This is a genomic window from Jeotgalibacillus aurantiacus, from assembly GCF_020595125.1.
In the GTDB taxonomy this organism is placed as follows: Bacteria; Bacillota; Bacilli; order Bacillales; family Jeotgalibacillaceae; genus Jeotgalibacillus; species Jeotgalibacillus aurantiacus.
Map to the genome: position 1 here is coordinate 922,743 of NZ_JACNMS010000001.1, position 57,671 is coordinate 980,413.

Below are 57,671 nucleotides of genomic sequence, written 5' to 3' on the forward strand. Positions count from 1 at the left end.
AAGCTGGCGCAGCCATTCTTCGAAGCGTTCTTTTGAAATCGCGTTTGTAAATCCGTATGTATAAGACTGGATTTTCAGGCTGGTTGTGGTGACGGGAATATGATCGTCTTTTTGCCCGGTACGTTGTCCGATTTTATCAGGGCTCACTGCAGCGAATGAGACCTGATGGATCGTTGCATGACTGTTGATTTCCTTTATTTCTGCTACTGCCGTCGCCATGTCAAGCTCGCTCACACGGTCCATTTTATTGAGCACGATGTCATCTGCATGACGGATTTGTTCGGTGAGCAGTGTGCTGATTTGCGGGCTGAGACGGCTTTTGATGAGCCATTTTTCTGTATCGACCAGGCTGACGACAGCGCGCAGGTTGACGTAAGGCGCAATGAGCGGGTGCAGGCAGGCGTCTAATATATCAACCGGGTGTGCCGCGCCTGTGGCTTCGATATAGATGACGTCCGGCTGCTCCTGCGTAAACAGTGACAGCAATGTGAGCTCGAGCTCGTCCTTCATGGAGCAGCAAATACAGCCGTTTAACAGCTCCTTTAGCGGCGTGTCTTCCCCGACAGCGTGGGAGTCGACGGAGTACTGACCGATTTCGTTCATAATGACGGCTACTTTTCGTCCTGTCTGCTTTTCTTTTTCAAGAAATCGCTGTAGCAGCGTTGTTTTTCCGCTTCCTAAAAATCCGCTTAAAAGCAGGATTTCAGTGGGTTTCATCACGCTTCACCCTTTCCTGATCTAAAAAGATCCGACTGGCGGTGGCATCGGTTTGCCCGAGATATTTGCCCTCATACGGGTCAGCCGGCTGGTCCACTTCTGCGACAACGAGCTGACAGATTCTGCGGCCTGGCGTCAGCGTGATTGGCAGTCGGTTCGCATTAAATAGCTCCAGTGTGATCTGACCGTAAAATCCGGGATCGACCCAGCCGGCATTCTGAATGAAGAGCCCGAGTCGTCCGATCGAGCTTCTGCCTTCTACAAATGCTGTTAGATGAGACGGCAGACGCACGGATTCAACCGTGGTCGCGAGTAAAAAAGATTGAGGCGGAATGACAATCGTTCCGCCTTTTTCCACGCGTACGCTCCGGTAAGCTGCTTCCTCCTCCATCGACAGTGCGGTGCCTGCATGCTCATCAATCGTTAAAAAGTGCTCGCCAAGCCTCAGGTCAATAGAGGCCGGCTGAATTTGTTCTTCTGTATAGGGCGAGACGTCAAGCTCTCCGTTTGACAGTTTTTCACGAATCGATTTGCCTGATAAAATCATCGCTGACGCTCCTTGTCCACTTTTAAATGGGCGTAGGCATCGTGCAGGTGGATCGACTCCTGATTTTCACACGTAATTTCAAACGCACGTACCCATCCGGTTTCATACAGCTCAGAGGCGATCAGACGGATCAGATCCTCTACAAAACGCGGGTTCTCAAAAGCCTGTTCCGTGACAAACTTTTCATCCGGCCGTTTTAAAATCGGATACAGTGCTGCACTTGCGTTGGATTCGAGCACGTGAAGCAGGTCCTCTTTATATGATTTCGGCAGCTGCCCGCTATCAAACTGTAGATTCACCGTAACAACGCCGCGCTGATTATGTGCGCTGTACTCACTGATTTCCTTTGAACATGGACACAAAGTCGCAACCTTGGCCTTCATCGTGATGGATTCCGTACGTTTTCCGTCTGCCTGCCAGGAGGAAGCCAGGGTGACGTGTGTGTGATGCAGACCGGATACTTCCATCGCCGGGCTCTTTCGCTCGGTGTACCACGGGAATGTGACCTCAATATGCGCATTCTCCTGCTTCATGCGTCCGGCAATATCCCCTGTCAGCTCACGCAGCGTTTCGAATGTGAGTGGTTTTTGCGCTTCATAAAAAGCATGCAGCGCTTCCGGAAGACGGCTCATATTAATGCCTTTTTCAGAATCCGGCAGGCTTGTCGTCAGCTTAAAAATCCCTTCTGTCTGCTGGAATACTGGTGCACGCTCCGATTCAATGAAAACCGGGTAGCGGATATTCGAGATCCCCACCTGATCAATCGCAAAATAATAATCCTTCTTCTCATTCTGGAGATCTGCCATCTTTTCCTTATCCGTCGGCTTCGTCCCCTTTATCTTATCAACAGATCCAAACTGCTTATGACGTTCCTCTTTGGTTGGCAATGCTTTATTTAACATCGCATTCATCCTCTCAGACTTTTTAAATAAGAACAATTACGATTTACAGTCTATCTCATTCATGTGGATGATTCAAATCTGAGGTGCCAGTCACCTGTCGGATTTTGACCGAATGACGCGTCGAAGAGTGTCGACTTAATGGAAATAATTCTTATTTGAGAGGATACGTTTTGTTGAGGGAATTGGATCAGAAAGGGTCGGCAACGTATTGTGATTTCCCCTTGGATAGGGGGTGCTTTTACAATAGGGAAAACGGTTAAGGGAGCGATTTGGATGGAGGTTGCTGTGGTCTGGTTCCGGAAGGATTTGCGCACGGTGGATCACCGGCCTTTGAGGCGTGCGGTGGAGTGCGGGCTGCCGGTTGTGGGTGTGTATGTGTTTGATCCTGCGGATTATCAGAAGACGCGTTATGGATTTAAGAAGACGGAGCGGTTCAGGGCTGCTTTTATCATGGAGAGTGTGCGTGATTTGCGCCGTGAATTGAACGATTTGAATATCCCGCTTGTGGTGCGGTTCGGGGATCCGGGTGAGGTGTTTGATGCGCTGCAGGAGAAAATGCGGATTTCGAGGCTGTTTTTTCATGAGGAAATTGGCAGTGAGGAGCAGACAGCTGAGCGGGCGGTGCGACAGGTGCTGACGGCAAAGGTGACGATTGATCACGGTCATAATTTATATGATCCGGATGACTTGCCGTTTGAGCCATATGCCGTGCCGGATACGTTTTCCCAGTTTAGAAAAAGAATTGAGAAGGATGGTGCGTTATTGAGACCTCCTTTAAAGGCGCCGCAACCACTCGGTAAGAAGCTTAATGTTGAGGAGGGTGATCTTCCCTCCCTGCAGGAGCTCGGGCTTGAAGAACTTAAACAGCCACTTCGCTTCAGAGGTGGGATGACAGAGGGCTTGAAACGGCTTCAGCATTATTTGTTTGAGTCTGACCAGCTTCGCGTTTACAAAGAAACGCGCAACGGCATGCTTGAGGAGGATGATTCATCGAAGTTTTCACCGTGGCTTGCCCATGGCTGCCTGTCACCGCGGATGGTGATGGAGGAGGTGCAGTGCTATGAGGCAGAGCGTGTGAAAAATGACTCCACGTATTGGCTGTATTTTGAGCTGTTGTGGCGCGATTATTTTCATCTGGTGCACCGGCGCTACGGGGATGATCTGTTCCAGGCGTCCGGGCTGCGTGACCGGGTTCCGCCGTGGGAGCGTAATGATGAGCACGAAGCTGCCTGGATGGAGGGCCGCACCGGTTATCCGCTAGTCGATGCATCGATGCGGGAGCTTGCTGCGACAGGGTTTACGTCCAACCGGGCCCGTCAAAATGTGGCGAGCTTCTGGACGAAAAACCTCGGCCTCGACTGGCGCGTGGGGGCTTCCTGGTTTGAGTCGCTGCTCATTGATTATGATGTGGCGAGCAATTACGGTAACTGGCTGTACCAGGCGGGTGTCGGCAATGATGCGCTGCAATTTAGGGCGTTTAATGTCGTGAAGCAGGCGAAGGATTATGATCCGGATGGTGCGTTTTTGCATCACTGGCTGCCCGAGCTGTCACGCGTGAAGCCGCCGAAGCTGTTTGCGCCTTATGAAATGACTGATGAAGATCAGCAGAAAGCGGGGATTGTGATTGGGAAGGACTATCCGAAGCCGATCGTGCCACTGTTTGATTCAGTGGAAAAGCAGAAAGTGAAATTTTTAAAGGCAATGAAGTGATCAAATGCTCTTTCCCTTACGTTATACAGGGAGAGAGTATTTTTTGTTGACATTTATCGATTTCAATCTAAATTATTTGAATATTAACAAAATAAACTATTTATTTTACTTAGAATATGAGATACTTTAGTTAAAAACCTCAGATAGACCTATTTCACACAGGAGTGTGATACAAAATGAGAGAAATAATAATTTATATGGTCATCTATTTAATTCCGGCTGGTATTTTATTGTACATGGCCGCAGATATCTTCTGGCGTAACACCCGCCGGATTGAACACCGTTTATTAAGTGCGTATATTGCCTGTTACGCGATTTTATTTCTGTCGGAATTTATCCGTCAGCAGGTTGATATCTCCTATAGCCCCATCATCATCACCTACGTTTTTGGAAATGCCGGTTTGCTGATTTTATGCTTTTCCATGCACTTCATTTTTAAAGTAACACCGCTTCATCAAAAGATTCCTGCCCTGCTTTATCCATGGATTTTTTATCTTCCAGGTCTTCCTGTTCTTTTATCCATCGTATTTCAGACCAACTTTACAAACAGCGATACGTTTGAACAAAACGGAATGTTTATTTATCCCGAATTTAACAACGCTTATCTTGCCACGCTGACCATGGGAAATGTTTTTCACCTGCTGATTATCCTAATGTTGATTTCCGTTCAGAGAAAATTGAAGGTAGATGCTCAGAAGCGGATTTTGAAGCTGCTTTCGATCATTGCGAGCATTGTTCTTTTTTGGGATATCATCTTCGGCTATTTCGATTTCAGAGGCCTGATCCCACCTTATCCGTATATTTACGGCGGGATGATCTGGGCGCTTGCTCTCAGTATAGGGATGCGGAAGTTTGATTTTCTGGCTTCCTACCACAAGCGTTTTTCAACATTGTATACGCTGAATCCGGCTGCTATTATGCTCATTGACCGGAATTTTGAAGTGGAGAGTGCCAATCCTGCGGCGAAAAAACTGATGGGACTGCAGCGGATTAAAGCCACACCCTTTGCGGATTATCTCCCTGAAAAGCGGATGGATGATTCTCTGAAACGATTTGCGCAGGCGTTTGAATCCGGAACGCGTTTTACTGATTTTGAAACGAAAATCGTCAATGCTGACGGGAATGAAAAGTATGTGGTGATGGATGGCGATTTCATTTATATTGATCAGCGTGTGTATCTGATGCTGATTATCCGCGACGTTCATTCTTATAAGGAAGCTGAGCAGACGATCCGTTTTCTCGCCTATCACGATCCGCTTACGAAACTTTCTAACCGCCGTTCGTTTTATGAAATGGCAGCCACAGAGCTTGAATTAAAAGAAAATCGTGCATTTTTGATTCTTGATCTGGATGGTTTTAAAGGGGTTAATGATACGTACGGGCATCAGACAGGCGATGATTTCCTTATTCATGTAGGCCGGCTGTTCGAAAGTGTTGTGGGTGAAAAAGGGCTCGCAGCGCGGGTTGGCGGGGATGAGTTTTACGCGTTTTTGACTTATGTGGATGATGAGGATCTGCATCATCAGCTGCGATTGATGCGGCGTGTGTTTAATGAAGAGCCGCTTGAGCTTGGGGAGGTATTCCTTCCGATCCGTTTCAGCCTTGGTGTCAGCCGGTTCCCGGTAGATGCTCAGGATGTGGAAACGCTGATTCATAAAGCGGATCAGGCGATGTATTCCGTGAAAAATGCGGAAAAAAATGATTATGCGTTATGGGAGGAGCCTTCTAAACGAAGGGTTCGGACTGGAAAAGATTGATGTTGGCAGACTTCGCGGAGTGCGGAGTCTGTTTTTTGTTGGAGGCGCGGGCGGCGGTCGACAGCTTTTTGGTTGGTATCGACAGAATTGGGTTGTGTATCGACGTTTTGTTTCTGGCTTTCGACAGTAAGGCGGTGGCTAGTCACATTTTCAGCTGCTTCAGGGACACTAACGACATCCTTGCCCTTGCTAACACCAGAAACTTCACCGCTTTCAACAGATTCGCGAACCCGATCGACATTTCTAAAGCCGCTTACGCTTTCGATCGCCCCACCGACCCCATCAACGAAAAAGACCCGATCCACAAACCGGACCAGGTCTTCTCCATAACAAAACTATTCTACTGACACAGCCGCCAGTTCTTTGCGCAGACGCGACGGGGCGTCGGTAAAGAGTGAGTCCACGTCTGAAAGGGCGATGCCTTCAAGGTCTTCTGGCTCATTGACCGTATAAAGCCGGATCGGCAGACCTGATGCGGCTGCGCGGGCGGCTTCTGCAGTGCGCATGAAGTCCGGTCGGGCGTGAATGGCGTCAGCGCCGAGTCGACGGGCCATTTTGACCACACCGTCCACGTTATCCCAGACAAGAACCGCAATCGATACTGCGTGATCAAGCTCACGGATTCGGCGGAGCGTGTCAGGGTTGAAGGAAGACAGGATGACGCGCTCCTCCAGCCCGTGACGCTCTACCGCATCAAGGACAGCCTGCTCGATACCCGGATATGGCTCCACGTCGGTTTTCAGCTCAATGTTTAAGGTTAATTTTGTTTTGGCAATCCATTTTAAGACTTCCTCTAAAAGCGGGATGGTCTCTCCGGCGCAGGCTTCATTGTACCAGCTGCCGGCGTCGAGCTTTTTCAGCTCCATCACAGTGAGGTCCTTTACTGCACCTGTGCCGTTTGTGGTACGATCAACGGTTTCATCATGAATGACTACGGCTTCTCCGTCTTTTGAAAGCTGTACATCGATTTCAATGCCGTCTGCTTTTTCACGGACGGCCTGTCTGAAAGCGGCCATCGTATTTTCCGGACACATGGTGCTGGCGCCGCGGTGGGCGTAAAGGTTCGTCATGAAGGTTCCTCCCTGAGTTCAGTTTCCTGATTTCGCTGCGTCTACTTCAAGCGCGCGGTTTGTTTCTTCTACTGCCTGATCAAGTGCTTCCTGTGGATCTGCTCCCTGATAAAGGCTTTCCATTGCATTGACAACACGTTGTCTTGCTTCAGGGAAGACAGAGATCAGCGCGCCGCCTGTTGCTGCGTTCGCCTGTGTTTCTTTTAGCTGATCAACGGTTACCTTCAGCTGAGGATACTGCTCCCACTGGTCTTTTACAATTTGCTCTTCATAAGCTGCCGGGTTGATTGCAAAGTAGCCTGTGTCCACGTGCCATTGTGCCTGTGCTTCAGCAGATGATGCGTACTTCATGAATTCCCAAGCACCCTGCTTCTGTTCAGCCGGGATATCGTCAGCCATCCAAAGGGATGCACCACCGATAATAACCCCGTTACGCTCTGCATCTTCCGGTACTGGCAGGTAACCAACACCCACTTCAAATGGTGCGTTGTCGATCATCCCTTTTACACCTGCAGAAGAGTCAAGAATCATCGCTGTTGCACCTGACTGGAATGCTGCACGCATATCATCCCAGTTCTGGCCTGAGTTATAGTACGTACCTTCATCATACATCTCTTTGATCAGGTTGAATACGTTCAGTCCTTCTTCTCCGTTAAAAACAGCTTCTGTTGCCTGACCTGCACGTCCGTTTTCTTCATTGACGAACAGTCCGCCCTGAGCAGCGACCATTTCTTCAAAGAACCAGCCATAGTTCAGGATCGAGAAGCCTTTTTGTGTATCCGTCGTCAGTGCTTCTGCAGCCTCTTTTAGCTCGCTGTAAGTCATTGGTGCTTTCTCTGGATCAAGTCCTGCTGCTTCAAATGCGTCCTTGTTGTAAATGAGGACTGGTGTTGATGAGTTAAATGGCATTGAATATTGAACGCCGTCTACACTGTAATAGTTTGTGATATTTTCTTCCCAGATTGATGTATCAAAGCCTTCTTCATCAATAAAATCCTGAACCGGCTGGATATGACCGGAGTCGATCATGAATTTTGTACCCACTTCAAATACCTGCATCATCGCTGGAGATTCGTCTGTGCCGGCAACTGTGTTCAGCTTTGTCAGTGCTTCCTCGTACGTTCCCTGGAATACTGGCTCAACCTCATACTCATCCTGAGACGCGTTGAAATCATCCACAAGTGTGTTCAGCGCTGTTTCAAGCTCTCCGCTCATCGCGTGCCAGAATACAACCTCTGTTTTACCTTCTTCTGTAGTGGAAGCCGTTGCATCTGTTGTCTGTACTGATTCTTCTGTTTCACCAGAACATGCTGCCAAAAGAAGTGCCATTGCCGTTGAACCGATCCAAAGCTTTTTCATTGATTGTTTCCTCCTTATTTTAGCGCCCCTTGTGTGAGGCCTTCCTGAAGTCGTTTTTGTCCTGCAAATAAGAGAATTAACGTTGGTAAGATGACCATGACCACACCCGCCATGACAACGCCCCAGTCACTTGCAATTTCCTGGGTCTGCATCTGCTTCAGACCGATTTGAACGGTCCGGTTTGCTTCATTGTTCGTCACAAGAAGCGGCCATAAATACATATTCCATGCGGTTAAAAAGCTGTAAATCGCTAAGGTTGTGATCGTCGTTTTTGCAACTGGCAGTACGACGCCTGTGAAAAAGCGCAGCTTGCTGATTCCGGCGATCTGTGACGCTTCATACAGCTCCTTTGGAATCGTCTTGAACTGCTGTCTGAGTAAAAACGTCCCAAAGGCCATCGCAAAAAACGGAATCGTCAGCCCTGCGTAGCTGTTGAGCCAGCCAAGCGACTGTACGGTCTGGAAGTTTGGTACCATTGTTGCTTCCCACGGAATCATCATCGTGGAAATAAACAGATAGAAAATCCATTCGCGCCCTTTAAATTCAATAAATACAAACGCAAACGCGGCTAGACTGCATAACACGAGCTGTCCGACCATGATCAGCACCGAAACAACGAGACTGTTCCATAAATACGTCAGAAGCGGCACCCGCTCAAAAGCGGAAAAATAATTGGCGAGTGAAAAGCTTTCCGGCCATAAAGAGCCCTGCAGCACTTCCCCACCCTGCATAAAGCTTATTAAAAAGGCGTAAAGAATCGGGAACACCATCACAAGTCCGGAGACGGTGAGCGCCATATAAAGTAAAACCTTTTTTCCCATGCTCACTGATAGTGCACCTTCCTTTCACCGATTTTGAATTGAAGCACCGTGACAACCAGTACCGCCACAAACAACAGCACAGCCTGCGCACTTGCAGATCCTACGTTGTAGTTAATAAAAGCGTCTTTGTAAATGGAATACACAATGACATTCGTAGATTCCATCGGACCGCCTTTTGTTAACAGATCAATCTGTCCAAACGTCTGAAATGCGTTGATCAGCGATACGGTCGTGACGAAAAATAGCGTTGGTGACAGCATCGGCAACGTAATTTTACGAAGCTTGTAAGACTCGCTTACCCCCGCAATCCGTGCGCTTTCATATAAGGACTGATCAATATTCTGCAGCCCGCCAAGAAGGATGAGAAACGCAAAGCCCGTATTCATCCAGATCGTCGCCACAGAAACTGACAGCAATGCGTACTGCGGATCAAGCAGCCACTGCACACCCGGAATATTCAGCGCCGCCAAAATCCGGTTAAACAAACCGATCGACGGGTTAAATAAAAACATCCAGATCACAGAAGACGCCGCCACACTCATCCCCATCGTCGCTGAAAACATCGTGCGGAACAGCCCGATCCCGCGCAGCTTCTGATTCGCTAAAATCGCAAGCCCCGTTGCCAGCACAATCCCGGCAGGCACCGTATACAAAACAAACAGCGCCGTCGCCTTCGCACTCAGCTGAAAACTCGTCGACTGAAACAAATTAATAAAATTCTCCCAGCCCACAAACACCACCGGAATCCCTTGCGAATCCGTTAAAAACAAACTCAAATACACCGTGCGAACCATCGGATAAAACAGAAACACACCAAACAAAATCAGCGATGGCAGCAAAAACATCATGCCAGTCATCCAGTTGGACCAGGCGCGCTTACGTTCGAGGTGCCTGTCACCTGTCGATCCAATTGTCGTTTCCTGTCGAATTACAGTCATGATGACACCTTCTTTTCAGCTGACTGTTCAGATGCCTGACAGTAGATGCGCTCTCCTGTTTCGGTTGAGAAGAGAGCCAGGTGATGATCATCGACTGCGATGCGGATTTGTGCACCCGGCTGAATATTGCTTTGGCCGTTCCATTTTGCGATCCACTGCGTGTCTTCGCCGAAGTCGAATGTTACAAGCGTTTCGGTGCCAAGCACTTCTACGTTTGCAACCTGGACGAGGAAGCCGGGCTCGCTGTCTTTGGCGAGTGAAATGTGCTCCGGACGTACGCCAAGCGTCACTTTATCCGTCTGCAGTTTCGCTTTCATCTCAGCTGTGATTGGCGTCATCCAGTGTCCATCTGCGACTAACACGGAGTCGGAAATTTCCGCTTCGATTAAGTTCATTGGCGGCGATCCGATAAAGGATGCGACAAAGGTGTTCGCCGGATTGTTGTACACATCCAGCGGACGGCCGATCTGCTGCACGTCCCCGCCTGATAAAATCATCATCCGGTCCGCCATCGTCATCGCTTCTGTCTGGTCATGCGTGACATAAATCATCGTGATGCCGAGCTTTCTTTGAAGCTGGCGGATTTCTGAGCGCATTTTTGCCCTTAATTTCGCATCAAGGTTTGATAGCGGCTCATCCATGAGGCAAAGTGGCGCCTGCGTGACAACCGCTCGCGCTAACGCCACACGCTGGCGTTGACCGCCTGAGAGCTCTTTTGGCTTCCGCTTCATGTAATCGGTGAGTCCAAGCATCGTGCAAACCTCTTCACAGCGCGCTTTTTGCTCTTTTTTAGAGATTTTTTTCACGTGAAGTCCGAATGTGATATTCTGCTCCACTGTTAAATGCGGATAGAGGGCGTAATTCTGAAACACCATCGACAGGTCGCGCTCACTTGGCGAAAGGGCATTAGCGCGCTTGCCATCTAAAGCAAGCTCTCCTGATGTAATGGATTCAAGCCCTGCGATCATCCGCAGCATCGTACTTTTACCACAGCCCGATGGCCCGACAAGAACGAAGAATTCGCCCGGCTCAATCGTGACATCAATCGCTTTTAACACGTCATGCTTTCCGTCATAGGATTTTGTTAATCCTTTCAGCTCAACCTTTCTCATCGAACCACCTCCGTCAACGGCTTCCACAAGTGCGTGCGGCCGGTTGATACAGCCGTCGCGCCTCTTTCCACCGCTCTGATCATCTGCTTTCGGTTTTGAATCAGTCCGCCTGTAATAATCGGAATATCCGTTTTCTTCTTCACGTGCTCAATCATGTGCGGCACCACACCCGGCATCAGTTCAAGAAAATCCGGGCGGATATTCTCCGCACTCTCAAGCCCATATTTCAAGGCATCTGAATCAATCAAAAACAGACGCTGAATCGCAATTAATCCTTCTTTTTGTGCTGCTGCGACGAGAGAGGACTTCGTGGTCACAATCCCCGTCGGCTTCACATGCCGCGCAATAAATTTCAAGCCTTCGCGGTCGTAGCTGATGCCCGGAATTTTCTCAATATGTAAAAACACATCCCGGTCATGCTCCTTTAAAAAATCAACATACCGTTTAATCACTGTGACATTTCCTAACAGTAAAAAGGCTGACTTAATATCCGTTTCGATAAAGGCTTCAAGCTGCTTCGGTTCCTTGATCGATGCGATCACCTGAGATTCTTTCACTCTTTCTAAAAACATACTTGCCCACTCCTTTTCCCCGGCATTTGAGCATAAAAAAATCCATAAAAACATAAAGAGGCCGATGTCGTCTGTCTCTCGTTTTTATGGTTCTCCTAAGTCATACCGGACTGCTATTCACTTGTCGTTCACACCACTTACTTTAAACGAGGAATATTAAGAGAATATGAAGAAGCTGTATGAGATTTGAAAATGTTGTGTTAAGGGAGTAGGCGGCCGGCGTGGATTTGACCACTCTTCGTGCGGATTTGACTACTCTTTTGGTTATTTGACTACTTTTTATGGGGATTAGACCACTTTTTGAGGTTATTTAACCACTCTTCTCGGTTATTCAACCACTCTCTGAAAAAATCCCGGCGCAGACCGGGGGCTCTTAGTGCTTTTAGGTACATAAGAGCACTTGGCTGGACGCTTCGCTTGTGCAGGGATGTGAGACTTGGTCACATTGGTGGGATGTTTGGACACTTTGCGCGTGTACTTGGTCACTTTTGGCCCCAGCTTGGTCACTTTCGGCCCCAGCCTGGTCACTTCGCACCAAAACACCTCCATCCGTTTACTCATCCAGTAAAAGGGTATTCACTCATTATGCTGACAAATTTAGGAGGCGTTACACGATGAAAACTTTTAAGCTGGGCGAAAAAGCCCCGAATTTTGAACTGACATCGACAACTGGAGAAACATACTCTTTGGAAAACGAAAGAAACGGCTGGCAGCTGATCGTCTTTTTCAGAGGCTCATGGTGCCCGGTCTGTCAGAAAGATCTGAAGGAGTATTCCGACCATCTTTCGAAATTCACGGAAAACAACGTAAATGTCGTTGCCATTTCCACAGACACGAACGAAAACCTATCAACATTCAAACAGGAATATGAACTGAAATTCCCGGTGCTCTCTGACGAAAAACATGAAGTATTTGATGCGTACGGCGTGTTTTATCACGGAGAAGATGCACCCTATGAGGACCACGGCGAGCATGGCGAGCCGGGCTACTTCATTTTAGACGAAGAAGGACGCGTCCTGTTCCAGCACCGCCAAAGCGGACCATTCGGCCGCCCCGACGCCGAATCCCTGCGTAAAACAATCCGTTACATTCAAAAGAACCTGAAATAATCGTTTGAATTAAACACAATAATGAAAAGGGATGTCCAGCCTCATTAGCGGACATCCCTTTATTATGACTAGAATTCTCTGTTCATAAAGCTTTTGACTTTAGTCTTATTCTTTTTAATATCGTTTCAGTTGAGATCAACCCAAAGGGCCGGACTCATCCGCAGACTCCTGTGGCGGAAAGGGTCAGGTGAAACCGACTGTGCGAAGCGCAGGCGGGTTCACCGCCCGGCCACGGAAAGCGAAGGATGAGTCCGGCCCGGTTTTATACAACCATCCACATCCAAAACCCAAAACAACAAATTAATCCACATGTGGACAACAAATTAGTCTAATTTTTCGCTAATTTCGCACCGGTTTTGTCGAGCGATCGCTCGGAAAACGTTGATATAAGCGCTTTCTTGTCCATGCTGGAAGGATTTTGATGAACAGAAAATGAATGGAGCCTCACAGTTATTCACTCATTATGAACAGGTTATCCCCAAAAGTTATACACATATCCACAATTTCTATCCACATTTCGTATGGGATCATGTGTTCTCCACAATATATATGGCTCGTTCTTTGCAATATTCACAGATTGTGGACAAGTCGTCCTGGTTATCCACTGTCTTTAAATCCGGGTAGCTTTCCTGTTCATCCACAAAAACATCAAGGGCAAGCTCGACGTGTTCCTGGCAGCAATAGATCTTCATTTTTTCACCGCCTTCTTCAAATTTCCGATTTCTCATTTTAGCATAAAAAAATGAAGCGCATGTTAAAAGCACAAAAAAAGAGGCAGGAACGGTGGAGGCGTTCCTGCCTTGAGACAAAATAGGCTTAAAAAATAGTAGAGTTGGACCTTTCACTTTCTATGGTCTTGCATCTATATGAACTCACCTTTTACAGATCTGCATCATCTGTGAGGGTGAGAGTAACCTCTTGCATTTCACCATCGCGGTATACTTTAACCTGCATTTCATCGCCGACTTCTTTTTCAGTGTAAAGATGCTTACGAAGCTCGACGCTGTTGTTGATTTTCTTGCCATCCATTTCAACGATGACATCAAGATCTTCAAGTCCCGCTTCAGCAGCAGCTGAATTTGGTACAACACGCTGAATCACAACACCTGATTTTACTTCCTCAGGTAGATTCAGTTCACTTTGTCTTTGTGCAGCTGGTACATTTGCCAGGTCAAACAGTGTGATTCCCATTGTTGGACGAAGCACTTCACCTTGTGTTTCAAGGTCTTCGATGATTGGTGCTGCCATATCGATTGGAATGGCAAGACCGATACCTTCTACGGCTGACTGGGCAATTTTCATTGAGTTAATGCCGACCAGCTGGCCTTGAATATTGACGAGTGCGCCACCGCTGTTACCTGGGTTGATCGCAGCATCCGTCTGGATAACCTCTGCCTGCCAGTCAACGGCGCCGTCCTGATTAATGTCAACCGGAATTGTCCGTTCAACACCGGATACAACACCTGTTGTGACTGAGCCTGAGAACTGAAGACCTAATGGATTTCCGATTGCAATAACCGGTTCACCCGGCTTCAGTGCCTGTGAATCCCCGAATTCAGCAACGGTTTCGACGTTTTCATTGCTGATCTGGAGTACAGCAAGGTCTGTCCACTGGTCTCCCCCGAGCACCTGCGCTTCCTCTTTTGTGCCATCAGCGAGCGTGACTTCTACCTGATCGCTGCCTTCAATGACGTGATAGTTCGTCACGATGTACGCAGCGTCTCCTTCAGATTTATAAATGACACCTGAACCGGTACCGGCTTCTGTTGCTTCACCGGATTGTCCGCCAAAGAGGCTTTGACCGGACTGCAGGTTGGTTACACCTACGACTGCTCCGCCAGCTTTTTCAACGGCTGCGGTCACGTCTGATGAGACATCATAGGAGACATTTTGCGTTTGTGCACTTTGTGTGCCGTCTCCTGAAGATGTATTATTGACAGCCGGTGAGCCGCCATTCCCCATCATTGGCATTAACAGTGTCACTAAAAGCGCTCCGATGATAAGTCCGGACAGACTGGATAAAAAATATCCTGCCTTACTTCCGCTTTTCTTACGGGATATGCTTTCTCGGGTTTCCTGATCATCATAGTATCCCATGTATGTCATTCCTTTCATCGTTATTTTGTTTTCTATGGTTCACAGTATAAGAGGTGAAAATGAAAATTAGATGAAAAACGGCTAAATTTTTTAAGAAAATGCTCTATACTTTAAAAAAACTGTTATGTTGGGGGAATGATGATGTTGAAACGAACGACAGATGTGGATGTAATCGCATCTTTAAATAAACCGGTACATGATTTGCATGTTAAGCTGCACCCGGATTTATTCGTGCCTTATTCATTTGAGGCGATGCGGGATGCATTTTTAAAAATTCTAGAGCATGGGGAGCATGAGATGTATGTGCTGGATGAGGATGCGGGTTTTGTGTGGTTTGAAATCCGCCGGAGAGAAGCCAACGCATTTAAAAAAGAGGTGTCCTATGTTTATGTGCACCAGATCAGTGTCTCACCTGCTTATCAGAAAAAAGGTTACGGCGCACTTTTAATGGGAAAAGTAGAAGAGGCTGCAAGAGAGCGTGGTATTAATAGAGTTCAGCTCGATTACTGGAGCTCAAATACGGATGCAGCCGCCTTTTACCGCCATCAGGGCTTTGACGTGCTGCGTGAGGTGGTGGAAAAGCGGCTGGATTGATCGGGAGGCACACATATGAGAAGCGAGGAAGTGTATGAGAGATTGACGCAGTGGGTTGAGGATAACCGCTCCCATACAATGCTTGGGGAAACCGCCAAATATATTCCGGCGCTTGCGAATCAGGACCCCAATCAGCTTGGGATCTGTATCATGGATTATGACGGGGATACCTATACTGCCGGAGACAGCGATGTGAAATTCACGCTTCAAAGTGTGTCTAAAATCATCAGTTTTGTGGCGCTCTGTCATTTTAGAGGGCTTGATTTTGTGCTCGATAAAGTGGATGTGGAGCCGACAGGTGAATCGTTCAATTCCATTATCCCTTTTGAAATCCACCGGCCGGGAAAGCCGTTTAATCCGCTGATTAATGCTGGTGCGATCACCGTTGCCTCGATGCTTCCGGGTGATACGGTCGGGGAAAAATATGAGCGTTTTCTCTTATTTGTCGAAGGGATGATTGGTCATCAGCTTGAGCTCGATCAGGCGGTTTATGAATCTGAATGGCAGACCGCCCACCGGAACCGCGCGCTTGCTTATTATTTGAAAGAATCGAAGCTTTTGGATCTGGACGTGGAGGAAGCACTCGATATTTATATCAGGCTTTGTGCGATCTGTATTACCCTTGAGGATCTTGCGAAAATCGGACTGGTGATTGCACACGACGGCTACGATCCCGTTGAGAAACGGCAGATTTTCAGCAGTGATGTGGCGCGGATTGCAAAGGTATTGATGGTGACATGCGGGATGTATAATTCATCCGGAAAATTTGCTGCGCACGTCGGGATCCCTGCTAAAAGTGGTGTGTCAGGCGGGATTTTAGCGTCCGTTCCGCCAAAATGGCATTCACCGGAAAAAGCGTTTCGCAAAGGCTGCGGCATTGCTGTGTTCAGCCCCGCGATTGATAAAAACGGAAACAGCGCAGCTGGTACGATGCTATTGCGTCAGATTTCCGAGGCATGGGATTTTAGTATTTTCTGAGGAGGGCTGCTGCGGTGGCCTTTTTTTGGTGGGGTGCGGTGAGTGTGCGGCATTCCATCACTGCGGTGAATGATTCAGGCTTTTTGAGATTTTAATTCAGGCTGTTGAAAATGGAATTCCTTCTTTCTGGATTGTCATTCCTTCACTCGCCCGATTGCGTCTGCTTTTCCCTTCGTTTCAAGGTTTGAATCCCTCCACTGCTGATCAGAATTCCTTCTTTTGAAAAAATCATTCCTTCAAACCACCGGCCCCATTTAAAAAACGCCCGGCGCTTCAGCCGGACGTTCATCAGATTTCACCCATCATTTCAATCATCATATCCTGATCCATCGGCCCCATCAGCTTGCGCTGGATGATGCCGTCCTCGTCGATTAAATACGTGGTCGGGATCGAATAAGCCTGAAATTCTTCGCCGAGCAGGCCTGTATCGTCAAGTAGAATAGGGAACGTGAGCTCATAATCCTCTACAAAACTGCGCACCTTATCCATCCCGTTATCCTTACTCGTTAGGTTAACCGCTAAAACTTCAACGTTCTGCTCTTTGGCCATCCCTTCATAATAATCCTGCATGTGCGGCATTTCAGCCATACATGGCGGACACCAGGTTGCCCAGAAATTGAGAATGATCTTTTTGCCACGAAGATCCTTCAGCGCAATGATGTCACCATCCAGTGTTGATGCCTGAACATCCGGAACGGGCTGACCTTCCTTCAGTGCACCTGTTGACTCAACAGGCTGGGCCGTTTCATTGTCAGCGGGCATCACAGCATACTGCTCCATCAATGCCTGCCGCTCCTCTCGTTCTTTCTGATCATTTATTACATTTATAATAAGTAACGCCACAAGTACGCCTACCCCCGCAAGCGCAATGATACGTGGAATCATACTCTTTCCCTCCTTCGATACAGCACAAATACCACAAGACTGAACAGCCAGCTGTAAACCAGTCCCTCAGTATAAAAATCTCCATTTACCAAAACCGTCACCCATTGAAAAATAAGGATGGCGACTAGCATATATCCATTTAAAAAGCGGTTTTCTTTAGGCCAGATGAGCACGAATAGGACCAGAAAAACCCCTGCCAAAAGCGCATCCGGCACGGTTGCAGCGGTCTGAATCATCTTAGCCGCTTCAAGAACAGTGAGTAGCACGAGCCAGGCCGGAAAAAGCAGGCCGCTGATCTGCGCATGCTTTTTGCTGTAAAAGAAGAGCTGAATCAAAACGGCTAAGACAGCCAGCCGCAATCCCCACTCTCCTCCGTTATAATAGAGCACAGCCATCGGTGTCTGCCGCACATAATCAAAATAAATCACAATACTTGAAAACTTCCAGACCAGCACAAACGTAAAAAACAAATTCGAAACCGTCGATGCCAGCTGACGATCCACCCGCCTCATCGACCACCAGGCTACTGTAAATGCGATTAGAAGGCTGACCTGAGTCGACGAAATAATCAATGCTCCAATATTATACCACTCGATCCCATACCCCTCCTCCTATTTCCCCTCCTATCAGTCTACTTCATTGTGCCCGAAAATAAACCGAATTTGCAGGATGTCACAAAGGTTTTGGAAATAGGAAAGGTGGAAGCAGGTGTTAAGAGACGTACAAACTGGACTGTCCTCGACGAAGATAAAAGAAACATGGAAAGCGCAGCGATCCGATGTTGACTTATCGAACGAGAGGACGGATGTGTTTGCTAGTCCCTGTCTGCCGGAGCTGGACCAAGAAAAGCGAAGGCGCCTTGCTCAGCCCTGACCGAATCTCACCGCCATCTAAAAAAAGTGTGGACGGAATGGACCGTCCACACTTTTTTATCGTTCTCTGAATTGCTTCAACAGCTCGAGGCCCATGGTTACACCGTGACTCATTGCAGAGCCGCCTCCGTAAGCTGCAGCCACCATCATCGTTTCGTGAATCTGCTGATCGGTGCAGTCATGCGCAACGCACTGGTCCATATGAAAGGCGATGCTGGATTCATCTCCATCCTTGATCGCGATGGCGAGTGCCATTAAATGCTTTTGCGAACGATCAATAGTTCCGCTTTCGAAAACTTTCCCTGTAAAGCGGTTATATTCACTGATTGCATCCGGTAGAGTTTCATGTACTTCTTTAACGCCATTTCTATATCTCTCCAGAATTTTTTCTCCGTTTAGATTCATGTTATCATGCCTCCAATAAATTCAATATTATGCCATTCCTTCTCAGGCTATATCATAAACCCTTGAATGTGCTGTCTGATTTACTGGCTTGACGTTTCTCAGCACGGAAAATGCTCTATTTCAGCAGCTTGTGCAATGCGTTTATTGTAAAATGCAGATACCACTTGGTCACATTTGCCGCCAGCCTGGACACTTAAAGATGGTGTTTGGTCACATTCTACGTCAGCTTGGTCACTTACGCCTTTAACTTGACCACTTTTGTGCTTTATTTGGTCACTTTCATGAAAAACCCGGCGCAGGCCGGGGCTTTTGATGATTTTGGCTAACAGATCCCGTCAGCCGAACGATGCGAAAAGTCCCAACCTTGCGAACTTCGACTAAAATCTGATGAAAGTCTCCGGGAATTCTGTGAACCTCACCCCATATCTTGCGAAACACACGCAACATTCCGCAAAACTCGCTCAAAATCCTGCGAACCTACCCCCACCAACTAAAAAGCGCCTGTGCCATTGATCAAAAATGGCACAGGCGCTCCGTCCCCCTAGACAATTTTATAAAGCTCGGTCGGGATTGAGGCATCGGTATCGTACAGGTCGAATGTGTCTCCGACGCGCACACCGCAGCTTTCGAGTGTCTGAGTGACGCTCATGCGTGCGAGGTCTTTCATGTTGTTGTCTTTTGAGAGATGGGACAGGTAGATGCGTTTGGTGTTGTCGCTGAATACTTCGCTCATGGCAATGGCTGCGTCTTCATTGGAGACGTGTCCAACGTCGCTCAAGATGCGGCGTTTGACGCTCCATGGATAGCGGCCCATGCGGAGCATGCCGACGTCGTGGTTGCTTTCAAAGACGTAAGTATCCGCTCCTTTAATGATGCCTTTCATGCGGTCGCTGACGTAGCCTGTGTCGGTCATGACGACGAGTTTTTTGCCGTCCTGATGAAAGACGTAAAACATCGGCTCTGCTGCGTCGTGTGAAACACCGAATGATTCGATATCGAGACCGCCGAAGGATTTCACTGTTTCCATCGGAAAGATGAATTTCTGATCGGTTTGAACGTTTCCGATCAGGGGTTCCATCGCGTTCCATGTTTTTTCGTTTGCGTAAATGGGCAGCTTATAGCGGCGGGCTAATACGCCAAGCCCTTTAATATGATCACTATGTTCATGGGTGACCAGGATTCCGCTCAGGCGGTCAGCGGAGCGCCCGATTTTGTCAAATAGGCCCTCCATCTGCTTTCCGCTTAAGCCGGCATCGACCAGGAAGGAATGCTCTTCTGTTTCAATATAGATCGCATTTCCTGTACTGCCGCTTGCAAGTACACTCATGTGCATTGTCATCATGCTTCACTCCGTTGATTCGTCGTTTTCCTGTTCATCGAGCTGGTCAAAGTCCATGTTGACCTGGCTCATATCATAAATGTTGTCGTCAACGGCATTGATAAACAGGTCCCGTTGACTGCCTTCTTCATTTTCGATCGTCATTTTATACGTTGGTGTCAGTACCTGAACGTCACCCGTTACGCTGTCATCATTATTTCCGGCCTGCAAAAATGAAGGAAAATAGCCGATCTCCAGATCTGTAACCCGTGAGTTGGCTTCTACATTACCAGAACCATAAAATGTCTCAAGCGCATCTCCCGGCGTAATCAGTTCCTGCTCAGATGAGAAGGGTTCAAGCGATGTTAAATAGGTCTGTGTGTAAGCTACGGCCTGCTGCTGTTCATTCAGCGTCACGACCAGCTGGGCATTGACATTATAGTACAGTTCATTATCTTCGTAGACCTGAAAATAAACAAGCTCGTTTTCTTCTTCACGATAATCCCAGAACCGGTACTGCTCTCCGTAGAGGACAAATTCCTCTAACAGTTCGGTCACTTCTTCAGGATTTTCCGGATCCTCAATATCAACTGGGGTGTTCAGGTTCGACTCCAGAATACGGTTGTTGCGGACATTTGCATTTTGACCTTGAAGATTCGATGCTTCTTCTGCTGAAAAACGGTAGGATTCTGCATTTAAATAAGCTTTGCTGTCATCCAGATCGGGCAGTTCATTACTAATCGTAATGTTTTCCTCTTCAATCTGTTCAGCAATGGAAAGCTGAGGCAGCTGGCTGTTTTGTGTGTCCTGATATTTCTGTAAAAACAGGAAGAATAGAAAAATGTCCAGAATGAGAAAGACCACGATAAAAATGGTTTTTGTTTTACTCCAATCCAATCGGATCCCCTCCTCCCTGCTCCGGAACACGTTTCCATACGCCATCATATTTGTAATACCAGGACGGATCAAGTGTATAAGTCAGTGCATTTTGAGAGTCCCTGATCATTCTGTAGGCAGGTGTGACGTCTTCTAACAGCTCAGGCTCATAGTTTTCTTCTCGTGACTCAATCTGACTAATGACATCAAGACCCGGCTGCAGTGTTTTCGTTGCTGATTCGGTTGGTAACGGGAATTGTGTCTGAAGGAATGAGCGGCTGTATTTATGAATAATGGTGCTTCCCCATTCCTGATTGATCTCTGAAACTCCATCCTCACTAAAGATCGGAACTCCGCCTATGTGCATGCGGTACGTTACTTGCTGGTTCATTGGATCAAGGTTTGCAAGATAGTAGTCACCTGTCCAACCGCTGTGATCATTGACAAAACGGCGGCTGTTTGTAATCAGTTCAGTCGCATCAATGACCGTGGCTTCATCAGAGGTGAGGTTTACAAAACTGATCATGTTGGTGTTGTTATTGACCTCAAGCAGGTTTGAATTATCGACATACTGCTCTCTGGATGAAGCAAGTGAATTATAGTTGATATCATCCGGGTTTGAAAACAGTGCCTGCCTGAACAGTTCAATATCAATCCGTTCCATCCGGTAACCGTATTGCTGAGGTGTGAGACGATTAGCCGGAACAAATATCGAACGTCTTCCTGTGTCATAGCGGGCATAAGCCATATATTTCTCAGGTGCAGGAAGCACAATATCCCGGTTTATCGCTGCAAGACTGTCACGATCGACACGTGATTCATACACAACCCTATTTTCGTAGTGAACAAAATAAACGGTAAAGGTAGACTCGTCCCTCGCAGCGACATCAATGACGATTCTGTTGAAGCTGTCCTGCGGCAGATTGCTGTCTTCAAAACGCAGGACATCTCTGTACGTGTTAAATGGAACGCTGACCGGAAACACGACTTCGATCCGGTTCGGACCATGAACAAGATTTAAGAATTCCTCTTCATTTAGAGATGTGTTCTGGCGTATGCTGAAGATGCTCCAGTCGCTCATTTGACTCAGCAGGGTTTCTACTTCACTGGAAGCAGAAGCTCCATAGACGGCTTCCTCTTCATGCACAAGAAATCTGAGCGGCTTGATCAGATCATCAATATCCCGCTCTTCACTGATCGCCACATCAATCGTTGTAGGTGCTTCAAACGTTTCGGTAGATGGCTGGTACGACCAGACATTCCATGTCAACAGACCACTTAAGACTACGAGCAGTGTCAGTAAGATTGATTTAAATAATTCGATCCTCATGACCATTCATCCTCACTTGTTGGGTCATACGGCAGCGTGAAGTAAATGGTTGTGCCTCTTCCTTCCACACTTGATGCCCAGATTCGTCCTTCATGGGCGGTGATCATTTCCTTGGCAATCGCAAGACCGAGCCCTGTACCGCCAAGCTGTCTCGTCCTTGCTTTATCTACACGATAAAAACGTTCGAAAATATTTTTCAGGTTTTCACGCGGAATGCCGACGCCCTGATCGGATACGCTGACGACCATTTCCTTTTCACGCTCTTTCAGCTCCACTTTAAAACGGATCTGTCCACCCTCAGGTGAATACTTCAGCGCATTGGAGATGATGTTATCAAGCACCTGCGTCATTTTATCAGTATCAATTTCAACATACACCGGCTCCTGTGGAAGCTTCGTTTTAAACGTAACGTTTTGAGAACGTCCCATATCAAAACGGTCGATAATCCGCTGATAAAAGTTGATAAAGTTCACGAATTCTTTATTCAGTCGGTAATCCCGGCTGTCCATTTTAGATAATTGAAGAAGGTCGTTGACAAGCCGGATCATCCGCTCGGTTTCCGTCTGGGTCACCTCAAGGAAATGAGGGGCAATCTCCTGGTCCTGCCACGCGCCTTCTGATAAGGCTTCCAAATAGCTTCGCATCGTTGTAAGCGGCGTGCGCAGCTCGTGGGATACGTTCGCTACAAATTCCCGGCGCTCTGCATCGATTTTTTCCTGCTCGGTAATATCATGCAGCACGGTAATCAGACCGTTTACAAAGCCTGTTTCCTTTTGAATCACCGAGAAGTTTGCACGTAAAATATACGGCTTAGCGTCCGTTCCAAAGTTTAAAATGAGGGAATCTGTCTGAGTAGACAGGTCATCGACCGAATACTCCTCTTCGATGCCAAGCACTTCAGGCAGCGACATCGACAGCACTGTTTCACGTGAAACATTCAGCATGGCAGCAGCCGGATCATTGATCAAAATAACTCTTCCGCGGCGATCTGTTGCGATTACCCCGTCTGTCATGTAACTGAGGACTGAGGACAGCTTTCTCCGCTCTGCTTCAGTCGTCGCTCTCGCTTCCTGAAGCCTTTTTGTTAAATTGTTAAAGGTGATCGCGAGCTGACCGATTTCATCATGACCATACACCTTTACTTTTCGCGAAAAATTCCCTTTTGCCATATCGACCGCATGGCTTCTCATGGCGGCAATAGGACGGGTAATGGTCTGGGCGAGCAGTACACCCAGGATCGCTGTGATAACAAGAGAAATAGCGGTTCCTCCTGCGAGAATCCCGTTAATCTCATCCATCTGCTCATAGACATTTTCAATCTGTGATTTGACCCAGATGACCCCGATTTTTTCACCCTGATCCGTAATAATCGGCTGGGCAAGCACCCAGACGCGGTTACCCTGATCCATATACGTTTCTTCCTGTTGAAGATCCGTATCATTGGAAAGAATCTCCCGTACCTGTTCGTTGCTCGTTGTCCGCTGTCCGACAATCGACTGGTTACTGTCATCTGATGTTCCTAAAATACGGCTTCTTGTATCAATTATTTGTACTTCTTCAATGTCTTCAGAATTAAGTCCACCCAGCAGTTGGCGGATGGACTGTTGCAGTGTCGGCTCATCTTCTGACCGGTTTCCGGAAAGGCTGCTGCTGATTTCCTGCGCAACCGTGTATTCCAGAGGATCAAGACGGTCCACAACTGAATTCTTAAAGTTTTCAATCAGCGTATCCTCGAGCTCCCGCACAAAGTATACGCCGATGATTTGCATCGCTAATGCAATAAGAAGTACATAAATCAATACAAACTTTAAATGTATTGATTGAAAAAAATTGACCTTCCTCATTCAATCCTACTCCTGATCCGGATTTCTCAAATAATACCCAACGCCGCGGCGCGTCACGATCCACAGCGGGTGACTCGGATTATCCTCGATTTTTTCACGCAGACGACGAACCGTTACGTCAACCGTACGTACATCGCCGTAATAGTCATAACCCCAAACTGTCTGAAGCAAATGCTCACGTGTCATAACCTGTCCGATATGCTTTGATAAATAATGCAGCAATTCGAACTCACGATGCGTCAGTTCAATTGTTTCACCGCGTTTTGTCACCATGTAGGCATCCGGGTGAATCGTCAGCACGCCAACCGTGATCTCATTCGTCAGGTTCTCTTCCTCTGCCTGACCTTTCAGTGCCTGGTGGCGACGAAGGTTCGCCTTCACACGCGCCACAAGCTCACGCGTACTGAACGGCTTTGTGACATAATCATCCGCACCAAGCTCAAGACCTAAAACCTTATCAATCTCAGAGTCTTTCGCCGTCAGCATAATGATCGGCATTTCATAATTCTTGCGGACCTCACGGCAAACTTCCATCCCGTCACGTCCCGGCAGCATAATATCAAGAAGAATCAGGTCCGGCTTGATTTCCTCGACCATTTCAACAGCCGTGTCACCATCATAAGCACAATGAACCTCATAACCCTCCTTCTTTAAATTAAACTGAAGAATATCTGCAATCGGCTTTTCATCATCAACAACTAGAATCTTTTTATCCATGTTCACTAATCTCCTTTAGCTTCATGATCAATTTATAAGAGTGTTTTAATTTTTTTACAATCTACTATAGTAAATGTATCACGTTAAGGTGGATATTTCACTTATTTACAAAAGAAAAGCGGAGGCGGGCGTTTAGGGACGTACAAACTGGACTGGCCTCGACGAAGATAAAGGAAACACGGCGAACGAAGTGAACCGATGTTGACTTATCGAACGAGAGGACGGGAAGTTTGCTAGTCCCTGCCCGCCGGAGCTGGACATCGAGAAAAGCGGAGGCGGGCGTTTAGGGACGTACAAACTGGACTGGCCTCGACGAAGATAAAGGAAACACGGTGAACGGATGTGAACCGATGTTGACTTATCGAACGAGAGGACGGGAAGTTTGCTAGTCCCTGCCCGCGGGAGCTGGACATCGAGAAAAGCGGAGGTTCGCGTTTAGCGGCGTATGCGGTGGACTGAAGCGATTAAGATAAAGGAAACACGGAGAGCGTCAGCGAGCCGATGTTGACTTATCGAAATGAGCTGAGGGAAGCGCACTAGCCGCTGCGAACCGGAGCTGGATCGAGAAAGGTGGAGGCTTTGCTCAGCCCCGACAAGCATAAGACGAAAATGAAAAGAGGGTTGCCCTTTACCCTCGTTCATTTTTGACTTATGACCTCGAGGGGCTAGGCGCCGGAGCTGGATCAAGAAAAGCGGAGGCGGGTTGGTGTTTGGACACTTTTGCTTTCAGTTTGGTCACTTACTGGCTGAGCTTGGTCACTTTTGAGCTTAATTTGGACACTTTCACCTCAAACTTGGTCACTTTCTTGAACAACCACCTGTTCATAAAGAGCTTTTTCTGTGTTTCTCCACTTTTTTCTTCATTTTTCGACTTATCTCATTTCCCGGGAAATGTATTTATGCTGTAAAAATCAGTAAACGAATCAGTATATAAAAAGAACCGTTTCTGAATCCCCTTCCCTTTCCGTGGCCGCGTGGTGAGCCCGGCAGGCTATCTAACAACTTTTTCGGTAATTTTACAATTCTTCCGCTTTATTCAAAAACTCTTACCATGTATTTGACAACTCTCCAGATTTTCATCCCGGATACACCTTTAAACAAACAAAAAAGCTGTTTCCATATTCCTCATTCAAATATGGAAACAGCCTTTTCAAACCATTAAACCTTATGCTGTTTTATAAATAATCCATCGGGTTTACAAGCTGACCGTTCACATGTACTTCGAAGTGCAGATGAATGCCTGTTGAGAACCCTGTATCTCCCATGATGCCCAGTGATTCACCCTGTGCGACAACCTGTCCCGGCGTCACGTGGATTTCAGCAAGATGGGCATATGTTGTGCGTACGCCGTTGTTATGATCAATCACGACCTTATTGCCGTAATCTCCATCAGGACCTGCCGATACAACAACACCGTTATCTACGTTTTTAATCGTATAGTTATCAGGCTGGGCGATATCGATCCCTTTATGGTAATCTCCCCATCTCGGACCCTGGTGACTTGAAATGTAGCCGCCATTTGTCGGGAAGATGAATGAGCCTGTTCCTTTTGAAGGAATCTCTTTCGTTCCGTTGACCACGATATGGTTTTTCACTTCACGCGTTACTTCTTCATCTGTGATGTCACTGGAAACTTCTTTTCCGTTTGTTTCACTGATGATTTGTGTATACACCTTTTCACCATCCTGGCCTTCCTGTTCCACGCGTGATTCGCCTTTTAGCATAGTGTCGTCTTCCTTCACCTGCTCTTCAAAAGCGATCGTTTCTTTGACCCGCTTTTCTTTCTCCACTTTCACCTGCAGACCCGGAATTGCTTTCTGGACCTTTACGATGTCGCCTTCAGTCAGCTCATCAAGTTCAGGATTCAGCTGATCGAACGCTTCTTCTTTCATATTATATTGTTCCAAAAGCTGTTCTTTTGTCTCGCCTTCTTTTACCTCATGCTCTACTTCAGCTTTTGTTCCTGCCAGAAGCTTTTCAGCTGCTTTCTCTGGTGTAGAGAGACTTTCAGGTGTCACAGACAGATCCTCTGCTTCCTCTAATCCCTCAATGGTGATGGAATTGATCCGGCTTTCACCCGGCTTCAGTTCCGCACTATCACCTTTTTCTTCATAGGCTGCCAGCTCTTCTTTTGATACTGCACTTAATTTAAGCTGACGGATCACTTCTTGTTCTTCCTTTTCATCCTTGACATACGCCACGGGATGACCGTTCAGGCTTAATGCTTTTGCCTCTGTCACAAAATCAGCAGAATCCTTCACTTGGTTCAGGATGTCGCGATCATTCGTTTCCGGATGAAAAACATGTTCAGGAATCATCGTTACATTGTGTGCGACTTCAAGCTCCTTTGAAGACTCGAGCTTTTTCTCCTCGTCTTCAGCCCAGTCTGTGATCAGCTGCTCATCTTCCACCATGCCTAAGTACTCGTCCCCTGCATACACATGGTAGACAATACTCAGGCCTTCCTCCTCGGCTTTTGCCGGCTTTCCGAAACCAGTAAGCGAAGAGGAAAGAATGATCCCCGCAGCAAACAGTTTTACTGACGGTCTTTTATTTATAGGAATCAGGCCTCTGCCTGTCATTGATTTTCTCATTCTATTGTCCTCCGTAAAAAATGTAGGTTCATAGATGCGTCAAAATTCACGCCTCCCAAATGTACCATAGATTAAATAGAGGACAAGCGCTGTCGCTTAATTGTAAAATAAGCGCTTTCAGCCATACCATTCGTTGTCATTGAAAAATGCTTCAATACTCACCTTTTTACGTCTGATGAAAGTTGTCGATTTGTTGAATGACATGAAACTGTTATGATTTTGTGATGTTTAAAGAGTGTGAGAGAGGGAATGTAACAAGCTTGGCGTTTTTTACTAATAGAGGAAAAAATCATTCGATGGGGACCACTATTACCGTGAAGATTGCAGTGATTAGCGTATAATCGTCCAGATTCATAAAGGCAGAAATGTACGCGATTCATGCCGCAAGTCCATTTTTAAGCAAATAAAAAAGATACACCGCACCAGCAGCGTATCTTAATGGCTTTGGACGGAATCGAACCGCCGACACATGGATTTTCAGTCCATTGCTCTACCAACTGAGCTACAAAGCCTAAATGGCGGTCCCGACCGGGATCGAACCGGCGATCTCCTGCGTGACAGGCAGGCATGTTAACCGCTACACCACGGGACCTTATTGTTTCTAAATGTGAGTATGTATAGTGGTGACCCGTACGGGATTCGAACCCGTGTTACCGCCGTGAAAGGGCGGTGTCTTAACCACTTGACCAACGGGCCATCATGCGTGTTGCTTAGCAACGAATCTAACTATACCACAAACATTTTTACTATGACAATCTTTTTTTAAAAAAAGATGACAAACTTTTTTCTTGTAAAATGTATGGTACTTTTTTCATTTTATCTGTACGATTTTAATAGAGTATTTTTTAGAAATAGAGAGGAGGATCCGCCATGCAGATTTTTTTCAGGCTGTGGAAGCAGCTGTCGGAATTAAACTTTAAGTTTATTGCGGTTTTGTCTTTAATCATCATTTTATTCGGGACGTTTTCCGTGCATCTCATCGAACCGGAGACGTTTCCAACACTATTTGACAGCTTCTGGTGGACGATGACGACGTTAACAACAGTCGGCTACGGGGATTTCTTTCCGGTTACTGTGGCCGGACGGCTTGTCGGTATTTTTCTATTTATCTTCGGAATCGGTCTCATTGGGGTATTGATCGGAAAAATCGTAGAGGGAGCAAGCACTTATCAGCGACTGAAAAAGGAGGGAAAGCTGGTGTATAAAAAAGGTGGGCATTATGTTTATATTGGGTGGTCTAAAAAAACAGAGCAGGCGATTCACGAAGTACTTTATCACAATAGTAAAGCGCCGATTGTATTAATTGAAGATCTTCCTGAAACGCCTATCACGCATGATGGGGTTCACTTTATCAGTGGAGATCCATCTGAAGAGCGGACGCTGATGAAAGCCAACATTTTAGAATCGAAGCGTGTCGCGATTTTTTCTGATCCGAGAATTGATAACCCGGTTCTTTGTGATGGAAAGAGTCTGCTGGTGGCGTCGGCAGTTGAAGCCTTATCTATTACGCATAATGTTGATATACAGACTGTTGTCGAAATCAGTGAAGAGCGTCATATTTCTAAATTTAATCATATCAGAGTCGATGACTTTATTCTGTCGGATGATTCAGTGTCATTATTAATGGCGAAAGCGACTTTGCAGCCTGGAACGACATCGATTTTTAGACAGCTGTTAAGTAAGCGCTATGGCAATAATATTAATGTCATTAAGGCGAAGTCTTCCTGGAAAACGTACCGTGATGCTTCTCAAAAACTGCTGGATGACGGTGCAGTGCTGATTGCGGTAAATGATGATATGGATTTCCGTGATGCTAATAAAAAGAAGATGAACGAAGGCGACTTATTGTATATTATTTGTGAAGATACTACTTTTCAAAAGCTGAACGTTTTATATGAAACTGTGGAGTGAGCCGGATTTATATCCGGCTTTTTATTATGGCTCAATGCGTGATGTCAGATGATTCTGTCTTTTTCATGTATAATGGCTATAATTAATTGGGAAAGGAGACATGGTATGCCACCAAAAAAGAAGAAACGGACATTGCCACCGGTGTCTAAAAAGAAACGCCAGCAGCATCGTGCCCTTTCCTTGCAGGGAATTGGAAAGCGGGTTTTATTTATTGTACTCGGGGCTATACTGATGGCGGTCGGACTTGAGCTTTTTCTTGTACCTAATCAGGTACTGGATGGAGGCATCGTTGGAATTTCCATCATTTTATCTTACCTGACGGGCTGGCGGCTCGGATTATTTATTTTTTTATTGAACATTCCTTTCTTTTTTATTGGGTATAAACAAATAGGTAAGACATTTGCCTTATCCACTCTGTTGGGAATCAGCGTTTTATCCATTTCAACTTACTTTCTTCACGACTTTGAAGTGTTTACTGATGACCTGTTGCTGGCGACCGTATTTGGTGGAATTACACTGGGTATCGGCGTTGGAACCGTGATCCGGTATGGTGGATCCCTTGATGGTACTGAGATTTTGGCGATTTTATTTAATAAAAACCTGCCTTTTTCTGTTGGAGAAATTATTATGTTTTTTAACTTTTTTATTTTTATTGTGGCAGGTTTTGTGTTTGAGTGGGATCGTGCAATGTATTCAGCTATTGCTTATTTTATTGCGTTTAAAACGATTGATATTGTGATTCAGGGAATTGATGAATCGCGTGCAGCGTGGATTATCAGTGATCAGTACACTGAGATTGGTGATGCGATTATTGACCGCCTTGGACGCGGTGTCACGTATTTGAATGGTCAGGGTGGTTTTACCCTTCATCAGAAGAAGGTCGTGTTCTGCGTCATCACCAGGCTTGAGGAGGCAAAGCTGAAAGGTATCGTGGAGGATATTGATCCTGGCGCCTTTTTAGCGGTTGGAAATATTGCAGAAGTAAGAGGCGGACGTTTTAAGAAGAAGGCGATTCATTAACATTCCGAAAAATAAAAAGAGAATAGAGGGATTCTGATGGGTAGCGTTCAAGCACTTGCAGCATATCTGGATCAGTATGGTGAGAAGCTCGGTGAAAAACTGATGGAATACAGTCTTGGTAAAATGGATATTGAGATTCCTGATCATGTGATCGAGCAATCGAGAAAAACCAATGCACCCTTTTTCCACTTTTTATCGAAGGCACTGCTTTATAAAGAGGATCAGCAGGTTGCCGATGAATTTCTGGAATGGTCGAGACAAAACAGTGAGGCGCAGGCTGCGATGATGGATAAGTTGTCGAGTCTGATTAAGCCGTATCCGGAAACACGTATGTATTTCAGTAAACTGATGGGTGACTTGTGTCTCGAGCACGAGCTGTCAGCCAGGGACACCCTCCATGTGTTGAATCGGCTGAATTATATGATGGATATCAGTCTGAAGGAATCCATTCTTGTGTTTGAACAGTATAAAAATGCGATTAATGAAGAAAATCGGAAAGAGATTCTCGCACTGTCCGCTCCGATCGTCCCGCTCCAGCATGGTGTAGCGGTTCTGCCACTGATCGGAACCATTGATCCTGAACGTGCTAATCATCTGTTGACAAAGACTGCCCCAGCGATTAGTGAACTGGGTCTCGAGACGGTCATTATCGATTTTTCAGGACTGGTCTCTATTGATTCAGAAGTAGCTGGACACGTTTTTGATATTACCAACGTTTTAAAGCTTCTCGGAATTGGCGTGATCATGAGTGGCATGCGGCCTTCTCTGGCGCAGCACGTGATTTTAACCGGTATCAATTTTTCATCAATTCGGACGTTTTCCAATGTGAAACAAGCCTTGGAATCCATGCACGCAATAGATTGACCATTGCCGAGCATGCTTTTTACCCGTTCAACAGTACAAAAAAGCACCAGGCGACGATGCCTGATGCTTTTTTTTGTGCTATTCCATTCTCCAAACGCTTTTCACAACGTTGGTCTGAGAGCGGTCAGGACCAACAGAGAAGATTGATAGAGGAATGCCTGTCAGCTGTGACACGCGCTCTAAATAATGACGCGCATTATCAGGAAGCTCGTCTAATGAACGAACGCCTGTAATGTCTTCATCCCAGCCTGGAAGCTCTTCGTAAATCGGCTCACATTTCGCAAGTGTACGAAGGTTTGCCGGGTATTCTGTAATAATGTCATCACCTAAACGGTAAGCTGTACAGATTTTCAGCGTCTTGATGCCTGTTAACACATCAATCGAGTTCAGTGAGAGATCTGTTAATCCACTCACGCGGCGGGCATGACGCACAACCACGCTGTCAAACCAGCCGACACGGCGCGGACGGCCTGTCGTTGTACCGTACTCACGGCCAACTTCGCGGATCTGACTGCCGATCTCATCGTGAAGCTCTGTCGGGAACGGGCCATCTCCAACACGGGTTGTATAAGCTTTTGATACCCCAACCACGTGATTGATTTTCGTTGGACCCACACCGGATCCGATCGTCACGCCACCTGCAACCGGATTCGAGGACGTAACGAACGGGTATGTACCCTGGTCAATATCAAGCATCACGCCCTGTGCACCTTCAAATAGTACGCGGCGTGCTTCATCCAGCGCATCATTCAGCACAACAGACGTATCACACACATATTTCGCGACCTGCTGACCATACTCATAATATTCTTCGAAAATATCCTCGAGCTTAAAGCCTTCTACCTCGTAAAAACGTTCAAGCAGACGGTTTTTCTCTGCAAGGTTATGTTCAAGCTTTTCTTTAAATGATTCTTTGTCTAAAAGATCGGCAATCCGGATACCGGCACGCGCTGCTTTATCCATGTAAGCAGGTCCGATCCCTTTTTTTGTTGTACCGATTTTATTGGCACCTTTACGCTCTTCCTCTACCTCATCAAGCTTCAGGTGATACGGTAAAATCACGTGTGCACGATTACTGATGCGAAGGTTATCCGTTGATACCCCGCGGTCATGTAAATATTTTAATTCTGCAACAAGCGCCTTCGGATCGACCACCATGCCGTTTCCGATAACAGAAATTTTATCTTTATAAAAAATACCGGATGGAATCAAATGAAGCTTATATGTTTCCCCGTCAAATTTAATTGTATGTCCTGCATTATTACCACCCTGATAACGGGCAATTACTTCTGCATGTTCTGAGAGAAAGTCAGTGATCTTCCCTTTCCCTTCATCTCCCCATTGCGTACCTACTACGACTACTGAAGACATGAAACGCACCTCCGTCAGGCTGTTACACCCTTTTTATCAAACAAAAACAGTGTACCAGTGATTAGGGGACACGTCAATGAAAAGACGAACATTAATTATGTTATTTTTATTTATATTCGTTATTTAAGGGTTTGGAGGTCAGATGTCTGGCAGGATTTGTGGCTTTTTTGATGTGATTGCGATTTATGGTGGGAAGGACTATTTTCACTGAAATGACGAATGTGTCATCTAAACTCACAAATTCCCGCGGGAACTGACGAAAGTGACGCCTATCCTCACGAAGTTCGCGGCTAACCTGACGAATTTGGGTGCCAAGCTTACGAACTCTTCCGGAGCCATATTTAAAAGACGGTTACCAGCGGCGGCATGGGGCTTATTTCACTGAACTCACAAACTTTCTCACAAGCTGACAAACTCCAGTCCGGAACTCACGAAACCGCCGCCTATCCTCACGAACTCAGTGGCTAACCTGACGAATTTGGGTGCTAAGCTTACGAACTCTTCCGGAACCATATTTAAAAGACGGTTACCAGCGGCGGGCATGGGGCTTATTTCACTGAACTCACAAACTTTCCGGCAAGCTGGCGAACTCCGCCGCGGAACTCACAAACCCGCCGCCTATCCTCACGAACTCAGTGGCTAACCTGACGAATTTAAACGCTGAGCTCACGAACTCTTCCCGACACACCTTTCAAAGACGGTTACCAGCGGCGGCCATGGGGCTTATTTCACTGAACTCACAAACTTTCTCGCAAGCTGACGAACTCCGGTCCGGAACTCACAAACCCGTCGCCTATCCTCACGAATTCACTCCACAACCTCACAAACTCCCCTCTCCGCCAAAAAAGAAAGCCTCCCACATTTTCGGGAGGCTTTCTTCACGCACCAGGCGGCATATTCGGGTCGTCGAGACGCCGCTCGAGGTTGACGAATTTGTTGTATTCCTTGATAAAGGCAAGGGAAACGGTGCCGACCGGGCCGTTACGCTGTTTGGCGATGATGATTTCGATCGTGTTCTGGTTTTCACTTTCTTTATCGTAATAGTCATCACGGTACAGGAAGGCGACGATGTCGGCATCCTGCTCGATACTTCCTGATTCACGAAGATCGGACATCATTGGACGCTTGTCCTGACGTGATTCTACACCACGGGACAGCTGTGACAGGGCAATGAGTGGTACTTCAAGCTCACGTGCGAGTCCTTTTAGGGAACGGGAGATTTCAGAAACCTCCTGCTGCCGGTTCTCACCCGGCTTGCCGGTTCCGTGAATCAGCTGCATGTAGTCAATTAAAATCATGCCGAGACCGTGCTCCTGCTTGAGGCGGCGGCATTTGGCACGGATATCCTGCACGCGGACACCCGGCGTATCATCAATATAGATGCCGGCATTAGAGAGGCTTCCCATCGCCATCGTCAGCTTGCGCCAGTCTTCATCGGTGAGGGCACCGGTACGCAGGTTTTGTGCGTTAATATTGCCTTCTGCGCAGAGCATACGCATGACGAGCTGCTCTGCTCCCATCTCAAGACTGAAGATCGCGACGTTTTCACCTGTTTTGGTCGCCACATTTTGCGCAATGTTCAGGGCAAAGGCGGTCTTACCTACTGATGGACGGGCGGCCACGATGATCAGGTCGTTGCGCTGGAACCCGGCAGTCATGCGGTCGAGCTCATTAAAGCCGGTCGCAATCCCTGTGATGTCGCCTTTTGTGCTGTTGAGCATCTCGATATTATCGTACGTGCGGACAAGAACGTCCTTCATGCTGTGGAAGGCGGACGTATTTTTACGGTTGGCGACTTCCATGATGTTACGTTCCGCTTCAGCTAAAAGGGTTTCCACTTCATCCTCGCGGGCATAGCCGTCCTGGGCGATCGTGGTCGCGGTGCGGATCAGGCGGCGAAGAAGCGCTTTTTCTTCTACGATATGCGCGTAGTACTCGACGTTGGCGGCTGTCGGAACAAAGCCTGCAAGGTCGGTCAGATAAGAGATACCGCCAACATCCTCAAGCTCCTTCATCGCAGACAGTTCTTCCGTTACCGTGACCAGGTCAATCGCTTTTCCGCGGTCGCTCAGGCGCACCATGACTTCGAAGATTCGCTGGTGGGCGCTCCGGTAAAAGTCTTCCGGCATTAAAATTTCCTGTGCAGAAATGAGTGACTGCGGCTCAAGGAATATTGCACCGAGTACAGCCATTTCCGCTTCTATATTCTGGGGCGGCATACGATCCGCAAACTGTTCATTCAAAGCTGGATCCCTCCCGAAAGATTTTGATCGAAAAAAAATGTGATCTCAAATGATCACATTTTTTTAAGTATAGCACGAAATCGGTTCGCCGTTTGCTTAAAAATATTGGGTGAATCCGATTTCCGGTCAGGTTTTATTCTTTTGTTACGTGCACTTTAAGCGTTGCTGTCACTTCGTTGTGCAGCTTGACTGGCACGTTTGTGTAGCCAAGTGAACGAATAGCATCGTCCATTTCGATTTTGCGCTTATCGACTTTAATGTTGTGGCGCTTTTTCAGTTCTTCAGCGATTTGCTTGGACGTGATGGAGCCGAACAGGCGGCCGCCTTCTCCGGATTTTGCTTTCAGTTCAACCGTCAGGGCTTCCACTGTTTCCTTCAGCTTTTTCGCTTCTTCAAGCTCCTGCTGTGCCTCTTTTTCCTGCTTTTTCTTCTGCGCGCTTACCTGGCTCAGGTTCGCATTGTTGGCTTCAACAGCCAGGTTATTTTTCAGGAGAAAGTTGTGTGCGTAGCCGTCTGCTACATTTTTCACTTCGCCTTTTTTACCTTTACCTTTAACATCTTTTAAGAAAATAACTTTCATGATTCTTCCGTTCCTCCTTCGATGTGTTCATTGATCGCCTGTTTGAGCTGTTCGACAGCCTCATCAATGCTGATCCCTTTCAGCTGTGTGGCGGCATTTGTTAAGTGTCCGCCTCCATTGAGCTTTTCCATGATCAGCTGGACATTGACGGTGCCGAGTGAACGGGCACTGATGCCGACTACATCCTCATCCCTGAATGCCACAACAAAGGACGCCGCTACATCCTCCATGGATAAAAGCGTATCTGCTGCCTGTGCGATGATGACAGGATCATGAATCCGGTCATCTTCACCAAACGCAATCGCCATTCCGTGTTTATAAAACGTTACGGTTTCCACTAAACGTGCGCGTTCTACATACGTGGTGACATCCTCACGCAGGAATTGCTGCACTAAAATCGTATCAGCACCAAGCGTTCTGAGGTATGAAGCCGCATCAAATGTTCGCGATCCGGTTCTCATCGTAAAACTTTTTGTATCCACTATTATACCAGCAAGGAGTGCCGTTGCTTCAAGCATTGTGATTTTTTCGTGTTTTGGCTGATAATCCAAAAGCTCTGTCACGAGTTCAGCTGTTGAGGAAGCGTATGGCTCCATATAGACGAGCAGCGGATTTTCAATAAACTCCTCGCCTCTCCGGTGATGGTCAATGACAACGACTTTTTCAGCCTTATTTAATAAACGTTCATCAATCACAAGACTCGGTTTATGCGTATCCACAACGACTAACAGCGTATCCTCTGTCACCATCTCCATCGCTTCTTCCGGTGTGATGATATGGGAATATAAGTCAGGTTTCGTTTTAATCTCTTCGACGAGACGTGTCACGCCGCTGTCGATTTCAGAAAAATCGAGCGCCACAAAGCCTTCCCGCTGATTCATCTGAGCAATTTTCCGGATGCCGATCGCCGCTCCGACTGCATCCATATCCGGGCGTTTATGGCCCATGACAATCACTTTATCACTGCGGATGATCAGTTCACGCAGCGCATGGGAAATCACGCGTGCGCGGACACGGGTCCGCTTTTCGATCGGGTTGGTTTTCCCGCCGAAAAACTTTACTTTACCGTTTGCCTGATTAATGACAACCTGGTCACCACCGCGGCCCAGGGCAAGATCAAGGCTCGACTGCGCCTGCTGACCAAGTTCAGGTAGGGTTTCCGCTCCGGAGCCCACACCAATACTGAGCGTCAGCGGGACATTCTGTTTTGCCGTCGTCTCGCGGATCGTATCTAAAATCGTGAATTTTTCCTGCTCCAGATCACGTAAAATGCGTTCATTCATCACAGCTAAAAAGCGGTCTGATGAAATTCTTTTTACATAAATCTCGTGCTGGTTCGCCCATTGATTTAACAGGGTTGTGACCACACTATTAATATTACTGCGGGCGGAATCATCCATGCCCTGTGTCAGCTCATCGTAGTTATCGAGGAAAATGACAGACAGCACAGTGCGATCCGCTTCGTACTGCTCCTCCACCTCTGACTGTTCCGTCACATCAAAGAAGTACAGCAGTTTTTCTTCCTGACGGTGAACGACTCTGAAAATTCGTCCCTGCCAGGATACGGTTTCCTCTGAGCTGCCGTCCTTTTTAATGACCGGCACAAGTACATCCGCTACATCGTAAAGCGAACGGCCAATCATCGGTCCATCTTCAATAAAAGCGGACAAATAAGGGTTCGACCACTCCACAAAGAAATCATCGTTATAAAGAAGAATTCCAACCGGCATCTCCATCAGCGCTTCTTCCCCTACTCTTTTGACCCGGTAGGAAAGGGTGGATATATACTGCTCTGTATCAAGAAAAAACCGCTTTTCGTATACAAAAGCGAACCACAAAAAAGGAGCAGCCACTGCTGCCGCAAAGAATGCGATGATCCAGTTATAGATGGCAAGGCCTGCAAGAATCAGGGCGAGAATCACCGTCACGCCGATCAGCAGTCTGCGCAAAACCCGGTGTTGAAAATAAGTTGGCATGCTTTCAGCTCCCAAAACGGTTGAACCGTTTGCATTCTGTATAAATTATCTTATCTGATATCAGTGTAAAAGGTTACCTGATATCACTTTCCGGACATTCGCTTTCGTAAATCAAAGCCTAAGTCTATTATACCTAAAATGCGGGTTAATGGATTGATTAATATTCCCAGAATCGTCACAAGAACCATAAGCCCTTTACTCCAGTTTTTATGATGCCCGTAAAACTGGATAAACGACAGCCCCTGCAAAATCATCAGCAATTCAAGCGCAATCTGCAGGTTGATAATCGCATAAGCAAACATCGTCCCTTCCTCCGGCGCACCGATCAATGCTGTTAATAGCACAATGAGGTAATACCAGATCACGCTTTTCGGCAAAGTCAGCTCGCGAAACGGAGTAAAAACCGGCACATCAACCTTCAGTCTCTTCGCGATTGGAAAGTTAACGGCGATCGTAATCCACATTAAAACAGCGACACTGAAGACAAGCAGCGTCGGCAGCAGGAGCTCGATCATCATCATGTTCTGTGACCAGACTTCCTGCACCTGCTCCGTGTCTACCCCGGCATTATTGAACATCGTCACAGACTGATTAAATGATTCTGTCATGATCGTAAAAAACTCTTCAATCACGTTGATCTCAAACACGACAATAGAGATCGCATACTGCACAACAACATTCACTAAAAAGACCAGTGATGAAATGAGCAAAATCGTTAATTTGCTTTTTTTCTGCTGAACCATCCAGCCCATCGCGATCCCGGTCGTTCCATAGGCAACCGCTGCCGGAATCGAGAAAATCCCTCCAATAATTGCAGACACACCAATTGCCGCACCAACCATGATCAGTGATGCATTTATTGAATATTTAGCACTATAAATTAAAAACGGCAATATTAAAAAGAACGCCGTAATGATCGAAATCACCGGCACATAAACGGTTATGAGTAACAGTACAGCAAAAAACGCTGTCAGAATCGCACCTTCAGTTAGCCTCAATGTAGACTGTCTATCCATTTGTTCACCCTCTATTTAAATTCCGGTCCATGAAAATTGGTTCATGTACATTCTATCCGTCTAACGGTCTCCATTCAACCCGCACCCATCCCGAATTGAATTTTCCTGCCAGTTTCCGTTCACGTTTTTGTGTTATTTCGATTTCAAAAAGATTTTTGCACCTGACCCGCTGCCTTAAAGCGCGACCCGGAATCAACCGAAAAAAGCCGGAACCGCTCTTAAAAGAGCAGCCCCGGCTTCACAAACATTTGTTAATTCAATTCACTTTTATCTTCCGCGAGCTGAAAACGATTCACAGCCTGCAGGAGATCGTCACTTAATTCACTTAAGCGTTCTGCTGATTCTGTCACTGTCTGGATCGCGCGCACCTGCTCATCCGTTGACGCAGCAACCTGCTGACAGGAAGCGGCCGTTTCCTCAGACATCGCAGCCATTTCCTGAATAACACGCGTCACGACTTCCTTGCTTGAAGAGACATCTTCGATTTCACGGTACACAGCAAGAATGGATGTCTCCATTGTGCTCATAAAGTCAGACATACGCATAAAGATTTCATTCGTTTTCTCCACAACCTCAGACTGGCTGTCGAAGGTTTCTTTCGTGCGTCCCATTTCTGACACGGCACGCTTGGAGCTGTCCTGAATGTCTACGATCGTCTGCTTTACTTCATCAGTGGCACGTACAGACTGTTCAGCAAGCTTACGGACTTCATCCGCTACAACAGCAAATCCTTTCCCATGCTCTCCCGCACGCGCCGCTTCAATAGAAGCATTCAGTGCCAGAAGATTCGTCTGGGATGAAATGTCTGTAATTGTCGACATCACGCTTTCGATCGTCTGAACCTTCTGCTCAAGGTCTTGAATGACACTTTCCATAGACAGAATAAAGCCTGCAGAGGATTCGTGATAATCTTTTAGCTGTTTCATCTGATTAAGACCATTCTGATTGACTTCCCCTGCTTCACTCGCCACTTCAGACATTTGTCTCGACTGCTCTGAAATCGTATTAATCTGATCACTCAGACGTGAAGACTGGCGGTTTGCTTCATCTGCTTCCTCAGCGGACTGGGTCGCACCGTCTGCAATGTCACTGACCGCACTTGCTACCTGCTCACTGGACGCATTCGTTTCCTCTGCTACAGCACTCAAGCCTTCTGCAGAACCACGCACTTCATCAACAGATGTTTTAACCATTGAAATGATGTCATTCATATGATCAACCATCAGATTAAACTGATGGGACAGATCCCCGATTTCATCCTTGGAGTTTACATCTGATTTGACACTCAGATCCCCATTGGCCACCTGACGCACCGCTTCATTTAAACGCACAATCGGTTTTGAGAAACGCCCTGCCACAATCGACATAATGACCGCTGCGACAATCAGTGTTGCTACGCCAATCACAATTAACAGCAGTAAAATAGACTGTGATTCAGCAGCGATATCACTCTGTTCAAACGCTACCCCAACCTTCCAGCCTGTGTTGGCAGAGGTCGAATAAACGAGCAGCTTATCTGAGCCTTCTAACGTGTACTCAATTGAACCGGTTCCATCCTGGTCACTATAGACGTCCTGAATAAAGTCATAATCCATCAGGCTTTCGCTTTCAAGCGTTGGATGCACCAGTGCAATCCCCTGTGAGGATAATACAAATGGAAAGCCGCCATAGCCGATCTGAGCCTCACCAAGCTTTGATGTTAAATCCCCAAGCTTGACGTCTACCCCGACAACCCCAATCACCTGTCCGCCGCTCTGGATGCCTTTAGAGGCTGTAATGACGTATTCACCTGTTGCTTCATCAATATAAGGCTCACTCCATAAAATCTCGTCAGGCGCAGCTGCTGAATTGATGTACCAGTCACGCGTGGTTGCATCAAAATCAGCAGGCAGGTCTACAAATGGCGAGATAAGAAGCGATCCATTATCTGCCGCAACATAAATAGAGGATGGATCAGAATAGATCCCCAGGTACTCTTCCAATAATGATTCCAGCTCACCAGGTGATGCCGCATCCCCGTCCTCTAAGGAAGACTCAACGTATTCAATCGCCGTTGTGGTCGATGCTACCTGTTCAATACTTCGTCCATACTGATCTAAAAACGTTTCTACTGTATTATTCAATTCTCCTGCGATTCCTTCAGCCTGAGAGAGAACATTATTCTCTGTCCGATCGTGAAGCTGCCACCCTGTTAAACCGAGTAACACAACAAATGACGCAATTAAAACGACAGAAGTTGTCAAAATCAGCTTCATCCGGATTGATTGTAACTGCTTTTTCATCCTTTTCACCTCATGCTGTCTGTAATCAGTCCACACTTAAAGTAGTTAGTAAGTCATGACTGTCTATTACATACATCGGATCATACCGGATTTTTTAAAGGGTTAATTTAAGTTTTTTATAGTTCTATATGCTTATTTAATAAAAACTTTTTATATAAAAAGAAATGATAACTGAAACTTAAACCTGTTTTGCAATAAAAATTGGTTTTTTTCGAGAAAGGTGTCTTTACATGACGTTTTATGTCGCATAAAGTAGGGAAATTTCAGAGTACGTAATAAAAAGGAGGGTTCATTCATTCGACATCATGACCATGTTCTATTTGCAGAGCTATCTGCCGGTAATCAGGATGCACTAAGCCAGCTTTATGATCGATATGTTGCTCTGCTGTGGAAGGTTGTCTATGGGAAAACGAAGGATCCCGCTTTGACAGAAGAAGTGATTCAATGTGTATTCAAGAAGCTTTGGCAAGATCCAAAGTCTTTTACATATGATCGATTTTTAGCGAAAGAGTTAATCAGGCAGTGTATGGAGGAAATTGAAGGGGTAAAAGTGTCATGAAACGCGTCTCCCCCTTTCCTTTGTCTAGCTGCGGCCGCGAAAAGAGAGGGGTATTCTTGCACGGTTCATATATAATACAACAATAAAAAAGACTGACTCAGCGAAGAGTCAGTCCTTTTTTATTATTCACCAGATACGAATGGTAGTAATGCCATTGTACGTGAACGTTTGATTGCGATTGTTAACATACGCTGATACTTAGCGCTTGTTCCAGTCACACGACGTGGAAGAATTTTTCCACGCTCTGAGATAAACTTTCTTAGTAGATCTACGTCTTTATAATCGATGTGTGTAATACCGTTTGAAGTAAAGTAGCACACCTTTTTACGACGACGACCGCCTCTGCGTCCTCCTGCCATGGGATTCCCCTCCTTCTTTTTTAGATTTTATAATAAGTTACACCTTAGAATGGCAGATCATCATCTGAAATGTCGATCTGCTGACCGTCATTTGAGAATGGGTCCTTGTCCACTCTTGTGTAGTTCTGGTTATTCTGGTTGCTCTGATTGTCGCGCGGCTGCTGACCGAAGTTATTGTTATCCTGATAACCCTGGTTGCTTCCATATCCTCCGCCGGATTGACCGCCGGAAGCATTTTTCGGCTCAAGGAACTGCACGCTTTCAGCAACAACTTCTGTTACGTATACGCGTTTTCCTTCCTGGTTATCATAGCTTCGTGTCTGAATCCGTCCGTCAACGCCTGCAAGACTGCCTTTTTTGAGGAAGTTTGCCACGTTTTCGGCTGGTCGGCGCCATACGACACAGTTGATGAAGTCCGCTTCACGGTCACCCTGCTGATTCGTGAAAGCACGATTAACAGCAAGTGTGAACGTGGCTACCGCGGCACCACTTGGCGTATAACGCAGATCCGGATCCTTGGTTAACCGACCGACTAATACGACTCGATTCATCATCAGAACCAGCTCCTTTGTCTTTGCATCAGCCGGCTTACACCTGCTGTTGCATTGGGTACTGCTCTATCGGTAAAAATTACTTTTCGTCTTCACGGATTGTCATGTGGCGGACGATATCTTCGCTGATTTTAGCCAGACGATCGAATTCGTTGATAGCCTCAGAACCTGAGTTCAACTTCACGATCTGGTAGAAACCTTCGCGATAATCGTTGATTTCGTAAGCGAAACGACGCTTACCCCACTCTTTTGACTCGATGATCTCCGCTCCGTTTGTCGTAAGGATGTTTTCGAAACGCTCAGTTACAGCTTTCTTCTGATCCTCATCAACGTCTGGACGGACAATGTACATGATTTCGTACTTTCTCATCGGTATTCACCTCCTTATGGTCTATGCGGCCTTCTGCTTCCAGAAGACAAGAAGTAATAACTCTATCTATTACTCACAAGGTAAAAGTATATCATAGTTGGTTTGGTTGTACAAGGTGGTGTTTGATGTTTGTCCAAAGTTTTGGAAAACGTGTCTTTCTATAATGAAAAAGACCGGAATCACTCATTACTGAGCTTATTCCAGTCTCTTTATTTAGTCGGTGAGCTCCACACACCTCTTCTAAATGTATTACACGTTAAAACGGAAGTGAATGACATCTCCGTCTTTTACGATATATTCTTTTCCTTCAAGACGAACTTTTCCGGCTTCTTTAGCTGGTGTCATACCGCCTGATCCGATCAGGTCATCATAAGATACCGTTTCTGCACGGATGAACCCGCGCTCGAAGTCAGTGTGGATGATTCCTGCACACTGAGGCGCCTTCATGCCGTGGCGGAATGTCCATGCACGTACTTCCTGAACGCCTGCTGTGAAGTATGTCGCAAGACCAAGAAGGTTATACGTTGCGCGGATCAGCTGATCAAGGCCTGACTCTTCAATGCCAAGCTCCTGCAGGAACATTGCTTTTTCCTCATCGTCAAGCTCAGCGATTTCTTCTTCGATCTTTGCACAAACGACGATCACCTCTGCATTATCATCAGCAGCAAACTCCTGTACACGCTTTACATATTCGTTGTTTGAAGGATCTGCGATTTCATCTTCAGCTACATTCGCTGCATAAAGCATCGGTTTACTTGTGAGAAGATGCATACCTTTTGCAATTTTCGCCTGTTCTTCTGAAAGTTCAACCGTACGGGCAGCCTGGTTGTTTTCAAGTGCTTCTTTGATTTTTTCAAGTACCGCCATTTCAGCTACGGCTTCTTTATCCTTCTGTTTCGCCATCTTGCCGACGCGGCCGATGCGTTTATCAACGGCTTCAAGGTCTGCTAAAATCAGCTCAAGATTGATGACTTCAATATCATCAATCGGATCCACTTTTCCGGAAACGTGTGTAATGTTGTCATCAGCGAAGCAGCGGACAACCTGAACGATCGCGTCCACTTCACGGATGTGTGAAAGGAACTTGTTTCCTAGTCCTTCACCCTTACTTGCACCTTTAACGATCCCGGCAATATCGGTAAATTCAAATGCTGTTGGAACTGTTTTTTTCGGCTGTACAAGCTCAGTCAGCTTATTTAAACGCGGGTCCGGTACTTCTACGATGCCCACGTTTGGATCAATCGTACAGAACGGGTAGTTGGCGGATTCTGCACCCGCTTTTGTTATTGCATTAAATAAAGTAGATTTCCCTACGTTCGGAAGACCTACAATTCCTGCTGTTAATGCCATTTTATTCACTCCATATCTCAAACATTTTCATGTGACGTGTCAACTTCAAACCTCACATAATTATAAAGATTCCGCGCGCTAAATACAAGAGTACCTGTTTTAATGGTTTGTATGTGGGGGAGGTTGGTGAGTGTGAGTTGGAGGTCTGGGTAAAAAAGCGTGGGATGGATCGACAGAAATTTTAATACTATGAACAAATATTACAGTGCGATCAACAATAATAAAGGCTCTATCGACACAATTTTTCGTGCTATCGACAATTTCAACCCCCGGCAGACAGTCTATCAACAGAAACTGCTCACCTTGTGACAGAAATAATGATCCTAACGACATGAATCCCAGAGTACCAACAGCAACTTCGCTCGCAGGTAGTCGTATCCTATCCGCGGACAGAAAGAAACTCCCTTTCATCACGAAAGAGAGCTTCTTTACTTATTCCTCATGCTTCACAAGCACTTTCTTCATTTTACGGGAGAATTCTTTCCGCGGGATCATGACGCTGTGGGAGCAGCCTTCACATTTGATGCGGATATCCATGCCCATGCGGATGATTTTCCAGCGATTCGTGCCGCATGGATGCTGTTTTTTCATCTCCACAATATCGTTTAGTCCAAATTCTTTTTCTTCCACGAAAAGTTCCTCCTATTCTGTTGATTTTTTGTTCAATTGCTTGCCGGCTTCTTCGCGTGAATACATGACCATGCGAGGGAACGGGATTTCGATTCCGAGTCCGTCAAGATGCTGCTTGATTTCTCGTCGCAGTTCACGGGCGATATACCAATGTTTCATTGGCTGGGTCTCAGCAATGACACGCATGACGACTTCAGAAGCACCGAGTGTCTGTACACCTAAAAGCTCAGGCTTCATGACGATCTCTTCATACTTCCCTTCAAGCGAATCACAGAACTTACGGATTTCATCCTGTGCCCGTTCAATATCTTCTTCATAAGCAATGCTGATGTCAACAACAGCCACACTATTATGAATAGAGAAGTTCGTCACTTCTGTGATATTTCCGTTCGGAAAAATGTGAAGCTCACCTGTCCAGCTCTTTACTTTGGTTGTACGCAGACCGATCTCTTCGACGTGACCTTCCGCCTGACCAATTCTTACATAGTCACCTACTGAAAACTGATCTTCAAAAATAATGAAAAATCCGGTGATAATATCGCGGACAAGGTTTTGTGCACCGAAACCGACGGCCAGACCGAGAATTCCGGCACCTGCAATTAACCCGCGGACATCTATATCCACAGCTGACAAAATCGCCAGGATCGCAACGAAGTAAACGACGTATGCAACCACGTTCTGCAGCAGCTTTAAGAGGGTCGCTTCCCGTCTTTCTGACAGCTGCATCGGAGCACGTGAGCGTACTGTGAACACTTTTTGTATGACTTTTTTGGCAATCCGTACTACAATACCTGCAACCAGTATAATAAAAATGATTTTGAGGGAGACAAGGCTGAAGGAGATCCACGTTTCTTCATTTGTCAGATACGCGACCATCGATTCCCACATTTGTCCTATCGCGCTCAAACTCTCTTCGACTTGTTCGTTTTGCTGGTTTTCCATACATCCACTTCCTCTGAAATAATGACTATAGTTTATCAGCATCCCGCGACAAAGAAAAATAAAAACAAATAAAATAAAAAATGTTCTTTAAAAAGAACAAAAAGTATTATATAATGAACAAAAGAGGTTGAATAACATAGAATCGAATAACCAATACTGGATTTAAGAGAGGGGTTGTCCAACCATGACACAACCAATTCCATCCTGCCAGGTTACACCGACAAGCTGCCGAAGCCACGTGGAAGATTCAATGACACCTCATCGTCTGGCGAGAGAACTCGCAGCCCGCTATCCATCCGATGGGCGTCCGATTGTCTTTGTCTGTATCGGAACGGACCGGTCTACAGGGGACTCGCTCGGACCGTTAACCGGTTCATTATTAGAGAAACGGAAGCTGCCTCACTTTTTCCAATATGGCACATTAAAAGAACCGGTACATGCCTTAAATCTCGAAGAAGTGATTGAGCGAATCCGTTTCCTTCATCATGATGCATTTATCGTGGGGATCGATGCATGTCTCGGACATTTTAAAAATATCGGATACCTTGAAGTCGGTGACGGCCCGGTTCGTCCGGGGGCCGGCGTACACAAGGAACTTCCGGCAACCGGTGACATTCATATTATCGGTATTGTTAATGCAGGCGGTTTTATGGAACATGCGATGCTTCAGAACACCCGCTTATATCTGGTCAATGAAATGGCAACGATGATCGCAGACGCGATTCATTACTCCAATATTCTTTACCGTAAGGATGTTATGACAGGTTCCCATAAAAATATACAGCAGTCACAATAGTCCCAACGACTAAAATACCCGGCAGCAGGTTGGCCACTCTGATTTTTGTGATCCCGATCAGATTTAATCCGATCGCAAAAATCATCAGGCCGCCTGTTGCTGTCATTTCAGCGATAAATTGATCCATTAACGGAGCCGGAACAAACTTATCAATCTGCGTGGCAAAAAGCGCGATGGATCCCTGATATAAAATAACCGGAATTGCTGAAAACAGTACGCCAATGCCCAGCGTGGAAGCTAAGATAATTGAGGTAAAGCCATCAATTATAGATTTCGTATATAACACCTGATGATCGCCCCGGATCCCTGAATCCAGCGCCCCAATAACAGCCATCGCACCGATCACAAAAATCAGCGTGGCCGTGACAAACCCCTGGGATATACTCGTATCTCCATTCGTACCAACCTGACGCTCAATCCATCGTCCCATCGCATTCAGCTTATCATCAAGCCCCATCCATTCACCGAGCACCGCTCCGATGACCAGACTTAAAATCACGATCAGGTAGTTGTTACTCTGAAGCCCCATCTGAAGACCAAGGACCACCACTGCAAGACCAATCGCTGACATAACAGTTGCTTTCATCCGCTCAGGAATCCGGTGAAGCATCTTCCCAATCAGCGTGCCTACAATGATTAACAGGCCATTGACCAATGTTCCCAATAACACCATGGATACAGTCTTCCTTTCTGGCAAAAAGAACAGACCGGGCAGTGAGCCAGGTCCGCTGTTACTCCTCCTGACCTCCGTCAAGAAGCGCTAAAATCCGGTTCAAATCATCCTCTGACAGGAACTCGATTTCAATTTTCCCTTTGCTTTTTCCTTTTTTAATCGCAACACTTGTCCCAAAACGTTCACGCAGGTAGCTTTCCTGCTTTTTAATATAAGGATCTGCCTGTTTCTTCTTTAATTCTTTTGACGGTTTTTGATTCAGCTGTTGAATCAGCGCCTCAAGCTGACGCACATTTAATCCTTCTTTGACGATCCGCTCCGCTAATTGAAGCGCAGCTGCCTGATCTTTAATCCCTGCAAGGGCACGGGCATGGCCCATCGAAATCTTTTGACCGGAAAGCATCTCCTGCAGCTTGTCTGACAGCTGTAACAGTCTCAGATGATTGGCAATGTGAGGACGGCTTTTGCCAACCTTCTGTGCCAGCTCATCCTGCGTGATTTTCAGCTTTTTCATGAGCGTTTCATACGCTTTCGCCTCTTCAATCGGCGTCAGATCCTCACGCTGAAGATTTTCAAGCACAGAAAGCTCCATCATCTGCCTGTCATTGAGCTCGCGAACGACCGCTGGAATATGCGTCAGGTCGGCGGCTTTGGCAGCACGAAATCTGCGTTCACCCGCTACAATTTCAAAGCCTTTAATGCTTTTTCTCACAATGATCGGTTGCATGATTCCGTGGATTTTAACTGAATCCGTCAGTTCGCGTAACGGACCATCCTCAAAGATCTTCCTCGGCTGATACGGATTCGGCCGGATATCCTTCACCGACAGCTGCTGAATCTGCTCATCCTCAATCGACGACATATCCTTAAAAAGTTTATTTACACCTTTTCCAAGACCTTTAGCCATTTTTAATCACTTCCTTTGCGAGTTCCAGATACACTTCCGCACCTCTTGATTTCGCATCATATAAAATAACCGGCAGCCCGTGACTCGGTGCTTCACTGAGTCGGACATTTCTAGGAATGACGGTCCGGTATACCTTATCCTGAAAATACTTCTTCACTTCTTCGATCACCTGAATCCCAAGGTTTGTCCGGGCATCGAGCATCGTCAGCAACACTCCGTCAATTAGCAGACGGTTATTTAAATGCTTTTGTACAAGACGTACTGTACTGAGCAGCTGACTTAACCCTTCAAGCGCGTAATATTCACACTGCACAGGGATAATAAGGGCATCTGAAGCAGTTAACGCATTGATCGTCAGCATACCGAGTGATGGCGGACAGTCGATGACGATAAAATCGTACTGATCCTGCACTTCCTGTAAAGCGGATTTCAGCCGTATTTCCCGGGAAATCATTGATACAAGTTCGATTTCTGCTCCGGCGAGAGAAATCGTAGCCGGGATAGCATCGAGATTTTCAACGGTAGTCTGACGGATAATCGGCTTAATATTCGCGTCATCAATTAAAATGTCATAAATGCACTGATCCACTTCCCCTTTATCAATGCCAACACCGCTTGTGGCATTCCCCTGGGGGTCTGTATCAACGAGCAGCACTTTTTTTCCTAAATAAGCAAGGCATGCACTTAAATTAACGGAGGTGGTCGTTTTTCCGACTCCTCCTTTTTGATTCGTGATGGCGATAATTCTTCCCATGTTGGTCACCTGTCCTTACTGCACCGTCACGGTATTGCGGTACAAACTTTCATAGAATGATTGCATCCTTCAAACGGCCTGCAAGTGCATGGACGATTCCCCATGCCGGATATTTATGTATAAAAGTCCAATAGTCAGTGGCGTTAAAAAACCGAATTCGCTTTACGTAAATAAAGAATAATTTTATTTTAACAGACATTTTAAAAAATAGTTTTGAAAATCGGCTCTGATGATAAAAAAAAGCAAGAAACACAGAAGTGCTTCTTACTTTTTCTTTTTTGGAAGTTTAATCGTGATCTGATAGTAATCATCAAATTCCTCTTCCTGCGAATCCAGCTTCATTCCGGAATCAGAAATCATATTCAGTGACTGACGAATCGTATTGACCGCAATCCGGACGTCTTTATTAAATGCTTTACGCTTCGGCTTCGGTTTTATTTCTTTTGTTTCCAGGAGCTTTTGAACGCGCAGTTCAGTCTGTTTCACATTCAGCTGCTGTTCAATCACTTCTTCCGCCACTTTGACCTGCAGCTCACTGTCCTTTAAAGGAATGAGCGCACGCGCGTGACGTTCTGTGATCTGTTTTTGAATAATGCTCTCCTGGACAAATTCAGGCAGCTTTAACAGGCGAAGTTTATTCGCAACGGTTGACTGACCTTTACCGAGCCTTTGAGCGAGGGCTTCCTGCGTTAATTCGTGGAGGTCTAACAGCTTCTGATAAGCCATGGCCTCTTCAACAGGTGATAATTCTTCGCGCTGAAGGTTTTCAATGAGCGCAACAGAGGCTGTTTCCGTATCACTCAGGTTTTTCACGATGGCCGGCACAGTTTCCCATTCCAGTGATTTCATCGCGCGCCATCTGCGTTCCCCGGCAATAATCTCAAATGAACCATCGCCGCTTTCCCGCACGACGATCGGCTGAATAATCCCGTGCGTATGAATCGTACGGGCCAGTTCCTCTATTTTCTCATCATCAAAAATCGTTCTCGGCTGAAAACGGTTCGGTTTAATTTGATGAATATCAATCTGTTTGACTTCTTCTTTATGTTCCGTGGTTTCAGGCGAAACAGGCTCGTCCTTATCACCAAGGCCAAAGATCCGCGAAAACGGAGTCTTCATCAAGACACACCACCTTATATGAAACTCGCAGTCTCTACATCTGTATCATCGGCTTACAGCGGGGATTTGTTAGGAGTCCCCGGTTTTCTTGGATACTTTTTCGGTGTAGATTTTGCTTTTTTGATCACAATGATTGACCGTTCACTGTCTTCTACAGGCAGCGTAAAAGAATGAACGGCCGTTTCTTTTCCGCCAAGAAGCTGAATCGCTTTTTTACTTTCTTCACGCTCTTCAGGTGCGCTCGCACCTTTCATCGCTGCAAACTGTCCACCCGTTTTCACAAGCGGTAAGCATAGCTCTGAAAGGACCGACAGTCTTGCAACTGCACGCGCTGTGACCAGGTCATACTGTTCGCGGTGAGACGGATTTTGTCCAAACGTCTCAGCACGATCATGGTAAAAGTGCACGTGATCAAGCTTTAATTCATCGGCTAAATGCTCAAGAAACGTGATTCGTTTTTTCAGGGAATCCACGATTGAAACATCAAGGTGAGGGAAGCAGATTTTAATCGGAATACTTGGAAAACCCGCTCCCGCACCTACATCACAGATCGTCATCGGCTTTGAGAAATCCAGATAAAACGCAGCACTTATTGAATCGTAGAAGTGCTTTAAATACACTTCTTCACGATCCGTAATGGCTGTCAGGTTCATCTTCTCATTCCACTCCACGAGCACTTCGTAATACGTTCTGAATTGCCCGAGCTGTTGATCAGAAAGGTCAATGCCTTTGGCTTTAAGCTGTTCATAAAACTGCTGTTCTGTCATCGGTTTCTCCTTTTGATTACTCGCCTGCTACTTTTGCAATCCGTCCCTGTTCGATATAAACGAGAAGAATTGAAATGTCAGCCGGATTCACCCCGGAAATACGGGATGCCTGGGCAATCGACAGCGGGCGTACCTCCTGTAGCTTTTGGCGCGCTTCGCTTGCGAGTCCTGTGATGGCCTGATAATCAATACCATCCGGAATTTTTTTATTTTCCATTTTTTTCAGCTTGTCTACCTGCTGAAGTGATTTTTCAATATATCCTTCGTATTTAATCTGAATTTCAACCTGCTCTTCGACATCCTCCGGAAGAGCGGTTTCAGACGGGATGATTTGTTTAATTAGATTGTACGTGATTTCCGGTCTTCTTAAAAGGTCCGTTCCGCGAATTCCGTCTTTCAACGCACTGCTGCCAGCCGCTTCAAGGAGCGCCTGAACGTGCTCATTCGGCTTAATCATCACGGTTTTCAGGCGATCGATTTCAAGATCAATGAGTGCTTTTTTCTCATTAAACTTTTCATAGCGATCCTCTTTAATCAGACCAATTTCATAACCGATATCCGTCAGACGCAGATCCGCATTGTCATGACGAAGCAGCAGACGGTATTCTGCACGGGATGTCAGCAGACGATAAGGTTCATTTGTTCCCTTCGTCACAAGGTCATCAATCAGCACTCCAATATAGGCATCAGAGCGGCTGAGGATCACTTCGTCCTGACCAAAAGCACGGCGCGCTGCATTAATACCAGCCATAATGCCCTGACCGGCTGCCTCTTCATAACCGGACGTACCGTTAATCTGGCCGGCTGTGTAAAGGTTTCGGATTTTCTTTGTTTCAAGTGTTGGCCATAGCTGAGTTGGCACGACTGCATCATATTCAATCGCATAACCTGATCTCATCATCTGGGCATTTTCAAGTCCCGGAATCGTTGCAAGAATCTGCTGCTGTACATCCTCCGGCAGACTCGTTGACAGTCCCTGCACATACACTTCTTTTGTATTTCTTCCTTCAGGTTCTAAAAAGATCTGATGGCGTGGTTTGTCATTAAAGCGGACCACTTTATCTTCAATAGAAGGACAGTAACGTGGACCGGTTCCTTTAATCATACCCGAATACATCGCTGAGCGGTGTAAATTTTCATCAATAATGGTATGCGTTGTCTCATTTGTATACGTCAGCCAGCATGGCAGCTGATCAGTAATATAGTTAGTCGTTTCATAGCTGAACGCACGCGGCGTTTCATCACCCGGCTGAATTTCCGTTTTGCTGTAATCAATCGTGTGACTGTTCACACGCGGCGGCGTTCCCGTCTTGAAACGGACGATATCAAAACCGAGTCCGCGAAGGTGATCGGCAAGACCAATTGACGGCTGCTGATTATTCGGACCGCTGGAGTATTTCAGATCTCCAATGATTACCTCTCCACGAAGGAAGGTACCAGCTGTAATGATCGTTGTTTTCGCACGGAATGTTGCACCCGTATTGGTCACAACGCCGTGACACTCTTCGCCTTCAATGATCAGCTCTTCAACCATCCCTTGAAGAAGTGTTATATTCGGTTCATTTTCAATCGCTTCTTTCATCATTTGCTGATACAGCACTTTGTCCGCCTGCGCGCGCAGTGCACGGACAGCCGGGCCTTTTCCTGTATTCAGCATACGCATCTGGATGTGCGTCTGGTCGATGGTTCTGCCCATCTGACCGCCGAGTGCGTCAATTTCACGCACAACAATCCCTTTTGCCGGACCTCCGACAGAAGGGTTACATGGCATAAATGCCACCATATCTAAGTTGATCGTCAGCATCAGGGTTTTGGCACCCATGCGGGCAGCTGCCAGTCCGGCTTCGACGCCGGCGTGACCTGCACCGATGACGATGACGTCGTAGTTACCTGCCTCAAATTTTTTCACCATGACGATGAATGGCCTCCTTTAGTTTGGGCTGATGAACTAGCACCGGGCGATCTCCGCGGAGGCACTCGCTTTCCGCGGGCGGTCTCACCTGCCCCGCTTCTCCCGCAGGAGTCTCGCACTCTACGCTACGATCACCATCTAGTGTTCAGGTCCAGTTCATTCAGCTCTTAATATTTATCGTGAAGCAGCGGCTTTTTGGACCGGTGCTTTATTTCCCAAGGCAGAATTGCGAGAATAGCTGGTCGATGAGGCTTTCCTGGACGGTGTCTCCGATCATTTCGCCGAGGATTTCCCACGTGCGGCGAAGGTCGATCTGGACCATATCAACAGGTGTGCCCATTTCAGCGCTTTGAATGGCTTCTTCGATTGATTGAAGCGCCTGGTGTAAAAGTGCGATGTGACGGCTGTTAGAGACGTAGGTTCCGTCACCAAGTTCAACGGATCCGTCAAAGAATAGAGAGGCGATGGCTTCTTCAAGTTCATCAACACCTTCTTCCTTTAATAAAGAAGTTGTCACGAGCTTGTGGCGGTCCGCCAGCTGCTGTACTTCATCTAAATCAATGGCACGATCGAGGTCTGTTTTATTGACGATGACGATGACATCCATCCCGCTCACCGCTTCAAATAATCGTCGGTCTTCGTCTGAAAGCTCTTCACCGTGATTTAAAACGAGAAGAATTAAATCCGCTTCCTTCAGCACTTTACGTGAACGTTCAACACCTATTCGTTCAACAATATCCTCTGTTTCCCGAATCCCTGCTGTATCTACTAGGCGAAGCGGAACGCCGCGTACATTAACGTATTCCTCAATGACGTCACGGGTTGTCCCCGGAATATCCGTTACAATCGCTTTATTCTCCTGAACAAGACTGTTTAACAGAGAGGATTTCCCTACGTTCGGACGCCCGATAATGACCGTTGACAGCCCTTCACGTAAAATCTTCCCCTGCTCTGACGTTCTGAGCAGCTTCTCGATTTCTGATCTTACATACTGTGATTTCTCCATCATCATCTTCAACGTCATTTCTTCCACGTCGTCATATTCCGGATAATCAATATTCACTTCAACCTGTGCCAGGATCTCGAGGATCTCCTGTCGCAGTGACTGAACGAGCTTGGACAAGCGCCCCTGCATCTGATTCATCGCTACGTTCATCGCGCGATCTGTTTTGGCACGAATCAGGTCCATAACAGCTTCAGCCTGAGATAAATCAATCCGGCCATTTAAGAAAGCCCGCTTTGTAAATTCACCCGGCTCTGCCATTCTGGCTCCTTGTCTTAAAAGCAGCTGCAGCACGTGATTCACACTGACAATCCCGCCGTGACAATTGATCTCCACCACATCTTCCCGCGTAAAGGTTTTTGGCCCCTTCATCACGGATACCATGACTTCCTCAATGGTCTCATCTTTAGCTGGATCCACAATGTGTCCGTAATGGATCGTATGAGAAGGAACAGACTGCAGCTGCTTCCCGCCGATCCCTTTGAACACGCGGTCAGCAATTTGAAATGCTTCATCACCGCTTAACCGTACAATTGCGATTGCGCCTTCACCCATCGGCGTGGAAATCGCTGCAATCGTATCAAATTCCATCCTGTGTTCACCTCATCATTCCATAACGTATCTATAAATAAAGGATATTTTTTATCATGAACTCCCTAAATCATTAGAATAGCACACTTCACCCTATTTAAAAAGAAAATCAGTTGGCATTTCGAGTAAAGTATGGTATTGATCAGACCGTTATATAAAGGAAGTTACATGATTGGAATAGCCATTAAAAATATTTATATTTATCCATATTAAGGATTTTATTAAAATTAAAATTTATATTAATTTACATTATAATGCTTTTTATTCATTTAAATTAATATCTTCCGCCCAAAAAAACAGCCGGCCGAATGAGATCCGGCTGGCTGCATCATGTTATTTTTTTGCCGTAATTACGAGATAACGGCGGGGTTCATTTCCTTCTGAATGTGTTTCGATATCACGTCTGCCTGATAGCGCACTGTGAATAATTTTCCGCTCAAAGGATGGCATCGGTTCAAGCTTGACCGGTTTTTTCGTCCGGACTGCCTGATGAGCCATTCTTTCAGCAAGCTGACTGAGCGTCACCCTTCTGCGCTCACGGTAATCCTCCGCATCTAAAACGATCGTGATAAATTGCGCTGAGTAGCGGTTGGCCACCAGCTGGGCAAGAGACTGCAGCGCATTAAGCGTTTGTCCTCTTTTGCCGATCAGCAGCGCAACTTTTTCACTTTCAAGCTTAAATGTGACCGTTTTTCCTTCACGCTGAATGGATGTTGTTACGTCCACACCCATATGTGCAGTCACGTCCTTCAGATAACGGTCCACTTCCTCAACCGCATCTTTTTTACGGATGACCTGCACTTTTGCCGGGCGGGAGCCTATCCCTAAAAACCCTTTTTTTCCTTCGTCAAGCACATGAATGTCTGCCTGTTCCCTGGAAATGGCCAGTTTTACAAGTGCTTCAGCTACAGCCTCTTCCACGGTGGCACCTGTCAGTGTGATTTCATCCACAATCCGGTCCCCCTGTCTTATTGAACGGAACTCTCTGTCTTCTTGCTGCCAACTCCATTAATCAGGAGTGTCTGAACAATCATGAAGATGTTACCGACTACCCAGTAAAGAGATAGCGCCGATGGGAAGACAATCGCAAACACTGCGATCATTACCGGCATCAGGTATAGCATAATCTGCATTTGCGGATTCATACCTGCCGGATTTCCAGCCATCATAATTTTCTGCTGTAAATATGTCGTTAAACCTGTAACAAGCGGCAGAATAAAGAACGGATCCGGCTCGCCAAGGTCAAACCATAAAAAGCTGTGGTTCGCAATTTCAGTTGTACGGACGATTGCATGGTAGAATGCAATCAGAATCGGCATTTGTACAAGAAGCGGGAAACACCCTGCAAGCGGGTTAACTCCGTGCTTCTGGAACATCGCCATTGTTTCCTGCTGAAGCTTCTGTTGCGTTTGAGCATCTTTGGATGAATACTTTTCACGTAACTTCAACATTTCAGGCTGAATTTCCTGCATACGTTTCGTGTTTTTTGTCTGCTTAATCATTAATGGAAGTAAAACGAAACGGATTAAAAGTGTCACAAGGACAATCCCAAGTCCGTAGTTCTCATTAAAAAACTCAGCAAACGTGGTAATAAGCCAAGAAAGCGGATAAACGAAATAGCTATTCCAAATCCCTTCACTGTCGGATGTGATTGGCTGGTCAATTTCAGTACAGCCGGCTAAGAAAACCGCCACAACCGCGATCATAAAGAAGGGAATCATTTTCTTCTTCACTAATCTGTTCCTCCCTGTTTTTATCCTATAAATTATAATCTGCCAAACGTAATTGTAACACGTTTTCATTTCAATAGAACACTATGGCCCTATTTCTTCGTTTTTTCGACACGTAATACACGTGATTTTTTCATCACATGCATTAAACTGCTTTTCGTTTCATGAAAATTCAGGTCAGCAGCAGGCTTACGGGCAATCACGATGTAATCATGATGCGGATCCAGCTCCTCAGACAATTCATAAAAAGCCTGACGGATATAGCGCTTCACCTGATTACGTACGACCGCATTTCCAACCTTTTTACTGACAGACAACCCGAGACGAAAAACAGCCTGTTCCTTTTTTTGCAGCCGGTAAAGAACAAACTGGCGGTTCGCCATGGATGTTCCTTTCCTGAAAACCTGCTGAAACTCCGGATTTTTTTTAATACGCTGCTCTTTTTTCATCAGAACACCCTTCAATTTCGTCAGTCATTTCATTTTATAAGTGAAAAAAGACCACTGAGTGGAATCAGTGGTCTTAAGCAGACAATACTTTACGTCCACGCTGACGGCGGCGGGCAAGAACTTTACGTCCATTTTTCGTGCTCATACGCGCGCGGAAACCGTGTACTTTACTTCTCTTACGCTTATTTGGCTGGAATGTACGTTTCATGTAAGACACCTCCTAAAAGATCATTTAATTATATGATCATACTTCCAGAAATACCTGGTTCATTCTATCGATGACAATCATCAACTATCTATGCTCATTTCATGCAACCACTATATCATAGCAAAAACCCACCAAGCATTCAATAGCCAATTTAAAAATCGAAAAAACTGGCGTATGCAGGGAAAAAAGACAAGAAGGCGAAGGGCGAGTAAACTCGCCTCTCACCTTCTTGTCTTTTTTCCCTGCTTTTCAGCTCCGCTGAAAAGCGGTTGAACCAGAGGTTCAACCGAATACGCCAGTTTTTTCTTTCACACACTTCCTTATATAAACAATAAACGAAACAATTCTCTTCCACATCGATTCCTCACACGCTATTTCAATGCGCCACCCCCGCCGAGGTTGTGAACATCTGATCCGCGCAAGCAGATCAGATGTTCACAGCCTCGGCAAAACCACTCCGCTTCCTCCAACAAACCCGCTCACCAAAAACAATCTTCAACCACTCAGCAAAAACATCTCACGAATCATTCACTCAACCAAAAAACCAATGCATAACCCACACCCCAAAAATAATCCTTCTCCAAATCTCTCAACCTGTGAATAACTCATTTCCTCAAAAATCCTCACAAAAAAATTATCCACAACGCTTATCGACACGTTTTTCACAGACAAACAGTCTGTGGACAAATAAAATCCACTTATCTAAAGGGTTGTGGATAAACAATACGAACCATTGCACCAACAAGCATTATCTGATATTATAGTTGTGTTTTCACTCTGAATAACTTATTCTATCGAAAAACATTATCCACAGATGTGGATAGTCTGTGGATAAACTATTTCACATGCATGGAAAAAGTTGTCCACAACCATTGAATGGTGTCGATAACCCTCGAATCCACCATTTTCGGCTATTCAGAAAAATGTATATATATAAATCTTATGAAACGGGAATGTTTTTCTCGAAAAATATTATAGAAAAGGAGGGGGCATTCAGTTTGGAAAATATCACGGATTTATGGAACCGGGCACTGCAGGATATGGAGAAAAAGATCAGTAAACCGAGCTTTGAAACCTGGCTTAAGTCAACAAAAGCTTTTTCTCTTAAACGGAACGTTTTAACCGTCACAGCGCCTAATGAATTCGCCCGGGACTGGCTTGAAGGGAACTACACGCAATTAATTGTCGGTGTCATAAAGGAAATAACCGGGGAAGAGCTGACGATCAAGTTCATTATTCCTCAAAATCAGGACGAAGATGATTTCGCTTTGGCTGCACCCCCAAGAAAGCCCGTCGTTGACGATGACCAGCAGGAATGGTCTAAGAGCATGCTGAATCCGAAGTACACCTTTGACACCTTTGTCATCGGATCCGGTAATCGCTTCGCGCACGCTGCTTCACTTGCTGTAGCGGAAGCACCGGCAAAAGCTTATAACCCGTTATTTATTTACGGGGGAGTAGGACTTGGCAAAACGCACTTAATGCATGCGATCGGCCATTATGTGCTTGAACATAACGCATCTGCTAAGGTTGTTTACTTATCTTCTGAGAAATTCACCAATGAATTTATTAATTCAATCCGTGATAACAAAGCGGTTGATTTCCGCAATAAGT

The 57,671-nt window shown here is 46.2% G+C and carries 54 protein-coding genes and 3 tRNA genes (2 of these 57 cut by a window edge); 11 read left to right on the forward strand and 46 right to left on the reverse strand.

Annotation, left to right across the window (positions count from 1 at the left end; genetic code table 11):
• The 3 genes in view from H7968_RS04355 to folE2 are tightly spaced (each overlapping or abutting the next) and all read right to left on the reverse strand, a layout consistent with a single transcriptional unit that may run on beyond the window.
• Nucleotides 1-717, reverse strand: partial view of a CobW family GTP-binding protein gene (locus tag H7968_RS04355; protein WP_227395004.1) — the 5' portion only. 216 nt of this gene lie to the left of the window's left edge; 717 of the gene's 933 nt are visible here — the first part of the coding sequence; the start codon lies at nt 715-717; its stop codon lies off the left edge, out of view.
• Nucleotides 704-1,264 carry a dCTP deaminase gene (gene dcd, locus H7968_RS04360; protein ID WP_227395005.1) on the reverse strand — a complete coding sequence of 187 codons (561 nt, stop codon included), beginning with the start codon at nt 1,262-1,264 and terminating at the stop codon, nt 704-706. The genes H7968_RS04355 and dcd overlap by 14 nt, the downstream gene beginning before the upstream one ends.
• Nucleotides 1,261-2,166, reverse strand: a complete 906-nt coding sequence (gene folE2, locus H7968_RS04365; RefSeq protein ID WP_406566347.1) for a GTP cyclohydrolase FolE2 — start codon at nt 2,164-2,166, stop codon at nt 1,261-1,263. The genes dcd and folE2 overlap by 4 nt, the downstream gene beginning before the upstream one ends.
• Nucleotides 2,167-2,439: 273 nt before the next feature.
• On the opposite strand from folE2, the gene H7968_RS04370 reads away from it, so the two are divergent.
• The 3 genes from H7968_RS04370 (at nt 2,440) to H7968_RS04380 (ending at nt 5,980) form a co-directional block, all read left to right on the forward strand.
• Nucleotides 2,440-3,876, forward strand: coding sequence for a DASH family cryptochrome (locus tag H7968_RS04370; protein WP_227395007.1), 1,437 nt, complete (start codon nt 2,440-2,442; stop codon nt 3,874-3,876).
• A 176-nt stretch (nt 3,877-4,052) separates the two neighbouring features.
• The gene (locus tag H7968_RS04375; RefSeq protein ID WP_227395008.1) at nt 4,053-5,633 is read left to right on the forward strand and encodes a sensor domain-containing diguanylate cyclase; all 1,581 of its coding nucleotides are present in this window, start codon (nt 4,053-4,055) and stop codon (nt 5,631-5,633) included.
• Nucleotides 5,633-5,980 (forward strand): hypothetical protein, encoded by a 348-nt coding sequence (locus tag H7968_RS04380; RefSeq protein ID WP_227395009.1) that lies wholly within the window; start codon nt 5,633-5,635, stop codon nt 5,978-5,980. Before H7968_RS04375 ends, H7968_RS04380 begins: the two co-directional genes overlap by 1 nt.
• Here H7968_RS04380 and H7968_RS04385 read toward each other — a convergent pair.
• The 6 genes from H7968_RS04385 to H7968_RS04410 are packed head-to-tail and all read right to left on the reverse strand — an operon-like array spanning nt 5,969 to nt 11,505.
• Nucleotides 5,969-6,703 carry a glycerophosphodiester phosphodiesterase gene (locus H7968_RS04385; protein WP_227395010.1) on the reverse strand — a complete coding sequence of 245 codons (735 nt, stop codon included), beginning with the start codon at nt 6,701-6,703 and terminating at the stop codon, nt 5,969-5,971. The genes H7968_RS04380 and H7968_RS04385 overlap by 12 nt on opposite strands.
• 18 nt (nt 6,704-6,721) lie before the next feature.
• The gene (locus tag H7968_RS04390) at nt 6,722-8,062 is read right to left on the reverse strand and encodes an ABC transporter substrate-binding protein (RefSeq protein WP_227395011.1); all 1,341 of its coding nucleotides are present in this window, start codon (nt 8,060-8,062) and stop codon (nt 6,722-6,724) included.
• Between the two features lie 14 nt (nt 8,063-8,076).
• Nucleotides 8,077-8,883, reverse strand: a complete 807-nt coding sequence (locus H7968_RS04395; RefSeq protein ID WP_227395091.1) for a carbohydrate ABC transporter permease — start codon at nt 8,881-8,883, stop codon at nt 8,077-8,079.
• A gap of 2 nt (nt 8,884-8,885) precedes the next feature.
• A complete protein-coding gene (locus H7968_RS04400) occupies nt 8,886-9,812 on the reverse strand; it encodes a carbohydrate ABC transporter permease (RefSeq protein WP_406566361.1) in 927 nt (308 codons plus the stop codon).
• 5 nt (nt 9,813-9,817) lie between these two features.
• Nucleotides 9,818-10,933, reverse strand: coding sequence for an ABC transporter ATP-binding protein (locus H7968_RS04405; RefSeq protein WP_227395012.1), 1,116 nt, complete (start codon nt 10,931-10,933; stop codon nt 9,818-9,820).
• Nucleotides 10,930-11,505 (reverse strand): glycerol-3-phosphate responsive antiterminator, encoded by a 576-nt coding sequence (locus H7968_RS04410; protein WP_227395013.1) that lies wholly within the window; start codon nt 11,503-11,505, stop codon nt 10,930-10,932. The genes H7968_RS04405 and H7968_RS04410 overlap by 4 nt, the downstream gene beginning before the upstream one ends.
• A gap of 614 nt (nt 11,506-12,119) precedes the next feature.
• Between H7968_RS04410 and H7968_RS04415 the strand changes: the two genes are divergently transcribed.
• Nucleotides 12,120-12,614: a peroxiredoxin family protein gene (locus H7968_RS04415; RefSeq protein ID WP_227395014.1), complete on the forward strand. Its 495-nt coding sequence runs from the start codon at nt 12,120-12,122 to the stop codon at nt 12,612-12,614.
• Between the two features lie 527 nt (nt 12,615-13,141).
• On the opposite strand, the gene H7968_RS04420 is transcribed toward H7968_RS04415, so the two are convergent.
• Nucleotides 13,142-13,306, reverse strand: coding sequence for a CxxH/CxxC protein (locus tag H7968_RS04420; protein WP_227395015.1), 165 nt, complete (start codon nt 13,304-13,306; stop codon nt 13,142-13,144).
• Between the two features lie 187 nt (nt 13,307-13,493).
• On the reverse strand, nt 13,494-14,711 hold the full coding sequence (locus H7968_RS04425; protein WP_227395016.1) for a S1C family serine protease: 1,218 nt from the start codon (nt 14,709-14,711) through the stop codon (nt 13,494-13,496).
• A 141-nt stretch (nt 14,712-14,852) separates the two neighbouring features.
• Between H7968_RS04425 and H7968_RS04430 the strand changes: the two genes are divergently transcribed.
• Both H7968_RS04430 and H7968_RS04435 read left to right on the forward strand, forming a co-directional pair.
• The gene (locus tag H7968_RS04430) at nt 14,853-15,305 is read left to right on the forward strand and encodes a GNAT family N-acetyltransferase (protein WP_227395017.1); all 453 of its coding nucleotides are present in this window, start codon (nt 14,853-14,855) and stop codon (nt 15,303-15,305) included.
• 15 nt (nt 15,306-15,320) lie between these two features.
• Nucleotides 15,321-16,283 carry a glutaminase gene (locus H7968_RS04435; RefSeq protein ID WP_227395018.1) on the forward strand — a complete coding sequence of 321 codons (963 nt, stop codon included), beginning with the start codon at nt 15,321-15,323 and terminating at the stop codon, nt 16,281-16,283.
• 288 nt (nt 16,284-16,571) lie between these two features.
• On the opposite strand, the gene H7968_RS04440 is transcribed toward H7968_RS04435, so the two are convergent.
• The 12 genes from H7968_RS04440 to H7968_RS04495 form a co-directional block, all read right to left on the reverse strand.
• Nucleotides 16,572-17,168, reverse strand: coding sequence for a TlpA family protein disulfide reductase (locus H7968_RS04440; RefSeq protein WP_227395019.1), 597 nt, complete (start codon nt 17,166-17,168; stop codon nt 16,572-16,574).
• Nucleotides 17,165-17,740: a hypothetical protein gene (locus H7968_RS04445; RefSeq protein ID WP_227395020.1), complete on the reverse strand. Its 576-nt coding sequence runs from the start codon at nt 17,738-17,740 to the stop codon at nt 17,165-17,167. The genes H7968_RS04440 and H7968_RS04445 overlap by 4 nt, the downstream gene beginning before the upstream one ends.
• Nucleotides 17,741-18,097: 357 nt before the next feature.
• Nucleotides 18,098-18,445 (reverse strand): carboxymuconolactone decarboxylase family protein, encoded by a 348-nt coding sequence (locus H7968_RS04450; RefSeq protein ID WP_227395021.1) that lies wholly within the window; start codon nt 18,443-18,445, stop codon nt 18,098-18,100.
• 541 nt (nt 18,446-18,986) lie between these two features.
• Nucleotides 18,987-19,784 (reverse strand): MBL fold metallo-hydrolase, encoded by a 798-nt coding sequence (locus tag H7968_RS04455; RefSeq protein WP_227395022.1) that lies wholly within the window; start codon nt 19,782-19,784, stop codon nt 18,987-18,989.
• 6 nt (nt 19,785-19,790) lie between these two features.
• Entirely contained in the window at nt 19,791-20,660 is an 870-nt protein-coding gene (locus H7968_RS04460) for a two-component system regulatory protein YycI (RefSeq protein ID WP_227395023.1), read from the reverse strand.
• The gene (locus tag H7968_RS04465) at nt 20,647-21,969 is read right to left on the reverse strand and encodes a YycH family regulatory protein (protein WP_227395024.1); all 1,323 of its coding nucleotides are present in this window, start codon (nt 21,967-21,969) and stop codon (nt 20,647-20,649) included. Before H7968_RS04465 ends, H7968_RS04460 begins: the two co-directional genes overlap by 14 nt.
• Nucleotides 21,966-23,813 (reverse strand): cell wall metabolism sensor histidine kinase WalK, encoded by a 1,848-nt coding sequence (walK, locus tag H7968_RS04470; RefSeq protein WP_227395025.1) that lies wholly within the window; start codon nt 23,811-23,813, stop codon nt 21,966-21,968. Before walK ends, H7968_RS04465 begins: the two co-directional genes overlap by 4 nt.
• Nucleotides 23,814-23,819: 6 nt before the next feature.
• Entirely contained in the window at nt 23,820-24,530 is a 711-nt protein-coding gene (gene yycF / locus H7968_RS04475) for a response regulator YycF (RefSeq protein WP_227395026.1), read from the reverse strand.
• Nucleotides 24,531-25,705: 1,175 nt separating this feature from the next.
• Nucleotides 25,706-27,124, reverse strand: a complete 1,419-nt coding sequence (locus H7968_RS04480) for a M23 family metallopeptidase (RefSeq protein WP_227395027.1) — start codon at nt 27,122-27,124, stop codon at nt 25,706-25,708.
• 439 nt (nt 27,125-27,563) lie between these two features.
• A tRNA-Phe gene (locus tag H7968_RS04485) sits at nt 27,564-27,636 on the reverse strand.
• Nucleotides 27,637-27,640: 4 nt separating this feature from the next.
• Nucleotides 27,641-27,716: transfer RNA gene (locus H7968_RS04490), tRNA-Asp, on the reverse strand.
• Between the two features lie 29 nt (nt 27,717-27,745).
• A tRNA-Glu gene (locus tag H7968_RS04495) sits at nt 27,746-27,820 on the reverse strand.
• Nucleotides 27,821-27,994: 174 nt separating this feature from the next.
• On the opposite strand from H7968_RS04495, the gene H7968_RS04500 reads away from it, so the two are divergent.
• The 3 genes from H7968_RS04500 to H7968_RS04510 all read left to right on the forward strand — a co-directional run bounded on the left by H7968_RS04500 (nt 27,995) and on the right by H7968_RS04510 (nt 30,919).
• Nucleotides 27,995-29,035 (forward strand): potassium channel family protein, encoded by a 1,041-nt coding sequence (locus H7968_RS04500; protein WP_227395028.1) that lies wholly within the window; start codon nt 27,995-27,997, stop codon nt 29,033-29,035.
• Nucleotides 29,036-29,140: 105 nt separating this feature from the next.
• Nucleotides 29,141-30,055, forward strand: a complete 915-nt coding sequence (locus H7968_RS04505) for a YitT family protein (RefSeq protein ID WP_227395029.1) — start codon at nt 29,141-29,143, stop codon at nt 30,053-30,055.
• Nucleotides 30,056-30,091: 36 nt separating this feature from the next.
• Nucleotides 30,092-30,919 (forward strand): STAS domain-containing protein, encoded by an 828-nt coding sequence (locus H7968_RS04510; RefSeq protein WP_227395030.1) that lies wholly within the window; start codon nt 30,092-30,094, stop codon nt 30,917-30,919.
• Between the two features lie 78 nt (nt 30,920-30,997).
• On the opposite strand, the gene H7968_RS04515 is transcribed toward H7968_RS04510, so the two are convergent.
• From H7968_RS04515 to H7968_RS04575, 12 genes are all read right to left on the reverse strand, one after another.
• Nucleotides 30,998-32,290, reverse strand: coding sequence for an adenylosuccinate synthase (locus tag H7968_RS04515; RefSeq protein ID WP_134375639.1), 1,293 nt, complete (start codon nt 32,288-32,290; stop codon nt 30,998-31,000).
• A gap of 878 nt (nt 32,291-33,168) precedes the next feature.
• Nucleotides 33,169-34,533: a replicative DNA helicase gene (gene dnaB / locus H7968_RS04520; protein WP_227395031.1), complete on the reverse strand. Its 1,365-nt coding sequence runs from the start codon at nt 34,531-34,533 to the stop codon at nt 33,169-33,171.
• Nucleotides 34,534-34,666: 133 nt separating this feature from the next.
• Nucleotides 34,667-35,113, reverse strand: a complete 447-nt coding sequence (rplI, locus tag H7968_RS04525) for a 50S ribosomal protein L9 (protein ID WP_227395032.1) — start codon at nt 35,111-35,113, stop codon at nt 34,667-34,669.
• Nucleotides 35,110-37,089, reverse strand: a complete 1,980-nt coding sequence (locus tag H7968_RS04530) for a DHH family phosphoesterase (protein WP_227395033.1) — start codon at nt 37,087-37,089, stop codon at nt 35,110-35,112. The genes rplI and H7968_RS04530 overlap by 4 nt, the downstream gene beginning before the upstream one ends.
• 83 nt (nt 37,090-37,172) lie before the next feature.
• Nucleotides 37,173-38,105, reverse strand: coding sequence for a YybS family protein (locus H7968_RS04535; protein WP_227395034.1), 933 nt, complete (start codon nt 38,103-38,105; stop codon nt 37,173-37,175).
• 251 nt (nt 38,106-38,356) lie between these two features.
• Entirely contained in the window at nt 38,357-40,387 is a 2,031-nt protein-coding gene (locus tag H7968_RS04540) for a methyl-accepting chemotaxis protein (RefSeq protein WP_227395035.1), read from the reverse strand.
• Between the two features lie 681 nt (nt 40,388-41,068).
• Complete coding sequence (rpsR, locus tag H7968_RS04550) at nt 41,069-41,305, reverse strand: 30S ribosomal protein S18 (RefSeq protein WP_134375630.1); 237 nt, start codon at nt 41,303-41,305, stop codon at nt 41,069-41,071.
• Between the two features lie 44 nt (nt 41,306-41,349).
• Nucleotides 41,350-41,859 carry a single-stranded DNA-binding protein gene (ssb, locus tag H7968_RS04555; RefSeq protein WP_134375629.1) on the reverse strand — a complete coding sequence of 170 codons (510 nt, stop codon included), beginning with the start codon at nt 41,857-41,859 and terminating at the stop codon, nt 41,350-41,352.
• Between the two features lie 76 nt (nt 41,860-41,935).
• Nucleotides 41,936-42,226, reverse strand: coding sequence for a 30S ribosomal protein S6 (gene rpsF / locus H7968_RS04560; RefSeq protein ID WP_134375628.1), 291 nt, complete (start codon nt 42,224-42,226; stop codon nt 41,936-41,938).
• Nucleotides 42,227-42,475: 249 nt separating this feature from the next.
• Nucleotides 42,476-43,576, reverse strand: a complete 1,101-nt coding sequence (gene ychF / locus H7968_RS04565) for a redox-regulated ATPase YchF (protein WP_227395036.1) — start codon at nt 43,574-43,576, stop codon at nt 42,476-42,478.
• A 432-nt stretch (nt 43,577-44,008) separates the two neighbouring features.
• Nucleotides 44,009-44,206 carry a DUF951 domain-containing protein gene (locus H7968_RS04570; protein WP_134375626.1) on the reverse strand — a complete coding sequence of 66 codons (198 nt, stop codon included), beginning with the start codon at nt 44,204-44,206 and terminating at the stop codon, nt 44,009-44,011.
• Nucleotides 44,207-44,218: 12 nt separating this feature from the next.
• Nucleotides 44,219-45,148, reverse strand: a complete 930-nt coding sequence (locus tag H7968_RS04575; protein ID WP_227395037.1) for a mechanosensitive ion channel family protein — start codon at nt 45,146-45,148, stop codon at nt 44,219-44,221.
• A gap of 184 nt (nt 45,149-45,332) precedes the next feature.
• On the opposite strand from H7968_RS04575, the gene yyaC reads away from it, so the two are divergent.
• A complete protein-coding gene (gene yyaC, locus H7968_RS04580) occupies nt 45,333-45,944 on the forward strand; it encodes a spore protease YyaC (RefSeq protein WP_406566351.1) in 612 nt (203 codons plus the stop codon).
• On the opposite strand, the gene H7968_RS04585 is transcribed toward yyaC, so the two are convergent.
• The 11 genes from H7968_RS04585 to rpmH all read right to left on the reverse strand — a co-directional run bounded on the left by H7968_RS04585 (nt 45,904) and on the right by rpmH (nt 56,057).
• Nucleotides 45,904-46,617, reverse strand: a complete 714-nt coding sequence (locus H7968_RS04585) for a DUF554 domain-containing protein (protein ID WP_227395038.1) — start codon at nt 46,615-46,617, stop codon at nt 45,904-45,906. The genes yyaC and H7968_RS04585 overlap by 41 nt on opposite strands.
• Before the next feature lie 58 nt (nt 46,618-46,675).
• A complete protein-coding gene (locus H7968_RS04590; RefSeq protein WP_227395039.1) occupies nt 46,676-47,524 on the reverse strand; it encodes a ParB/RepB/Spo0J family partition protein in 849 nt (282 codons plus the stop codon).
• On the reverse strand, nt 47,517-48,278 hold the full coding sequence (locus tag H7968_RS04595) for a ParA family protein (protein ID WP_227395040.1): 762 nt from the start codon (nt 48,276-48,278) through the stop codon (nt 47,517-47,519). The genes H7968_RS04590 and H7968_RS04595 overlap by 8 nt, the downstream gene beginning before the upstream one ends.
• A 264-nt stretch (nt 48,279-48,542) precedes the next feature.
• Nucleotides 48,543-49,397 (reverse strand): nucleoid occlusion protein, encoded by an 855-nt coding sequence (gene noc, locus H7968_RS04600; RefSeq protein WP_134375621.1) that lies wholly within the window; start codon nt 49,395-49,397, stop codon nt 48,543-48,545.
• Nucleotides 49,398-49,450: 53 nt separating this feature from the next.
• Nucleotides 49,451-50,164, reverse strand: coding sequence for a 16S rRNA (guanine(527)-N(7))-methyltransferase RsmG (gene rsmG, locus H7968_RS04605; protein ID WP_227395041.1), 714 nt, complete (start codon nt 50,162-50,164; stop codon nt 49,451-49,453).
• Between the two features lie 16 nt (nt 50,165-50,180).
• Nucleotides 50,181-52,076: a tRNA uridine-5-carboxymethylaminomethyl(34) synthesis enzyme MnmG gene (gene mnmG, locus H7968_RS04610; protein ID WP_227395042.1), complete on the reverse strand. Its 1,896-nt coding sequence runs from the start codon at nt 52,074-52,076 to the stop codon at nt 50,181-50,183.
• A gap of 208 nt (nt 52,077-52,284) precedes the next feature.
• Nucleotides 52,285-53,670 (reverse strand): tRNA uridine-5-carboxymethylaminomethyl(34) synthesis GTPase MnmE, encoded by a 1,386-nt coding sequence (gene mnmE / locus H7968_RS04615; RefSeq protein ID WP_134375618.1) that lies wholly within the window; start codon nt 53,668-53,670, stop codon nt 52,285-52,287.
• Nucleotides 53,671-54,003: 333 nt separating this feature from the next.
• Nucleotides 54,004-54,621 carry an RNA-binding cell elongation regulator Jag/EloR gene (gene jag, locus H7968_RS04620; RefSeq protein WP_227395043.1) on the reverse strand — a complete coding sequence of 206 codons (618 nt, stop codon included), beginning with the start codon at nt 54,619-54,621 and terminating at the stop codon, nt 54,004-54,006.
• A 17-nt stretch (nt 54,622-54,638) separates the two neighbouring features.
• Nucleotides 54,639-55,391: a YidC family membrane integrase SpoIIIJ gene (gene spoIIIJ / locus H7968_RS04625; protein WP_264476634.1), complete on the reverse strand. Its 753-nt coding sequence runs from the start codon at nt 55,389-55,391 to the stop codon at nt 54,639-54,641.
• Nucleotides 55,392-55,492: 101 nt separating this feature from the next.
• Nucleotides 55,493-55,849, reverse strand: a complete 357-nt coding sequence (rnpA, locus tag H7968_RS04630; protein ID WP_227395045.1) for a ribonuclease P protein component — start codon at nt 55,847-55,849, stop codon at nt 55,493-55,495.
• A 73-nt stretch (nt 55,850-55,922) separates the two neighbouring features.
• Nucleotides 55,923-56,057, reverse strand: coding sequence for a 50S ribosomal protein L34 (gene rpmH, locus H7968_RS04635; protein WP_084215458.1), 135 nt, complete (start codon nt 56,055-56,057; stop codon nt 55,923-55,925).
• Between the two features lie 998 nt (nt 56,058-57,055).
• On the opposite strand from rpmH, the gene dnaA reads away from it, so the two are divergent.
• On the forward strand, nt 57,056-57,671 hold the start of the coding sequence (gene dnaA, locus H7968_RS04640; RefSeq protein ID WP_134375614.1) for a chromosomal replication initiator protein DnaA. It continues 731 nt past the right edge of the window; the window shows 616 of its 1,347 coding nt (coding positions 1-616); the start codon lies at nt 57,056-57,058; its stop codon lies off the right edge, out of view.

Coding starts and splice junctions, on each gene's coding strand:
- dcd (WP_227395005.1), bottom strand. CDS start 1,264: ATGATTTTATCAGGCAAATCGATTCGTGAAAAACTGTCAAACGGAGAG.
- folE2 (WP_406566347.1), bottom strand. CDS start 2,166: ATGTTAAATAAAGCATTGCCAACCAAAGAGGAACGTCATAAGCAGTTT.
- H7968_RS04370 (WP_227395007.1), top strand. CDS start 2,440: ATGGAGGTTGCTGTGGTCTGGTTCCGGAAGGATTTGCGCACGGTGGAT.
- H7968_RS04375 (WP_227395008.1), top strand. CDS start 4,053: ATGAGAGAAATAATAATTTATATGGTCATCTATTTAATTCCGGCTGGT.
- H7968_RS04380 (WP_227395009.1), top strand. CDS start 5,633: ATGTTGGCAGACTTCGCGGAGTGCGGAGTCTGTTTTTTGTTGGAGGCG.
- H7968_RS04385 (WP_227395010.1), bottom strand. CDS start 6,703: ATGACGAACCTTTACGCCCACCGCGGCGCCAGCACCATGTGTCCGGAA.
- H7968_RS04390 (WP_227395011.1), bottom strand. CDS start 8,062: ATGAAAAAGCTTTGGATCGGTTCAACGGCAATGGCACTTCTTTTGGCA.
- H7968_RS04395 (WP_227395091.1), bottom strand. CDS start 8,883: ATGGGAAAAAAGGTTTTACTTTATATGGCGCTCACCGTCTCCGGACTT.
- H7968_RS04405 (WP_227395012.1), bottom strand. CDS start 10,933: ATGAGAAAGGTTGAGCTGAAAGGATTAACAAAATCCTATGACGGAAAG.
- H7968_RS04410 (WP_227395013.1), bottom strand. CDS start 11,505: ATGTTTTTAGAAAGAGTGAAAGAATCTCAGGTGATCGCATCGATCAAG.
- H7968_RS04415 (WP_227395014.1), top strand. CDS start 12,120: ATGAAAACTTTTAAGCTGGGCGAAAAAGCCCCGAATTTTGAACTGACA.
- H7968_RS04420 (WP_227395015.1), bottom strand. CDS start 13,306: ATGAAGATCTATTGCTGCCAGGAACACGTCGAGCTTGCCCTTGATGTT.
- H7968_RS04425 (WP_227395016.1), bottom strand. CDS start 14,711: ATGGGATACTATGATGATCAGGAAACCCGAGAAAGCATATCCCGTAAG.
- H7968_RS04430 (WP_227395017.1), top strand. CDS start 14,853: ATGTTGAAACGAACGACAGATGTGGATGTAATCGCATCTTTAAATAAA.
- H7968_RS04435 (WP_227395018.1), top strand. CDS start 15,321: ATGAGAAGCGAGGAAGTGTATGAGAGATTGACGCAGTGGGTTGAGGAT.
- H7968_RS04440 (WP_227395019.1), bottom strand. CDS start 17,168: ATGATTCCACGTATCATTGCGCTTGCGGGGGTAGGCGTACTTGTGGCG.
- H7968_RS04450 (WP_227395021.1), bottom strand. CDS start 18,445: ATGAATCTAAACGGAGAAAAAATTCTGGAGAGATATAGAAATGGCGTT.
- H7968_RS04455 (WP_227395022.1), bottom strand. CDS start 19,784: ATGACAATGCACATGAGTGTACTTGCAAGCGGCAGTACAGGAAATGCG.
- H7968_RS04465 (WP_227395024.1), bottom strand. CDS start 21,969: ATGAGGATCGAATTATTTAAATCAATCTTACTGACACTGCTCGTAGTC.
- walK (WP_227395025.1), bottom strand. CDS start 23,813: ATGAGGAAGGTCAATTTTTTTCAATCAATACATTTAAAGTTTGTATTG.
- yycF (WP_227395026.1), bottom strand. CDS start 24,530: ATGGATAAAAAGATTCTAGTTGTTGATGATGAAAAGCCGATTGCAGAT.
- H7968_RS04480 (WP_227395027.1), bottom strand. CDS start 27,124: ATGAGAAAATCAATGACAGGCAGAGGCCTGATTCCTATAAATAAAAGA.
- H7968_RS04500 (WP_227395028.1), top strand. CDS start 27,995: ATGCAGATTTTTTTCAGGCTGTGGAAGCAGCTGTCGGAATTAAACTTT.
- H7968_RS04505 (WP_227395029.1), top strand. CDS start 29,141: ATGCCACCAAAAAAGAAGAAACGGACATTGCCACCGGTGTCTAAAAAG.
- H7968_RS04510 (WP_227395030.1), top strand. CDS start 30,092: ATGGGTAGCGTTCAAGCACTTGCAGCATATCTGGATCAGTATGGTGAG.
- H7968_RS04515 (WP_134375639.1), bottom strand. CDS start 32,290: ATGTCTTCAGTAGTCGTAGTAGGTACGCAATGGGGAGATGAAGGGAAA.
- rplI (WP_227395032.1), bottom strand. CDS start 35,113: ATGAAAGTTATTTTCTTAAAAGATGTTAAAGGTAAAGGTAAAAAAGGC.
- H7968_RS04530 (WP_227395033.1), bottom strand. CDS start 37,089: ATGCCAACTTATTTTCAACACCGGGTTTTGCGCAGACTGCTGATCGGC.
- H7968_RS04535 (WP_227395034.1), bottom strand. CDS start 38,105: ATGGATAGACAGTCTACATTGAGGCTAACTGAAGGTGCGATTCTGACA.
- H7968_RS04540 (WP_227395035.1), bottom strand. CDS start 40,387: ATGAAAAAGCAGTTACAATCAATCCGGATGAAGCTGATTTTGACAACT.
- rpsR (WP_134375630.1), bottom strand. CDS start 41,305: ATGGCAGGAGGACGCAGAGGCGGTCGTCGTCGTAAAAAGGTGTGCTAC.
- ssb (WP_134375629.1), bottom strand. CDS start 41,859: ATGATGAATCGAGTCGTATTAGTCGGTCGGTTAACCAAGGATCCGGAT.
- rpsF (WP_134375628.1), bottom strand. CDS start 42,226: ATGAGAAAGTACGAAATCATGTACATTGTCCGTCCAGACGTTGATGAG.
- ychF (WP_227395036.1), bottom strand. CDS start 43,576: ATGGCATTAACAGCAGGAATTGTAGGTCTTCCGAACGTAGGGAAATCT.
- H7968_RS04575 (WP_227395037.1), bottom strand. CDS start 45,148: ATGGAAAACCAGCAAAACGAACAAGTCGAAGAGAGTTTGAGCGCGATA.
- yyaC (WP_406566351.1), top strand. CDS start 45,333: ATGACACAACCAATTCCATCCTGCCAGGTTACACCGACAAGCTGCCGA.
- H7968_RS04585 (WP_227395038.1), bottom strand. CDS start 46,617: ATGGTGTTATTGGGAACATTGGTCAATGGCCTGTTAATCATTGTAGGC.
- H7968_RS04590 (WP_227395039.1), bottom strand. CDS start 47,524: ATGGCTAAAGGTCTTGGAAAAGGTGTAAATAAACTTTTTAAGGATATG.
- H7968_RS04595 (WP_227395040.1), bottom strand. CDS start 48,278: ATGGGAAGAATTATCGCCATCACGAATCAAAAAGGAGGAGTCGGAAAA.
- noc (WP_134375621.1), bottom strand. CDS start 49,397: ATGAAGACTCCGTTTTCGCGGATCTTTGGCCTTGGTGATAAGGACGAG.
- rsmG (WP_227395041.1), bottom strand. CDS start 50,164: ATGACAGAACAGCAGTTTTATGAACAGCTTAAAGCCAAAGGCATTGAC.
- mnmG (WP_227395042.1), bottom strand. CDS start 52,076: ATGGTGAAAAAATTTGAGGCAGGTAACTACGACGTCATCGTCATCGGT.
- mnmE (WP_134375618.1), bottom strand. CDS start 53,670: ATGGAATTTGATACGATTGCAGCGATTTCCACGCCGATGGGTGAAGGC.
- spoIIIJ (WP_264476634.1), bottom strand. CDS start 55,391: ATGATTCCCTTCTTTATGATCGCGGTTGTGGCGGTTTTCTTAGCCGGC.
- rnpA (WP_227395045.1), bottom strand. CDS start 55,849: ATGAAAAAAGAGCAGCGTATTAAAAAAAATCCGGAGTTTCAGCAGGTT.
- rpmH (WP_084215458.1), bottom strand. CDS start 56,057: ATGAAACGTACATTCCAGCCAAATAAGCGTAAGAGAAGTAAAGTACAC.